The 55,862-nt window shown below is 57.9% G+C and carries 62 protein-coding genes, 2 tRNA genes and 1 pseudogene (2 of these 65 running past the window's edge); 53 read left to right on the top strand and 12 right to left on the bottom strand.

Going from position 1 to position 55,862, the window contains the following annotated elements:
• The 35 genes and pseudogenes from AC097N_RS12485 to tatC form a co-directional block, all read left to right on the top strand.
• On the top strand, positions 1–1,003 hold the end of the coding sequence (locus AC097N_RS12485; RefSeq protein ID WP_479581346.1) for a hypothetical protein. Its footprint begins 1,046 nt before the window's first position; 1,003 of the gene's 2,049 nt are visible here — the last part of the coding sequence; its start codon lies beyond the left edge, outside the window; its stop codon occupies positions 1,001–1,003.
• A 35-nt stretch (positions 1,004–1,038) separates the two neighbouring features.
• Positions 1,039–1,563 (top strand): shikimate kinase, encoded by a 525-nt coding sequence (locus AC097N_RS12480; protein WP_479581345.1) that lies wholly within the window; start codon positions 1,039–1,041, stop codon positions 1,561–1,563.
• A gap of 70 nt (positions 1,564–1,633) precedes the next feature.
• Positions 1,634–2,740 (top strand): 3-dehydroquinate synthase, encoded by a 1,107-nt coding sequence (gene aroB, locus AC097N_RS12475; protein WP_479581344.1) that lies wholly within the window; start codon positions 1,634–1,636, stop codon positions 2,738–2,740.
• A 67-nt stretch (positions 2,741–2,807) separates the two neighbouring features.
• Positions 2,808–3,983 (top strand): deoxyguanosinetriphosphate triphosphohydrolase, encoded by a 1,176-nt coding sequence (locus tag AC097N_RS12470; protein ID WP_479581343.1) that lies wholly within the window; start codon positions 2,808–2,810, stop codon positions 3,981–3,983.
• Positions 3,984–4,018: 35 nt separating this feature from the next.
• The gene (locus tag AC097N_RS12465; protein WP_479581342.1) at positions 4,019–4,687 is read left to right on the top strand and encodes a hypothetical protein; all 669 of its coding nucleotides are present in this window, start codon (positions 4,019–4,021) and stop codon (positions 4,685–4,687) included.
• Positions 4,680–5,243 carry a DUF1415 domain-containing protein gene (locus AC097N_RS12460; RefSeq protein ID WP_479581341.1) on the top strand — a complete coding sequence of 188 codons (564 nt, stop codon included), beginning with the start codon at positions 4,680–4,682 and terminating at the stop codon, positions 5,241–5,243. Before AC097N_RS12465 ends, AC097N_RS12460 begins: the two co-directional genes overlap by 8 nt.
• 77 nt (positions 5,244–5,320) lie before the next feature.
• Positions 5,321–6,187 carry a class I SAM-dependent methyltransferase gene (locus AC097N_RS12455; protein WP_479581413.1) on the top strand — a complete coding sequence of 289 codons (867 nt, stop codon included), beginning with the start codon at positions 5,321–5,323 and terminating at the stop codon, positions 6,185–6,187.
• A 52-nt stretch (positions 6,188–6,239) separates the two neighbouring features.
• The gene (locus tag AC097N_RS12450) at positions 6,240–6,704 is read left to right on the top strand and encodes an outer membrane lipoprotein (protein WP_479581340.1); all 465 of its coding nucleotides are present in this window, start codon (positions 6,240–6,242) and stop codon (positions 6,702–6,704) included.
• Between the two features lie 58 nt (positions 6,705–6,762).
• On the top strand, positions 6,763–7,455 hold the full coding sequence (locus AC097N_RS12445; RefSeq protein WP_479581339.1) for an REP-associated tyrosine transposase: 693 nt from the start codon (positions 6,763–6,765) through the stop codon (positions 7,453–7,455).
• Positions 7,456–7,638: 183 nt separating this feature from the next.
• The gene (locus AC097N_RS12440) at positions 7,639–12,390 is read left to right on the top strand and encodes a glutamate synthase-related protein (protein WP_479581338.1); all 4,752 of its coding nucleotides are present in this window, start codon (positions 7,639–7,641) and stop codon (positions 12,388–12,390) included.
• Positions 12,391–12,460: 70 nt separating this feature from the next.
• Entirely contained in the window at positions 12,461–13,927 is a 1,467-nt protein-coding gene (locus AC097N_RS12435) for a glutamate synthase subunit beta (RefSeq protein WP_479581337.1), read from the top strand.
• Between the two features lie 89 nt (positions 13,928–14,016).
• Positions 14,017–14,868: an ABC transporter ATP-binding protein gene (locus AC097N_RS12430; RefSeq protein ID WP_479581336.1), complete on the top strand. Its 852-nt coding sequence runs from the start codon at positions 14,017–14,019 to the stop codon at positions 14,866–14,868.
• Positions 14,865–15,647, top strand: coding sequence for a lipid asymmetry maintenance ABC transporter permease subunit MlaE (mlaE, locus tag AC097N_RS12425; protein ID WP_479581335.1), 783 nt, complete (start codon positions 14,865–14,867; stop codon positions 15,645–15,647). Before AC097N_RS12430 ends, mlaE begins: the two co-directional genes overlap by 4 nt.
• Before the next feature lie 10 nt (positions 15,648–15,657).
• Entirely contained in the window at positions 15,658–16,161 is a 504-nt protein-coding gene (mlaD, locus tag AC097N_RS12420; RefSeq protein ID WP_479581334.1) for an outer membrane lipid asymmetry maintenance protein MlaD, read from the top strand.
• Complete coding sequence (locus AC097N_RS12415; protein WP_479581333.1) at positions 16,158–16,997, top strand: MlaA family lipoprotein; 840 nt, start codon at positions 16,158–16,160, stop codon at positions 16,995–16,997. Before mlaD ends, AC097N_RS12415 begins: the two co-directional genes overlap by 4 nt.
• Complete coding sequence (locus AC097N_RS12410) at positions 16,994–17,632, top strand: MlaC/ttg2D family ABC transporter substrate-binding protein (RefSeq protein WP_479581332.1); 639 nt, start codon at positions 16,994–16,996, stop codon at positions 17,630–17,632. Before AC097N_RS12415 ends, AC097N_RS12410 begins: the two co-directional genes overlap by 4 nt.
• Before the next feature lie 2 nt (positions 17,633–17,634).
• Positions 17,635–17,922: an STAS domain-containing protein gene (locus tag AC097N_RS12405; protein ID WP_479581331.1), complete on the top strand. Its 288-nt coding sequence runs from the start codon at positions 17,635–17,637 to the stop codon at positions 17,920–17,922.
• An 8-nt stretch (positions 17,923–17,930) separates the two neighbouring features.
• Positions 17,931–18,881 (top strand): ABC transporter ATP-binding protein, encoded by a 951-nt coding sequence (locus AC097N_RS12400; protein WP_479581330.1) that lies wholly within the window; start codon positions 17,931–17,933, stop codon positions 18,879–18,881.
• A complete protein-coding gene (locus AC097N_RS12395; RefSeq protein ID WP_479581329.1) occupies positions 18,878–19,633 on the top strand; it encodes an ABC transporter permease in 756 nt (251 codons plus the stop codon). The genes AC097N_RS12400 and AC097N_RS12395 overlap by 4 nt, the downstream gene beginning before the upstream one ends.
• Before the next feature lie 28 nt (positions 19,634–19,661).
• On the top strand, positions 19,662–19,904 hold the full coding sequence (locus AC097N_RS12390) for a BolA family protein (RefSeq protein WP_479581328.1): 243 nt from the start codon (positions 19,662–19,664) through the stop codon (positions 19,902–19,904).
• A 56-nt stretch (positions 19,905–19,960) separates the two neighbouring features.
• The gene (murA, locus tag AC097N_RS12385; protein ID WP_479581327.1) at positions 19,961–21,226 is read left to right on the top strand and encodes a UDP-N-acetylglucosamine 1-carboxyvinyltransferase; all 1,266 of its coding nucleotides are present in this window, start codon (positions 19,961–19,963) and stop codon (positions 21,224–21,226) included.
• Positions 21,223–21,861, top strand: coding sequence for an ATP phosphoribosyltransferase (gene hisG / locus AC097N_RS12380; RefSeq protein ID WP_479581326.1), 639 nt, complete (start codon positions 21,223–21,225; stop codon positions 21,859–21,861). Before murA ends, hisG begins: the two co-directional genes overlap by 4 nt.
• 29 nt (positions 21,862–21,890) lie before the next feature.
• Positions 21,891–23,234 carry a histidinol dehydrogenase gene (gene hisD / locus AC097N_RS12375; RefSeq protein ID WP_479581325.1) on the top strand — a complete coding sequence of 448 codons (1,344 nt, stop codon included), beginning with the start codon at positions 21,891–21,893 and terminating at the stop codon, positions 23,232–23,234.
• Positions 23,231–24,340 carry a histidinol-phosphate transaminase gene (gene hisC, locus AC097N_RS12370; protein WP_479581324.1) on the top strand — a complete coding sequence of 370 codons (1,110 nt, stop codon included), beginning with the start codon at positions 23,231–23,233 and terminating at the stop codon, positions 24,338–24,340. Before hisD ends, hisC begins: the two co-directional genes overlap by 4 nt.
• Positions 24,337–24,957: an imidazoleglycerol-phosphate dehydratase HisB gene (hisB, locus tag AC097N_RS12365; protein ID WP_479581323.1), complete on the top strand. Its 621-nt coding sequence runs from the start codon at positions 24,337–24,339 to the stop codon at positions 24,955–24,957. The genes hisC and hisB overlap by 4 nt, the downstream gene beginning before the upstream one ends.
• A 50-nt stretch (positions 24,958–25,007) precedes the next feature.
• The gene (gene hisH / locus AC097N_RS12360) at positions 25,008–25,691 is read left to right on the top strand and encodes an imidazole glycerol phosphate synthase subunit HisH (RefSeq protein WP_479581322.1); all 684 of its coding nucleotides are present in this window, start codon (positions 25,008–25,010) and stop codon (positions 25,689–25,691) included.
• Positions 25,692–25,749: 58 nt separating this feature from the next.
• Entirely contained in the window at positions 25,750–26,490 is a 741-nt protein-coding gene (hisA, locus tag AC097N_RS12355) for a 1-(5-phosphoribosyl)-5-[(5-phosphoribosylamino)methylideneamino]imidazole-4-carboxamide isomerase (RefSeq protein WP_479581321.1), read from the top strand.
• 90 nt (positions 26,491–26,580) lie between these two features.
• Positions 26,581–27,360, top strand: a complete 780-nt coding sequence (gene hisF / locus AC097N_RS12350) for an imidazole glycerol phosphate synthase subunit HisF (RefSeq protein ID WP_479581320.1) — start codon at positions 26,581–26,583, stop codon at positions 27,358–27,360.
• Between the two features lie 68 nt (positions 27,361–27,428).
• Positions 27,429–27,833: pseudogene (hisI, locus tag AC097N_RS12345) on the top strand (phosphoribosyl-AMP cyclohydrolase); the annotation flags it as partial.
• 6 nt (positions 27,834–27,839) lie between these two features.
• On the top strand, positions 27,840–28,220 hold the full coding sequence (locus AC097N_RS12340) for a phosphoribosyl-ATP diphosphatase (protein WP_479581319.1): 381 nt from the start codon (positions 27,840–27,842) through the stop codon (positions 28,218–28,220).
• Positions 28,217–28,600, top strand: a complete 384-nt coding sequence (locus AC097N_RS12335; RefSeq protein WP_479581318.1) for a DUF4870 family protein — start codon at positions 28,217–28,219, stop codon at positions 28,598–28,600. The genes AC097N_RS12340 and AC097N_RS12335 overlap by 4 nt, the downstream gene beginning before the upstream one ends.
• Positions 28,597–28,971: a histidine triad nucleotide-binding protein gene (locus tag AC097N_RS12330; protein WP_479581317.1), complete on the top strand. Its 375-nt coding sequence runs from the start codon at positions 28,597–28,599 to the stop codon at positions 28,969–28,971. The genes AC097N_RS12335 and AC097N_RS12330 overlap by 4 nt, the downstream gene beginning before the upstream one ends.
• A 68-nt stretch (positions 28,972–29,039) precedes the next feature.
• A complete protein-coding gene (gene tatA / locus AC097N_RS12325; RefSeq protein WP_479581316.1) occupies positions 29,040–29,279 on the top strand; it encodes a Sec-independent protein translocase subunit TatA in 240 nt (79 codons plus the stop codon).
• Between the two features lie 44 nt (positions 29,280–29,323).
• A complete protein-coding gene (gene tatB / locus AC097N_RS12320; protein WP_479581315.1) occupies positions 29,324–29,788 on the top strand; it encodes a Sec-independent protein translocase protein TatB in 465 nt (154 codons plus the stop codon).
• A complete protein-coding gene (gene tatC / locus AC097N_RS12315; protein ID WP_479581314.1) occupies positions 29,788–30,579 on the top strand; it encodes a twin-arginine translocase subunit TatC in 792 nt (263 codons plus the stop codon). Before tatB ends, tatC begins: the two co-directional genes overlap by 1 nt.
• 32 nt (positions 30,580–30,611) lie before the next feature.
• On the opposite strand, the gene AC097N_RS12310 is transcribed toward tatC, so the two are convergent.
• Positions 30,612–31,754 carry a S1C family serine protease gene (locus AC097N_RS12310; RefSeq protein WP_479581313.1) on the bottom strand — a complete coding sequence of 381 codons (1,143 nt, stop codon included), beginning with the start codon at positions 31,752–31,754 and terminating at the stop codon, positions 30,612–30,614.
• 141 nt (positions 31,755–31,895) lie between these two features.
• On the opposite strand from AC097N_RS12310, the gene AC097N_RS12305 reads away from it, so the two are divergent.
• From AC097N_RS12305 to pdxA, 3 genes are read left to right on the top strand one after another with little or no spacing between them, the layout of a single operon-like run.
• Positions 31,896–32,306 carry a hypothetical protein gene (locus AC097N_RS12305; RefSeq protein ID WP_479581312.1) on the top strand — a complete coding sequence of 137 codons (411 nt, stop codon included), beginning with the start codon at positions 31,896–31,898 and terminating at the stop codon, positions 32,304–32,306.
• Between the two features lie 30 nt (positions 32,307–32,336).
• Positions 32,337–33,095 carry a Nif3-like dinuclear metal center hexameric protein gene (locus tag AC097N_RS12300; RefSeq protein ID WP_479581311.1) on the top strand — a complete coding sequence of 253 codons (759 nt, stop codon included), beginning with the start codon at positions 32,337–32,339 and terminating at the stop codon, positions 33,093–33,095.
• A gap of 39 nt (positions 33,096–33,134) precedes the next feature.
• Positions 33,135–34,184, top strand: a complete 1,050-nt coding sequence (gene pdxA, locus AC097N_RS12295; protein ID WP_479581310.1) for a 4-hydroxythreonine-4-phosphate dehydrogenase PdxA — start codon at positions 33,135–33,137, stop codon at positions 34,182–34,184.
• Positions 34,185–34,242: 58 nt separating this feature from the next.
• Here pdxA and mscL read toward each other — a convergent pair whose 3' ends face one another.
• Positions 34,243–34,671, bottom strand: a complete 429-nt coding sequence (gene mscL / locus AC097N_RS12290; RefSeq protein ID WP_479581309.1) for a large conductance mechanosensitive channel protein MscL — start codon at positions 34,669–34,671, stop codon at positions 34,243–34,245.
• Positions 34,672–34,827: 156 nt separating this feature from the next.
• On the opposite strand from mscL, the gene petA reads away from it, so the two are divergent.
• From petA to AC097N_RS12260, 6 genes are all read left to right on the top strand, one after another.
• Positions 34,828–35,442, top strand: coding sequence for a ubiquinol-cytochrome c reductase iron-sulfur subunit (petA, locus tag AC097N_RS12285; protein WP_479581308.1), 615 nt, complete (start codon positions 34,828–34,830; stop codon positions 35,440–35,442).
• 11 nt (positions 35,443–35,453) lie between these two features.
• Complete coding sequence (locus AC097N_RS12280; protein ID WP_479581307.1) at positions 35,454–36,854, top strand: cytochrome b; 1,401 nt, start codon at positions 35,454–35,456, stop codon at positions 36,852–36,854.
• A gap of 16 nt (positions 36,855–36,870) precedes the next feature.
• Entirely contained in the window at positions 36,871–37,644 is a 774-nt protein-coding gene (locus tag AC097N_RS12275) for a cytochrome c1 (RefSeq protein ID WP_479581306.1), read from the top strand.
• 108 nt (positions 37,645–37,752) lie between these two features.
• Positions 37,753–38,364 (top strand): glutathione S-transferase N-terminal domain-containing protein, encoded by a 612-nt coding sequence (locus tag AC097N_RS12270; protein ID WP_114968986.1) that lies wholly within the window; start codon positions 37,753–37,755, stop codon positions 38,362–38,364.
• 15 nt (positions 38,365–38,379) lie between these two features.
• A complete protein-coding gene (locus AC097N_RS12265) occupies positions 38,380–38,907 on the top strand; it encodes a ClpXP protease specificity-enhancing factor (protein WP_479581305.1) in 528 nt (175 codons plus the stop codon).
• 49 nt (positions 38,908–38,956) lie between these two features.
• Positions 38,957–39,032: transfer RNA gene (locus AC097N_RS12260), tRNA-Thr, on the top strand.
• 15 nt (positions 39,033–39,047) lie between these two features.
• On the opposite strand, the gene AC097N_RS12255 is transcribed toward AC097N_RS12260, so the two are convergent.
• Entirely contained in the window at positions 39,048–39,359 is a 312-nt protein-coding gene (locus tag AC097N_RS12255; protein ID WP_479581304.1) for a hypothetical protein, read from the bottom strand.
• A gap of 26 nt (positions 39,360–39,385) precedes the next feature.
• On the opposite strand from AC097N_RS12255, the gene AC097N_RS12250 reads away from it, so the two are divergent.
• The 5 genes from AC097N_RS12250 to AC097N_RS12230 all read left to right on the top strand — a co-directional run bounded on the left by AC097N_RS12250 (position 39,386) and on the right by AC097N_RS12230 (position 45,996).
• Entirely contained in the window at positions 39,386–40,324 is a 939-nt protein-coding gene (locus tag AC097N_RS12250) for a M23 family metallopeptidase (RefSeq protein ID WP_479581303.1), read from the top strand.
• Between the two features lie 204 nt (positions 40,325–40,528).
• Positions 40,529–43,297 (top strand): preprotein translocase subunit SecA, encoded by a 2,769-nt coding sequence (gene secA / locus AC097N_RS12245; protein WP_479581302.1) that lies wholly within the window; start codon positions 40,529–40,531, stop codon positions 43,295–43,297.
• A 106-nt stretch (positions 43,298–43,403) separates the two neighbouring features.
• A complete protein-coding gene (argJ, locus tag AC097N_RS12240; RefSeq protein WP_479581301.1) occupies positions 43,404–44,633 on the top strand; it encodes a bifunctional glutamate N-acetyltransferase/amino-acid acetyltransferase ArgJ in 1,230 nt (409 codons plus the stop codon).
• The gene (locus AC097N_RS12235) at positions 44,630–45,508 is read left to right on the top strand and encodes an ATP-binding protein (RefSeq protein ID WP_479581300.1); all 879 of its coding nucleotides are present in this window, start codon (positions 44,630–44,632) and stop codon (positions 45,506–45,508) included. The genes argJ and AC097N_RS12235 overlap by 4 nt, the downstream gene beginning before the upstream one ends.
• Entirely contained in the window at positions 45,505–45,996 is a 492-nt protein-coding gene (locus tag AC097N_RS12230; RefSeq protein WP_479581299.1) for an NUDIX domain-containing protein, read from the top strand. The genes AC097N_RS12235 and AC097N_RS12230 overlap by 4 nt, the downstream gene beginning before the upstream one ends.
• A 33-nt stretch (positions 45,997–46,029) precedes the next feature.
• On the opposite strand, the gene AC097N_RS12225 is transcribed toward AC097N_RS12230, so the two are convergent.
• The 8 genes from AC097N_RS12225 to AC097N_RS12190 form a co-directional block, all read right to left on the bottom strand.
• A complete protein-coding gene (locus AC097N_RS12225) occupies positions 46,030–46,242 on the bottom strand; it encodes a DNA gyrase inhibitor YacG (protein ID WP_479581298.1) in 213 nt (70 codons plus the stop codon).
• A complete protein-coding gene (zapD, locus tag AC097N_RS12220) occupies positions 46,239–46,994 on the bottom strand; it encodes a cell division protein ZapD (protein WP_479581297.1) in 756 nt (251 codons plus the stop codon). Before zapD ends, AC097N_RS12225 begins: the two co-directional genes overlap by 4 nt.
• Before the next feature lie 25 nt (positions 46,995–47,019).
• Positions 47,020–47,637 carry a dephospho-CoA kinase gene (gene coaE / locus AC097N_RS12215; RefSeq protein ID WP_479581296.1) on the bottom strand — a complete coding sequence of 206 codons (618 nt, stop codon included), beginning with the start codon at positions 47,635–47,637 and terminating at the stop codon, positions 47,020–47,022.
• 3 nt (positions 47,638–47,640) lie between these two features.
• Positions 47,641–48,483 carry a prepilin peptidase gene (locus AC097N_RS12210; protein ID WP_479581295.1) on the bottom strand — a complete coding sequence of 281 codons (843 nt, stop codon included), beginning with the start codon at positions 48,481–48,483 and terminating at the stop codon, positions 47,641–47,643.
• Entirely contained in the window at positions 48,483–49,700 is a 1,218-nt protein-coding gene (locus AC097N_RS12205) for a type II secretion system F family protein (RefSeq protein WP_479581294.1), read from the bottom strand. Before AC097N_RS12205 ends, AC097N_RS12210 begins: the two co-directional genes overlap by 1 nt.
• 20 nt (positions 49,701–49,720) lie before the next feature.
• Positions 49,721–51,454, bottom strand: a complete 1,734-nt coding sequence (pilB, locus tag AC097N_RS12200) for a type IV-A pilus assembly ATPase PilB (protein WP_479581293.1) — start codon at positions 51,452–51,454, stop codon at positions 49,721–49,723.
• A gap of 121 nt (positions 51,455–51,575) precedes the next feature.
• A tRNA-Pro gene (locus AC097N_RS12195) sits at positions 51,576–51,652 on the bottom strand.
• A 27-nt stretch (positions 51,653–51,679) separates the two neighbouring features.
• Positions 51,680–52,630, bottom strand: a complete 951-nt coding sequence (locus AC097N_RS12190) for a polyprenyl synthetase family protein (protein ID WP_479581292.1) — start codon at positions 52,628–52,630, stop codon at positions 51,680–51,682.
• A 182-nt stretch (positions 52,631–52,812) separates the two neighbouring features.
• Between AC097N_RS12190 and rplU the strand changes: the two genes are divergently transcribed.
• From rplU to proB, 4 genes are all read left to right on the top strand, one after another.
• Entirely contained in the window at positions 52,813–53,124 is a 312-nt protein-coding gene (rplU, locus tag AC097N_RS12185; protein WP_479581291.1) for a 50S ribosomal protein L21, read from the top strand.
• A gap of 12 nt (positions 53,125–53,136) precedes the next feature.
• Complete coding sequence (rpmA, locus tag AC097N_RS12180) at positions 53,137–53,394, top strand: 50S ribosomal protein L27 (protein ID WP_479581290.1); 258 nt, start codon at positions 53,137–53,139, stop codon at positions 53,392–53,394.
• Between the two features lie 67 nt (positions 53,395–53,461).
• Positions 53,462–54,529: an Obg family GTPase CgtA gene (gene cgtA / locus AC097N_RS12175; RefSeq protein WP_479581289.1), complete on the top strand. Its 1,068-nt coding sequence runs from the start codon at positions 53,462–53,464 to the stop codon at positions 54,527–54,529.
• Between the two features lie 55 nt (positions 54,530–54,584).
• Positions 54,585–55,721, top strand: a complete 1,137-nt coding sequence (gene proB / locus AC097N_RS12170) for a glutamate 5-kinase (RefSeq protein ID WP_479581288.1) — start codon at positions 54,585–54,587, stop codon at positions 55,719–55,721.
• Between the two features lie 37 nt (positions 55,722–55,758).
• Here the strand turns inward: proB and AC097N_RS12165 are convergent, their stop codons facing one another.
• Positions 55,759–55,862 carry the end of a CNP1-like family protein gene (locus tag AC097N_RS12165; RefSeq protein WP_479581287.1) on the bottom strand. Its footprint extends 382 nt past the window's final position, so 104 of the gene's 486 nt are visible here — the last part of the coding sequence; the start codon falls outside the window, past its right edge; the stop codon is at positions 55,759–55,761.

Below are 55,862 nucleotides of genomic sequence, written 5' to 3'. Positions count from 1 at the left end.
CTTTACCAACTCGAATCTATTGACTGTTCAAACTGGTCTTCCAACACAGCGGTTTTTCGATATTTCGGCTTCTCAGTTCAACTTTTATGCTGGCGGCTACTTCACATCGAAATTCAATGGAAATAGTGTCACGATTTCCGTGTTTGCTGCCGACCGACAAGGCAACCCTGTGCCCGATGGTACAAAAATCATCTTTGTCAGTGAAGGCGGTCAGATCAATTCAGCGGGGTTGAGCAGCTGCTTGATCGCCAGTGGCCGGTGCAGTGTCAGCTTGGTTGGCCAAGACTATCGGCCGATGGGTTCGTCCGCGGTTGGTGGCGACCCCCGACCTGGACGGGTGACAGTGCTGGCCTATACAGATGGTGAAGAATACTTTGTTGACGCCAACAACAACAACCGTTATGACGCGGGTGAACTGTTTGAAGATCTTGGCTCACCGTATATGGATAAAGATGAGAGCGGCACATTTGCTGCGGCCTATACGAATCTCGTTACAGTGACCAATGAAGGGGAGCAATTTTATCCAATGCCCTCCGGATCAATTGGCAGTGCTGCCTGCCCGACCAATTCCAACGCAGGACTATCGGTGGCGGGAACCTGCAATGGGGCTTGGGATGGTGCTACCAAAGTCCGTCGCGAGATGGTGATTGTTTTCTCTGGCGGCGAGATTGGCCAGCCAGGTGGCTACGACTCATCCATTCCCGCGGGTATGCAGACAGCGGTACTCAGTGCAACTCGAGGCGGAATTTTGGTCCGATTGGCAGACTTTGATGGCAATCCACTTCCTGCGGATGCAACGCTTGCGACTGAGGTGATCAGCTCTAATTCGTTGAGTACATGTGCTGCAACGATTGTTGGTAGCCAGATTGGAAGTACAACAGAGCCCACCAGTCACGTGGCGAACTTAAAAGACTGCAATGGCGGTGAAGTTGTGCTGTTCAAGGTGACGGTTGCTTCTGGATCGAGCAGCAAAACAAGTTCTTTCGCTGTCACGGTGCCTTGATCCTCTCCTCGGTGCAATCTAGTTCACTTCTAAAGTTGAGTGTCGCCCTCATCGGCCTCCCCGGCTCCGGTAAATCCACCGTCGGGCGACAACTCGCCCGGCGGCTTCAACTTCCGTTCTTTGACTCGGATCATGTGATTGAGCAGCAACTGGGCTGCTCAATCCGTGAGTATTTTGAGCGCGAGGGGGAAGACCGATTCCGTGATGTCGAAGAATCGGTCATTGACCAGCTCACGCTAAATCCCAAGTGTGTGTTGTCCACAGGCGGTGGTGTGGTGTTGCGTCCTGCGAACCGCAAGAACCTGCATGAACGAAGCCAGGTGGTTTACCTGAACTCGTCGCCCGACGAGTTGTTTCGGCGCCTGCGGCATGACGTGAACCGGCCTCTTCTGCAGGTTGCCGACCCCTTGGGGCGTCTGCGTGACCTGCATACCCTCCGCGATCCGCTGTACCGGCAAACTGCTCATTTCATCATTGAAACCGGTCGGCCTTCTGTGGCCACGTTGGTCAATATGATTGTGATGCAGCTGGAGCTGGCCGGTGTGGTGAACAGCCACTGACCTTGCATCTCCGCCTGTCCGCAGTGCCCAGGCCGGTGACGCCTGGCCAAGAGCCTCTAAACTCATGGGTATGAACGCCCCAGACCTCCAAACCGTTTCGATTGATCTGAAAGATCGCAGTTACCACATCGCCATTCGCGGCTCGCTGTTTGACAATCCGCTGAGTTATGCCGAGTTGCCTGGCGCTACGCACGCGCTGATTGTGAGCAACACCACCATTGCGCCCTTGTACGCGGAGCGTCTGCACAAGGCCTTGCATGACAAGTTCAAGCACATCCACTTGGTGGTTTTGCCTGACGGTGAAGAATACAAGACGTGGCAGACCTTGAACCTGATTTTTGATGCCTTGCTCAAAAACGGCTGTGATCGGAAAACCGTTCTCTTCGCCCTGGGCGGTGGTGTGGTGGGCGACATGACCGGTTTTGCGGCGGCCAGTTACATGCGCGGTGTGCCGTTTGTGCAGATTCCCACCACCTTGCTGGCGCAGGTTGATTCCTCGGTGGGGGGTAAAACCGGCATCAACCATCCGGCCGGCAAGAACATGATTGGCGCGTTTTACCAGCCGCTCAAGGTGGTGTGTGATCTGGACACGCTCAAGACCTTGCCCGCGCGCGAACTCAGTGCCGGGCTGGCTGAGGTGATCAAGTACGGCCCGATTGCCGATCTGGACTTTTTAAGCTGGATCGAGGACAACATCAACGCGCTCATGGCGCGCGAGCCCGCAGCGCTGGCCCATGCGGTCAAACGCAGTTGCGAGATCAAGGCCTGGGTGGTGGGGCAGGATGAGCGCGAGTCGGGGCTGCGTGCCATTCTGAATTTTGGCCATACCTTTGGTCACGCGATCGAGGCGGGGCTGGGCTACGGCGAGTGGTTGCATGGCGAGGCTGTCGGTTGCGGCATGGTGATGGCCGCGCATCTGTCGCACCAGCTGGGCTTGGTCGACTTGCCCTTTGTGGAACGCCTGACCACCTTGATTCAGAAGGCTGGCCTGCCCGTGAAGGGGCCACAGCTGTCGGCCACCGACAACGCCGGGCGCTACCTTGAACTCATGCAGGTGGACAAAAAAGCCGAAGGCGGAGCAATCAGGTTCGTCGTCATTGACGGTCCGGCCAGTGCGGCCATGCGCAGCGCACCGGAGGCCATGGTGCGCTCGGTGATTGACCTGTGCTGCGGTTGATTGCTATTAAAATAATAGCTACTTGCGCACGTTCCACCTGGGCTAGAGCCCTGTTTTATATAAATTTATGACCCTTGCTGCTTTTGCCTGTGATCCCGCCCAATCGCGCGGCAGACGGTATCCGCAGGCGCCGGCCCCCACGCGGACCGAGTACCAGCGGGACCGGGACCGCATCGTTCACTGCACTGCGTTTCGTCGGCTGGTCTACAAAACCCAGGTGTTTCTCAACCACGAAGGTGATTTGTTTCGCACGCGTTTGACGCATTCGTTGGAGGTGGCGCAACTGGGGCGGTCGATTGCCCGTTCGCTGGTGCTCAATGAGGATCTTGTGGAAGCCATTGCGCTGGCGCACGACTTGGGCCACACCCCGTTTGGCCATGCGGGGCAGGATGCGCTCAATGACTGCATGCGCACTTTTGGCGGCTTTGAGCACAACCTGCAAAGCCTGCGTGTGGTGGACACGCTGGAGGCGCGTTACCCTGAGTTTGACGGCCTGAACCTGACGTTTGAGACGCGTGAAGGCATTCTCAAGCACTGCTCCCGTGCGAATGCAGAGCAGCTGGAGTTGAGCGAGCCGGGCGGGGTAGGGCAGCGATTTTTGGCCCGCACCCAGCCCAGCCTGGAAGCCCAGTTGTGCAACCTGGCGGACGAGATCGCCTACAACGCGCATGACATTGACGACGGCGTACGCTCCGGGCTGATCACGCTGGAACAACTGGAGGACGTGGCCTTGTTTGACGACTTCAGGCGTCAAACCCTGGGCGAGTTCCCGCAGTTGGGGGACCGGGTTCAGGGCCGCCGCCTGCTCTACGAGACCATTCGCCGCATGCTGAGTGCCCAGGTCTATGACGTGATTGCCGCCAGTGAGTCGGCCTTGGCGGTGGCCGCGCCGCAGAGTGTCGACGAGGTGCGCCAGTTGCCCCCTTTGCTGTGTTTTGGCGAGGCTATGCGGGTCAAGTCGCAAGCGCTCAAGGCCTTCCTTCTGCGCCACCTGTATCGCCACCCCCAAGTCATGCACATGACGGGGCAGGCGCAGCGGGTGGTGCGCGGGCTTTTTGCGGCTTACCTGGCCGACCCCCGGGAAATGGGCGACGGTTTTCTGGCCCGCGCCGACGCTGCACGCGGCGAGCCCGAGCAGGCCAACGCCCTGGCGCGCGTCGTGGCTGACTACATTGCCGGCATGACCGACCGCTTTGCCGGGCGCGAGCACGAACGCCTTACCGGCTTGAAGCTGCTGCAATAATTTGCGGCACCCGACCCCCACACCAGGAACCCGTCTTGAGTTTTCTCAACCAACTTAAATCACAAGCCAGCGCACGCCAGGCCGAGCAGAGCGAGCAACATACGCACAACGCGCTCAATTCAAAGCTCACCGAGGCCGGGGCCAAAACCACCTGGCTGTACCTGGCTGATCTGGCCAAACAGCTCACGGTGATCGAACCCGCAGGCCCGGCCCTCAGTCTGGACGGGAAAACTCCGTGGCCACCCATGAAGCTGGTCGATTTTCGTGTGGACGCCCGCAAGAAAACACTGTTTGACCAAGAGGTGTTTGATTACATGGCCATGGGCTGGCGCATCGTGCCGCAGCATGGCAGGCCGATGGCCGGCAGCGTCAGCGCCAACTTTCCGCCGATGCTGCAGAAGATTGAAGCGGCGCTGAAGGTGAGCACCCTCCAACACGAGCGCGTCAATGTGCGCCACCCCGAGAAAAACACCCTGCAGGCCATCCGGTTTGACTACCTGACCGAGACCCGCGGCAGCGTCACCATCACGGCCAACCACCAGGACGCAACCTTCCTGTTTCGCGTCAACAATGCGCTGGGTTTCGAGGTGACCAGCACGGTGTACCCGGCCAAAGACATTCAGGCGCCCTTGCTGGACCAGCTGGCCAAGCTGATCGTCGGGCAAGCCAGCAGTTTCCTGAACCCCGGAGACCGACATGTCTGACACCGCCCACAGGGCCATCAACGATACCCGCGTCTGGCTGGAGCGGGCGGTGATTGGCCTGAACCTATGCCCCTTCGCCAAGAGCGTGCATGTCAAAGGACAGATTCACTACGCGGTGAGCCAGGCGCGCAAGCCCAAAGAGCTGTTGAAGGATCTGGTTTTTGAGCTAAAGGAGCTTGTAGCCCAGGCCCCATCTGCGAGAGACACTACGCTTTTGATAGCGCCTGACTGCCTGGCCAGCTTCTTCGATTTCAATGATTTTTTGGCGAAGGCTGATCAAGCCCTGGTTGAGTTGGCGCTGGACGGTGTGTTGCAAATCGCCAGCTTTCACCCGGACTTTCAGTTTGACGGGACCGACCCTGACGACATCAGCAATTTCACCAACCGGGCGCCGTACCCCACGCTGCACCTGTTGCGTGAGGACAGCATTGACCGCGCCGTGGAGGCCTTTCCCGAGGCCGAGGCGATTTTTGAGCAAAACATCCAAACCCTGGAGCGCCTCGGTACGGCGGGCTGGGCGGCGCTGGGTGTCGGGCGTGGCAAGATCGAGCCATGAAAACAAAGAATAATGACCGCCCTGTTGGCGATCGCGCTTCGCTCAAGTCCCGGCCGTCAGCAACTGATGCAGGTGCCATGGCCCCGGAAATCAGGCCCGGTCAGTCGGTGGAGTTACTCAAGGAGCTGCACATCCTGACCCGCGAAGGCAAGCTCAACCAGGACTCGCGGCGCAAGCTCAAGCAGGTCTACCACCTGTTTCAGTTCATCGAAAAATTGCTGCTGGAGTTGCCCGCCAAAGAGGGCGGGCCGACGCTGGCCGACCATGGCGCGGGCAAGTCGTATCTGGGTTTCATCATTTATGACCTGTTTTTCAAGGCGCTGGCGACGGGCCATATCTATGGCGTTGAAACCCGCCCTGAGTTGGTCCAGAAGTCACGCGAGCTGGCGGCGCGGCTCGGTTTTGACCGCATGTCGTTCCTGAACCTGAGCGTGGCGGAGTCCGCCAGTTCGGACGAACTGCCCGACCGCATTGACATGGTGACGGCACTGCACGCTTGCGACACGGCCACAGACGATGCCATTGCCTTTGGCCTGCAAAAGCGTGCCAGATTCATGGTGTTGGTGCCGTGCTGCCAAGCTGAAATTGCGCGAAGCCTGAATGCCGGCAAGGCCCTCAGCCTGGGCCGCACGCCGCTGGCAGAACTCTGGCGCCATCCGCTGCACACGCGCGAAATGGGCAGCCAGATCACCAACGTGTTGCGCTGCCTGTACCTGGAGGCCCGTGGCTACCAGGTGACGGTGACCGAGTTGGTGGGCTGGGAGCACAGCATGAAAAACGAGCTCATCATCGCCCGCTACCTGGGCCAGCCCAAACGTGCTGCGGCGCAGCGTTTGAGGGATCTGTTGAAGGAGTTCGGCTTGACCGACCTGCTTTATACCCGCTTTACGCTGCCCGAAGACAATAGTCTGGACCACGCCATGGACAACCAATCCCCGGCCTGACACGTTCTAGCCGGTAGCGTTATCTTTTAATTATTTGCTTTTGGAGTTTTCGATGAAACCAGCCCTGAAACTGAGTTTGACCCTGATGGTGGTCGCGGCCCTTGGCGCCTGCGCCAGCAGCAGCCCCGACGTTATTCAGCGTGGCGATACCCAGCGCATGTCGGAAGTGCTCGATGCCCGTGTGTTGTCCATTCGCGCTGTCACGGTGGATGGCAACCAGTCGGGCATGGGTGCGGCCGCCGGCGGTGTGGTGGGCGGTATTGCGGGTGCCGGTGTCGGCGGGTACCGGGAAAGCGCCATTGTTGGCGTGCTCGGTGCGGTGGTAGGCGCCGTGGCTGGCAACGCGGTTGAGCGTATGGGCACGCGCGAAGAGGCGGTGGAGATCCTGGTGCAGCTGAGAAACGGCGACCGGCGTGCCATCGTGCAGGCCAAAGGTGCTGAAGTGCTGGTTCCCGGTGATGCCGTCATTCTGGTCACCACGGGCGGCAAGGTTCGCGTCACCAAGGCACCTCGCTGAAATTAATTCGGGGTCAGATTCCAATTAAGATGGTGCAGTCACTTTTTACTGCACCTTTATGGCCCGTCTCCCCCGCCTCACGCTGCCCGGTTTTGCGCACCACGTCATTCAACGGGGCAACAACCGGCAACCCATTTTTGCGTCCGCAGCCGACTACCAGACCCTGCTGGATCTGCTGCATGAAAACGCCGAGAAGTTCCAGGTGGCCATTCACGCCTATGTGTTGATGAGCAATCATTTCCATCTGCTGGCCACGCCCCAAACAGCCGAGGGCTTGCCGCAGATGATGCAGGCGGTGGGCAGGCGCTATGTGCGTTATTTCAATGACCTGCAGCAGCGCAGTGGCACCTTGTGGGAGGGGCGCTACAAATCCACGCTGATCCAGACCGAGCGTTATTTGCTCGCCTGCATGGTCTACATCGACCTCAATCCGGTGCGGGCGGGTCTGGTGGCGCAGGCGCGAGACTACCCGTGGTCCAGCCATGGCCACTACACGGGGCAGCGCGTTGACAAACTGATCACCCCGCATGCCTTGTTCTGGGAACTCGGTAACACCCCCTTTGCCCGGGAGGCGGCATACGCAGAGTTGGTGCAAAGTGGTATCAGCGCGGTGCAGCAGACGGCCTTGACCGATGCTGCGCTAAGCGGTTGGGCGCTGGGTGAAGCCGATTTTGTCGCAGATTTACAAAAAAGAACGCAGCGGCGCGTGGTCAAAGGCAATGCCGGACGACCTGTTTCAATCCAAAAATAGAAGATAAAACAGGCTGTAGCGGCCGTCAATCATGCGGATATTGCTATTATTTTTGATATGTCCCCAATTAAAAAACAAGCTAATTACTTGTCAATTAATTAGAATCTGACCCCAATTATTCTGCTTGGCACTTTTGTTGCATTGCGGTATTCTTCAGAAATCTGTCACTTATAGGAGCGCGCCATGACAACGGCTGCCGAGATCAAGCATCTCCAGGAACACGGTTTGTATTCGTCCACCCAAGAGCATGACGCTTGCGGCGTTGGTTTTGTGGCGCACATCAAGGGCACCAAGTCGCATGACATCGTGCGCAATGCCCTCAAGATTCTTGAAAACCTGGACCACCGGGGTGCCGTGGGCGCCGACAAGCTCATGGGCGACGGTGCCGGCATCCTGATTCAGTTGCCCGATGCGCTGTACCGCGAAGAAATGGCCACGCAAGGCGTGACCCTGCCTTCACCCGGTGAATACGGCGTGGGCATGGTGTTTTTGCCCAAGGAGCACGCGTCCCGTCTGGCCTGCGAGCAGGAGATGGAGCGCGCGATCAAGGCTGAAGGCCAGGTGTTGCTGGGCTGGCGCGATGTGCCGGTCAACCGCGACATGCCGATGTCGCCCACCGTGCGCGAAAAAGAGCCCATCCTGCGCCAGGTCTTCATCGGGCGCGGCAACGACGTGATCGTGCAGGACGCGCTGGAGCGCAAGCTGTATGTGATCCGCAAGACGGCCAGTGCCAACATCCAGCGCCTCAAGCTGACGCACTCCAAAGAATATTACGTGCCCAGCATGTCCAGCCGTACCGTGGTGTACAAGGGCTTGTTGCTGGCCGACCAGGTGGGCGTGTACTTCAGGGATCTGGGGGACGTGCGTTGCATCTCCGCCCTGGGTCTGGTGCACCAGCGTTTCTCCACCAACACCTTCCCCGAGTGGCCGCTGGCGCACCCGTACCGCTATGTGGCGCACAACGGTGAGATCAACACCGTCAAGGGCAATTACAACTGGATGAAGGCGCGTGAAGGCGTGATGTCGTCCCCCGTGCTGGGCGCCGATCTGCAAAAGCTGTATCCCATCAGCTTTGCCGATCAGTCCGACACCGCCACGTTTGACAACTGCCTTGAGCTGTTGACCATGTCCGGCTACCCGATCAGCCAGGCCGTGATGATGATGATTCCCGAGCCCTGGGAGCAGCACACCACCATGGACGAGCGCCGCAAGGCCTTCTACGAATACCACGCCGCCATGCTGGAGCCGTGGGATGGCCCGGCCTCCATCGTGTTCACCGACGGTCGCCAGATTGGCGCCACGCTGGACCGCAACGGCCTGCGTCCTTCGCGCTACTGCATCACCGATGACGACCTCGTCATCATGGGTTCCGAGTCCGGCGTGTTGCCCGTGCCCGAAAACAAGATCGTGCGCAAATGGCGCCTGCAGCCCGGCAAGATGTTCCTGATTGACCTGGAACAGGGTCGCATGATCGACGACGAAGAGATCAAGTCGAATCTGGCCAACAGCAAGCCCTACAAGCAGTGGATCGAGAACTTGCGCATCAAGCTGGATGATGTGGTCGGCGGGGGCGAGCCCGCCAGCGCTTCGGAAAGCGTAGTCACTTTGCTGGATCGCCAGCAGGCCTTTGGCTTTACCCAGGAAGACATCAAGTTCCTGATTGCCCCCATGGCCACCGCGGGCGAAGAAGCCATTGGTTCCATGGGCAATGACAGCCCGCTGGCCGTGCTGTCTGACAAGAACAAGCCGCTTTACAACTACTTCAAGCAGTTGTTCGCGCAGGTGACCAACCCGCCGATCGATCCGATCCGCGAGGCAATCGTGATGTCGTTGGTGTCCTTCATCGGCCCCAAGCCCAACCTGCTGGACATCAACCAGGTCAATCCGCCCATGCGCCTGGAGGTGAGCCAGCCGGTGCTTGACTTTGCCGACATGGCCAAGCTGCGCGACATCGAGAAGCACACACAAGGCAAATTCCGCAGCTACACGCTGGACATCACCTACCCGCTGGCCTGGGGTCACGAAGGTGTGGAGGCCAAGCTGGCATCCCTCTGTGCCGAAGCCGTGGACGCGATCAAGGGCGGTAAAAACATCCTCATCATCAGCGACCGCGGTGTGAGCGCCACGCAAGTAGCGATCCCCGCGCTGCTGGCCCTGAGCGCCATTCACCAGCATCTGGTGGGTGCAGGCCTGCGGACCACCGCTGGCCTGGTCGTGGAGACCGGCACCGCGCGTGAAGTGCATCACTTTGGCGTGCTGGCCGGTTACGGCGCAGAAGCCGTGCACCCCTACCTCGCCATGGAAACGCTGGCCAGCATCCACAAGGATCTGCCCGGCGACCTGAGCGCAGACAAGGCGATCTACAACTACGTCAAGGCGGTGGGCAAGGGTCTGTCCAAGATCATGTCCAAGATGGGAGTCTCCACCTACATGAGTTACTGCGGTGCCCAGTTGTTTGAAGCCATTGGCCTGAACACGGAAACCATCGCCAAGTACTTCGCCGGGACGCCCAGCCGCGTGGAAGGGATCGGTGTCTTCGAAATTGCTGAAGAGTCCATCCGCATGCACAAGGCCGCTTTCAGCGACGACCCCATTCTGGAAACCATGCTCGATGCCGGTGGCGAGTATGCCTGGCGTGCCCGTGGCGAAGAGCACATGTGGTCACCCGACGTCATTGCCAAGCTGCAGCACTCCACGCGTTCCAACAACTGGAATACGTACAAAGAGTACGCCCAACTCATCAACGACCAGAGCAAGCGCCACATGACGCTGCGCGGCCTGTTCGAGTTCAAGATCGATCCGGCCAAGGCCATTCCGATTGACGAAGTCGAAAGCGCCAAGGAAATCGTCAAGCGTTTTGCCACTGGCGCCATGTCGCTGGGCTCTATTTCGAGCGAGGCCCATGCCACGCTGGCCGTCGCCATGAACCGCATTGGTGGCAAGAGCAACACGGGGGAGGGCGGTGAAGATCCGGCCCGTTACCGCAACGAGCTCAAAGGCATTCCGATCAAGCAAGGCCAGACCATGGCTGACATCATCGGCAAAGATGTGGTCGAGGTGGACATGCCGTTGCAGGCGGGCGACAGCTTGCGCTCACGCATCAAGCAGGTCGCATCCGGCCGCTTTGGTGTGACCGCCGAGTACCTGACCAGCGCCGACCAGATCCAGATCAAGATGGCGCAAGGTGCCAAGCCGGGTGAGGGCGGACAGCTGCCCGGTGGCAAGGTGTCCGAGTACATCGGCCGTCTGCGTCACTCGGTGCCGGGCGTGGGCCTGATTTCGCCCCCGCCGCACCATGACATTTATTCGATCGAAGACTTGGCGCAGCTGATTCACGACCTGAAAAACGTGGCACCGCACGCTGGCATCAGCGTCAAGCTGGTGGCTGAAATCGGCGTCGGCACCATCGCTGCCGGCGTTGCCAAGTGCAAGGCCGATCACGTGGTGATCGCCGGGCATGACGGCGGCACGGGCGCATCGCCCTGGTCGTCCATCAAGCATTGCGGCAGCCCGTGGGAAATTGGTCTGGCCGAAACCCAGCAAACCCTGGTGCTCAACCGTCTGCGCAGCCGCATCCGCGTGCAGGCCGACGGCCAGATGAAGACCGGCCGTGACGTCGCCATTGGTGCTCTGCTGGGGGCTGACGAGTTCGGCTTTGCTACCGCTCCCTTGGTGGTGGAAGGCTGCATCATGATGCGCAAGTGCCACCTCAACACCTGCCCGGTCGGTGTGGCCACGCAAGACCCGACCCTGCGCAAGAAATTCTCCGGCAAGCCAGAGCACGTGGTGAACTATTTCTTCTTCATTGCGGAAGAAGTTCGCCAGATCATGGCCCAGTTGGGTATCCGCAAGTTTGACGACATGATTGGCCGCGCCGACCTGCTCGACATGCGTCAAGGCATTGCCCATTGGAAAGCCAGTGGCCTGGACTTTAGCCGCTTGTTTGCGATGCCGAACGTGCCTGCGGACGTGCCACGCTTCCAGACACTGGAGCAGGCGCACGGCCTTGAAAAGGCGCTGGACAACGTGCTGATCGCCAAGAGCCGCGCTGCCATCGACAAGGGCGAAAAAGTGCAGTTCATGGAAGTGGCCCGCAACGTCAACCGTTCCGTGGGTGCCATGCTCTCCGGCGCGGTGACCCGGGTGCACCCTGAAGGTTTGCCGGATGACACCATCCGCATCCAGCTGGAAGGCACCGGTGGCCAGTCCTTTGGCGCCTTCCTGGCCAAGGGCATCACCATGTACCTGATTGGCGACGCCAACGACTACACCGGCAAGGGTCTCTCGGGCGGTCGCATTGTGGTGCGCCCCAGCATTGACTTCCGCGGCGAAGCGGTGCGCAACACCATCGTGGGCAACACGGTGATGTTTGGTGCCACCAGTGGGGAAGCTTTCTTCAGTGGCGTGGGTGGCGAGCGCTTTGCGGTGCGTCTGTCGGGCGCCACCACAGTGGTGGAAGGCACGGGCGACCACGGTTGCGAGTACATGACCGGCGGTACGGTGGCGGTGCTGGGCAAGACTGGACGCAACTTTGCCGCGGGCATGAGTGGTGGTGTGGCGTACGTTTATGACGAAGACGGCCAGTTTGCGACGCGTTGCAACACCGCCATGGTGTCCATGGAAAAAGTGCTGACCACTGCAGAGCAGGAAGCGGCGCTGGACAAAGCCCTCTGGCATCGTGGCCAAAGTGACGAAGCGCAGCTCAAGAAACTGCTTGAAGACCACAACCGCTGGACCGGCAGCAAGCGTGCCCGCGAGTTGCTCGACAACTGGAGTGTGTCCCGCCTGAAATTCGTCAAGGTTTTCCCCAACGAGTACAAACGTGCCCTGGGCGAGATTCATGCACGTGGACGAGGGGTTTTGCCAAAAGAGGCTGCAGCCCAGATCAGCCGTGCGCAAGCAGCTACAAAAAAAGAAGCGGTTCCAGCCAAATAAGGCGCGAACCAATTGAAACTTGTTAGGTTGGGGGCCGCGCCAAAGGGCTGCCCCGCCATGGAGTAAAAATATGGGAAAAGTTACTGGTTTTATGGAGTTTGAGCGCCTCGAAGAGGGCTACAAGCCCGTGGCCGAGCGCTTGAAGAATTACAAAGAGTTTGTGGTGGGTCTGGACGACGCGCAAGCCAAGGTGCAGGCCGCACGTTGCATGGACTGCGGCACCCCGTTTTGTAACAACGGTTGCCCGGTCAACAACATCATTCCTGATTTCAACGACCTGGTGTACCAGGGCGACTGGAAGAATGCGATTGAAGTGCTGCACAGCACCAACAACTTCCCCGAGTTCACCGGCCGCATCTGCCCCGCACCTTGCGAGGCGGCTTGCACGCTGAACGTGAATGACGGCGCAGTGGGTATCAAGTCGATCGAGCACGCCATCATCGACCGCGCCTGGGCCGAGGGCTGGGTGGCGCCTCGCCCCGCCAAGCACAAGACGGGTAAAAAAGTTGCCGTGGTGGGCTCCGGCCCCGCTGGCATGGCTGCCGCCCAGCAACTGGCCCGCGTGGGCCATGACGTCACCCTGTTTGAGAAAAATGACCGGGTTGGCGGCTTGCTGCGTTACGGCATTCCCGACTTCAAGATGGAGAAGTCGCACATCGACCGCCGTGTCGAGCAGCTGCAAAAAGAGGGTGTCACCATCCGTACCGGCGTCATGGTGGGGGAGTTGCCCAAGGGCTCGAAAGTCATCAACTGGGCCAAAGAAACGATTTCGCCTGCGCAGTTGCAAAAAGACTTTGATGCGGTCTTGCTCACCGGTGGTGCCGAGCAGTCCCGTGACCTGCCCGTGACGGGCCGTGAGCTGGATGGCATTCACTTCGCCATGGAGTTCCTGCCACTGCAGAACAAGGTCAATGCCGGCGACAAGCTCAAAGGCCAACTGCGTGCCGACGGCAAACACGTCATCGTCATTGGCGGTGGCGACACCGGGTCTGACTGTGTGGGCACCAGCAACCGCCACGGCGCGGTCAGCATCACCCAGTTTGAGGTGATGCCTCAACCCCCGGCGGAAGAAAACCGCCCCATGACCTGGCCCTACTGGCCACTGAAGCTGCGCACCAGCTCCAGCCACGACGAAGGCTGCACGCGTGAGTTCGCCATCTCCACCAAGGAGTTCATTGGCGAAAAAGGCAAGGTCACTGGTTTGAAAACCGTCCGTGTGGAATGGAAAGACGGCAAGATGGTCGAAGTGGCGGGTAGCGAGCAGGTTCTGACGGCCGATCTGGTGCTGTTGGCTATGGGCTTTATCAGCCCGGTGGCCTCCATCCTGGAGTCCTTCGGTATTGACAAGGATGCGCGTGGCAATGCCAAGGCGACAACCGAGTTCACGGGTGGCTACGCGACCAATGTGCCCAAAGTCTTTGCCGCGGGGGACATCCGTCGCGGCCAAAGCCTGGTGGTGTGGGCGATCCGTGAAGGCCGTCAGGCCGCGCGCTCGGTCGATGAGTTTCTAATGGGATTCAGCGACCTGCCGCGTTGATGTCGTGCCAATGCCACGGTGCCACCTGAAGAATAGGTGTAATCCCGTATGATCCAAGGGCCGGGCGTTCCCCGGCCTTTCTTTTTAATATGGCGTCCAATACCCTCCCATCTCTTGTTGAACTGCGTCACCTGACCTTTGGGTATGGTGAGCGGGTGATTCTTGACGATGTGTCCCTGTCCATTCCGCGTGGCAAAGTCACGGCGCTTATGGGTGCCTCTGGCGGTGGCAAGACCACGATCCTGCGGCTGATTGGCGGTCAAAACCGGGCGCAATCAGGGCAGTTGCTGTTTGATGGGCAAGACGTCACACCCATGGACCAGACGCAGCTTTATGCGGCCCGTCGCCGCATGGGCATGCTGTTCCAGTTTGGCGCCTTGTTTGCGGATCTGTCGGTGTTTGACAATGTGGCGTTTCCGCTGCGTGAGCACACCGCCCTGTCCGAAGCCTTGATTCGCGACATTGTCCTGATGAAGCTCAATGCCGTCGGTTTGCGCGGCGCGCGTGACCTGATGCCCAGTGAAGTCTCGGGCGGCATGGCACGACGCATTGCCCTGGCGCGTGCGATTGCGCTGGATCCTGAACTGGTCATGTACGACGAGCCCTTTTCCGGGCTTGACCCGATTTCTCTCGCCATTTCGGCACGCCTGATTCGCGAGCTCAATGACTCCATGGGGTTGACCAGTGTTTTTGTGTCCCACGAGCTGGAACAAACCTTTGCGATTGCCGATCACGTGATCATTCTCGCCAACGGAAAAATTGCGTGTGAAGGCACACCTGATGAAGTGCGCCAAAGCGCCGACCCCCTGGTCTACCAGTATGTCAACGCGCTGCCGGACGGGCCTGTGCGTTTCCACTACCCGGGGCCGACAATTGACGAAGACTTTGGTTTGGGCGCCGTGGCGGTGCAACGTCCTCACGAGAAGGGAGTGAGGCCATGAGCTGGTACAAACCGCGTGATGTCGGGTTTGCCGCGCGCCGTCAGCTCGCTGATCTGGGGCAGGGGGCACGCCTGTTCGCGCGTTTGTTGACCACGCTGCCTGGCAGCTTGAAACGTTTTGGCCTGATTCGTGACCAGATGCATTTCCTGGGCAACTACTCGCTGGCCATCATCGCGGTGTCTGGCTTGTTTGTCGGGTTTGTGTTTGGCCTGCAGGGCTACTACACCCTGCAGCGTTATGGCTCGTCTGAAGCCCTGGGCCTGCTGGTCACGCTCAGCCTGGTTCGGGAGTTGGGGCCGGTGGTGACCGCACTGCTGTTTGCCGGCCGTGCCGGTACGTCCATCACGGCCGAGATTGGCCTCATGAAGGCCGGTGAGCAGATCAGCGTCATGGAAATGATGGCGGTGGACCCGGTGCAACGCATTCTGGCGCCCCGTTTTTGGGCGGGTGTCATCACCATGCCCCTGCTGGCGGCTGTCTTCAGCGCCATGGGCATCATTGGCGGCTGGGTGGTCGGTGTGCTCATGATCGGTGTCGACGCCGGTTCATTCTGGAGTCAGATTCAGGGCGGCGTGGATGTGTGGCAAGACGTGGGCAATGGCGTCATCAAGAGCATTGTTTTCGGTTTTACGGTGACCTTTATCGCGCTGTTACAGGGTTTTGAAGCCCAGCCGACGCCTGAAGGCGTCGCGAGCGCCACGACCCGGACGGTGGTAGTGGCCTCCTTGTCAGTTCTTGGTCTGGATTTCATCCTGACCGCCATGATGTTTACTATTTAGGGAGAGTGTGGTGCAACGCTCGAAAAATGATGTGTGGGTGGGTCTGTTTGTATTGATTGGTGCCGTGGCCATTTTGTTTTTGGCATTGCAGTCGGCCAATTTGTTGAGCCTGAGCTTCCAGAAAAGCTACTCGGTGGAGGCCAAATTCGACAATGTTGGCGGGCTCAAGCCCAAAGCTGCCGTGCGCAGTGCCGGCGTGGTGGTGGGCCGTGTGGAGAGCATCACCTTTGATGACAAAACCTTTCAGGCGCGTGTGACGATGGCCTTGGAGAGCCGTTATGCCTTTCCAAAAGACAGTTCTCTCAAGATACTGACCAGCGGTTTGCTGGGCGAGCAGTACCTGGGCATCGAGGCCGGGGCGGACGAGAAAACCCTGGCCGCCGGTGACGTGATTTCCAGCACCCAGTCTGCTGTGGTGTTGGAGAGCCTCATCAGTCAGTTTCTGTACAGCAAGGCCGCTGACACCAGCACGCCTGCTGCCGCTTCGCCGGTGGGCGCCAAGGTGAAAAAATGAGCGTGTGTTCTGTCCGCCTTCCCGTTGTGTCGAGGCGGGTTCGATCGACCAGCCTGGTGCTGGTGCTGGTGTCGCTCACGGCTTGCGCCAGTGGCCCGAACGCCAATCCGCGTGATCCCCTGGAGCCATGGAATCGGGGCGTTTACCAGTTCAATGATGCGGTCGACGTGGCTGTTCTGAAGCCGGTCGCAACCGCGTACCGCGACGGCGTGCCGCGTTTGGTGCAATTGGGAATCGGGAACTTTTTTGACAATGTTCAGGATGCCTGGTCATTTGTCAACAATGCTTTGCAACTCAAGGGCGAAGCCGCCGGCGACAGCTTTTTCCGCTTCGCCGCCAACACGGTTTTTGGCTTGGGTGGCGTGCTGGATATCGCCTCCGAGATGCGCATTGAAAAGCACACCAAGGATTTCGGTCATACCCTGGGCTACTGGGGGGTGGGTGCCGGGCCCTATTTGGTGCTGCCGTTTTTCGGCTCTTCGACCGTGCGCGACACAGCGGCCTTGCCGGTCGATATGGCCGGTGATTTGGTCTCCGGCATGAGCAATGTGCCAGCACGCAACACGGCAACGGTGGTTCGTCTTGTCGACGAACGCGCCGGTTTGCTCAAGGCCAGCGCCATGTTGGACCAGGTGGCACTGGATAAATACAGCTTCACCCGTGACGCTTACCTGCAAAGCCGTCGCAGTGCCATCTTTGACGGCAACCCGCCAGAAGAAGAGTCGAATGACACCCTGCAGGACTACAGCTTGCCTGTGACCGATGTGTTAACTGATCCGGCACCTGCCGCGTTAAATACTGCCGGGGTTCCCGGCGATGAGAAAGCCAAACCATGAACCGTCGTTTTTTAAGCCGTTTGTTGACTGTCCTGGCCCTCAGTGGCGCCAGCCTGCTCGCCTTGCCCGCCAGTGCGGCCGATGAGTCGGCCGAGGCCCTGATTCAGCGTTTGTCCACCGATGTGCTGGACAGCATCAAGGCGGACAAAGCCATTCAGGCGGGTGATGTGTCCCGCATCATCGGTCTGGTCGATACACGCGTCATGCCCAATGTGAACTTTCAGCGCATGACGGCTTCCGCCGTGGGCCCGGCCTGGCGCCAGGCCACCCCCGAGCAGCAAAAACGCCTGCAGGAGGAGTTCAAGACCTTGCTCGTGCGCACCTACGCGGGCGCGCTGACCCAGGTCAATGACCAGACCATCGTGGTCAAGCCTCTGCGTGCGGCGCCTGAAGACAAAGAGGTGGTGGTGCGTACCGAAGTCAAAGGCCGTGGTGACCCGATCCAACTGGACTACCGGCTTGAGAAAACGCCAGGTGAAGGCGCCGGCTGGAAGATTTACAACCTGAACGTCCTCGGTGTGTGGCTGGTGGAAACCTACCGCAGCCAGTTTGCGCAGGAAATCAATGCCAAGGGTATCAATGGCCTGATCGCGACGCTGGTTGAGCGTAACAAGGCCAACGGCAAGAAGGGTTGAGCGTGCTGGTACTGCCTGAAGAGCTGACGCAATCGCAGGCCACCGCATGCTTGCGCATGCTGGTGCAGGGTTTGCGTGCCCAGTCGGGCTCGGACGTTGTGGTGGATGCCTCGGCTTTGACGCGCTTTGATTCTGCCGCCCTGGCCGTGTTGTTGGAGTTCCGGCGCGAGAGTCTGGCCTTGGGCAAGCTTTTTTCGGTTCGCGGTCTGCCTGAGCGGCTTGGCAATCTGGCGTCTCTTTACGGGATTGTTGACCTGTTGTCGTCCGAGTTGCCGACGACCGTAAAATAGCGGACTCCATGCCCGCTATCTCATTCCAGTCCGTCTCCAAGACGTATCCCTCCCCGCGCGGTCCCAAAGGCAGCACTTTTCTCGCACTCGATGGCGTCAGCCTGGATATCGAGGAGGGGGAGTTTTTTGGTCTGCTGGGCCCCAACGGCGCGGGCAAGACGACCATGATCAGCATCCTGGCGGGGCTTGCCCGTGCCACATCGGGCAAGGTCTCGGTGTTGGGTCATGATGTGCAGGCGGATTACGCGCAGGCGCGTCGCAGCTTGGGTGTGGTGCCACAAGAGCTGGTGTTCGATCCCTTTTTCAGTGTCCGCGAAGCGCTGCGCATCCAGTCAGGCTATTTTGGCGTCAAGAACAACGACGCCTGGATCGATGAACTGCTGGAAAGCCTCGGTCTGGCCGACAAGGCCACCTCGAACATGCGCCAGCTCTCGGGTGGCATGAAGCGGCGTGTGCTGGTGGCCCAGGCCCTGGTGCACAAGCCGCCGGTCATCGTGCTCGACGAACCCACTGCCGGTGTGGATGTGGAGTTGCGCCAGACCTTGTGGCAGTTCATTGCCAAACTCAACAAACAAGGCAGCACCGTGCTGTTGACAACGCACTACCTGGAAGAAGCCGAAGCCTTGTGCGGCCGCATTGCCATGCTCAAGACCGGGCGCATCGTGGCGCTGGACCACACCAGTGAATTGCTCAAGGCGGCCTCCAGCAATGTGCTGCGCTTCAAGGTGGACAGCGAGTTGCCCCAGCTGCTGGCTGACAAGGCGCGCATCACCGGCCGAATTGTCCAGTTCCCGGCCCACGACGCGCTGGAGATCGAAACTTACCTTGCCGCGGTGCGCGAGGCCGGTCTGGTGGCGCACGACGTCGAGATTCGCAAGGCCGATCTGGAAGACGTTTTTCTGGATGTGATGCACAAGAACAAAGACGCGAAAAATCAGTCCGCAGGAGCTCTCTCGTGACCGGCTGGCAAACACTGTTGTACAAGGAAGTGCTGCGCTTCTGGAAGGTGGCGTTCCAGACGGTGGCAGGTCCGGTGTTGACGGCCATGCTGTACCTGCTGATCTTCGGGCACGCCCTGGAGTCCCATGTCAAGGTGTACGACAAGATCAGTTACACCGCCTTTTTGGTGCCCGGTCTGGCGATGATGAGTTTGTTGCAAAACGCGTTTGCCAACAGTTCCTCGTCGCTGATCATGAGCAAGGTCATGGGCAACCTGGTGTTTTTGCTACTCACGCCACTCTCGTACATGAACTGGTTTGTGGCGTATGTGGGCGCTTCGGTGATTCGTGGTCTGGTCGTGGGTCTGGGGGTGTTTGGTGTCTCGGCCTTGTTCACCGAGGTCAGTTTTGTGGCGCCGTTGTGGATACTGGTTTTTGCCGTGATGGGTGCTGCCTTGATGGGCACGCTGGGCCTGATCGCCGGCCTGTGGGCCGAGAAGTTTGACCAGCTGGCGGCCTTTCAGAATTTTGTGGTCATGCCCATGACCTTTCTCAGTGGCGTCTTCTATTCGATTCATTCCCTGCCGCCTTTCTGGCAACGCGTGAGCCACCTGAACCCGTTTTTCTACATGATTGATGGCTTTCGTTACGGCTTTTTCGGCGTGAGCGATGTGTCGCCCTGGCTGAGTTTTTCGGTGGTGGGGGGCTCTCTGGCCTTTGTGAGTGCTGTGGCCATCTACCTGCTTCGCACCGGTTACAAAATCCGCGGTTGACGCGAATTACATTTTTTGGATTGTTGACATGACTGCAGACCAGATCAAAGACATGATTACCGCGGGTTTGATGTGCGAACACATCGAACTTGAAGGCGACGGCCGCCACTGGTACGCCACCGTGGTGTCCTCCGCATTTGATGGCAAGCGTGCCATTCAACGTCATCAACAGGTGTATGCCACGCTGGGCAACAAAATGCAAAACGACGAGGTTCATGCCCTGTCGATGAAGACGTACACGCCATCCGAATGGGCGGCATTGGCCAAATGATGGTGTTTTGAACGGGTGGATCGCGCCTGTGGACCTGAACTTTTTGAACTGACTTTATGGATAAATTATTGATTCGCGGCGGTCGACAACTGCATGGTGAGGTGCTGATTTCCGGCGCCAAGAACGCGGCTTTGCCCGAGCTGTGCGCCGCCCTGCTGACGGCCGAACCCGTGACCTTGACCAATGTCCCGCGTTTGCAGGACGTGTCCACCATGCTCAAGCTCATTGGCAACATGGGTGTCGGTGTCGAGCGCGATGAGGGCGGGACCGTGCGCCTTGATGGCGGCTCGCTGACCTTGCCTGAAGCGCCATATGAATTGGTCAAGACCATGCGGGCGTCGGTGTTGGCGCTGGGTCCCTTGCTGGCCCGTTTTGGCCACGCCAAGGTGTCTTTGCCGGGCGGCTGTGCCATTGGTTCACGCCCCGTGGACCAGCACATCAAGGGCCTGACCGCAATGGGCGCCGAGATCGTGGTCGAGCACGGCTACATGATCGCCAAACTGCCCGAAGGCCGCACCCGCCTCAAAGGCGCGCGGATCGCGACCGACATGGTCACCGTCACCGGTACCGAAAACTTTCTGATGGCCGCTTGCCTGGCCGAAGGCGAGACCATTCTGGAGAACGCGGCGCAAGAGCCCGAGATCCCTGACCTGGCTGAAATGCTGATCAAGATGGGCGCGAAGATTGAAGGTCACGGCACCAGCCGCATCCGCATCCAGGGCGTCGACAAACTGCATGGCTGTGAACACCAGGTGGTGGCGGACCGGATCGAGACCGGTACCTTTTTGTGCGCCGTTGCGGCCACGGGCGGTGACGTGGTGCTTCAGCATGGCCGTGCCGAGCACCTTGAAGCCGTGGTGGAAAAACTCCGCGATGCGGGTGCCACGGTCACCGAGCTGGAGGGCGGCATTCGCGTTCAGTCCCAGGGACGCCTGAAAGCCCAAAGCTTCCGGACGACCGAGTACCCCGGTTTTCCGACCGACATGCAGGCGCAGTTCATGGCGCTCAACTGCATCTCGCATGGCACATCCAAGGTGACCGAGACCATTTTTGAAAACCGTTTCATGCACGTCAACGAGATGGTTCGCCTCGGGGCGAACATCCAGATCGACGGCAAAGTGTCGGTGGTGGAGGGGGTAGCGCAGCTCTCGGGCGCCACCGTCATGGCGACCGATCTGCGGGCGTCGGCCAGCCTCGTGATTGCGGGTTTGGTCGCTGAAGGCGAAACCCTGGTGGAACGCATCTATCACCTGGACCGGGGCTACGATCAGATGGAAGCCAAGCTTCGTCTCCTGGGTGCCGATATTGAAAGAGTGAAATGATTACTTTGGCGTTGTCGAAGGGCCGCATTTTCGAAGAGACCTTGCCGCTGCTGCGGGCCGCCGGCATCGAGGTGCTGGAAGATCCGGAAAAATCGCGCAAGCTCATCCTCACCACCAACCAGCCCGATGTGCGTGTGCTGGTGGTGCGCGCCACGGACGTGCCCACCTACGTGCAGTACGGCGGTGCCGACCTGGGCATCACCGGACGCGACACGCTGCTGGAGCACGGCAGCGATGGGCTCTACCAGCCGCTGGACCTGCAAATTGCCAAGTGCCGCATCAGTGTGGCGGTGCGGGCCGATTTTGATTACGCCTCGGCCGTCAAGCAGGGCTCGCGCCTGCGGGTGGCGACCAAGTACGTGGCGATTGCCCGCGAATTTTTCGCTGCCAAAGGCGTGCACGTGGACTTGATCAAGCTCTACGGCAGCATGGAACTCGCGCCCTTGGTGGGCCTGGCCGATGCCATTGTGGACTTGGTCTCGACCGGCAACACGCTCAAGGCCAACCACCTGGTGGAGGTCGAGCACATCATGGACATCAGCTCGCGTCTGGTGGTCAACCAGGCGGCCCTGAAATTGAAACAGGCCCCGATTCGCAAGATCATCGATGCGTTTGCATCGGCCATTGTTCCCTGACGCCTCTTATTCATCCGCTTAATACTGCTATGAAATTAGTAGCTACTCCCGCTTATTTATCAACGGCTAGCGGCACATTTGATGCTGAATTCAAGGCGCGCCTGCATTGGTCCGCCGAGGCCGACGCGGCCATTGAGCAGCGGGTGGCAGACATCCTGGCGGACGTGCAGGCGCGCGGTGACGCCGCGGTGCTGGACTACACGCAGCGCTTTGACGGCCTGACGGCTTCGACCGTGGCCGAACTGGAGCTCACGCAGGCCGAACTCAAGGCCGCGTTCGACGCCATCCCGTCCGCCCAGCGCGAGGCCTTGCAGGCCGCAGCCCGGCGCGTGCGCACCTACCACGAAGCGCAGAAAAAAGCCTGTGGCGAGAGTTGGAGCTACCACGACGAAGACGGCACCCTCCTGGGCCAGAAGGTCACGCCGCTGGACCGTGTCGGCATTTATGTGCCGGGTGGCAAGGCGGCTTATCCGTCGTCCGTGTTGATGAACGCCATCCCCGCGCATGTGGCCGGGGTGGGTGAAATCATCATGGTGGTGCCCACGCCCCAGGGCGTGAAAAACCCGCTGGTGCTGGCCGCGGCCTATGTGGCTGGCGTGACCCGGGCGTTCACCCTCGGTGGTGCGCAGGCGGTGGCTGCGCTGGCTTTTGGGACCGCCACCATTCCGGCGGTGAACAAGATCACCGGCCCGGGCAATGCCTATGTCGCTGCAGCCAAGCGCCGCGTCTTTGGCACGGTCGGTATCGACATGATTGCCGGCCCCAGCGAGATTCTGGTGCTGGCCGATGGCAGCACGCCGCCTGACTGGGTGGCGATGGACTTGTTCAGCCAGGCCGAGCACGACGAGCTGGCGCAAAGCATCCTGCTGTGTCCCGACGCAGCCTACATCAACGAGGTGCAAGCCTCAATCAACCGCCTGCTGCCCGAGATGCCCCGGGCCGAGATCATCGCCAAGTCGCTCAATGGCCGCGGTGCCCTGATCCACACCCGCAGCATGGAAGAAGCCTGCGACATCAGCAACCGCATCGCCCCCGAGCATCTGGAGGTGAGCAGCCGCGACCCGCACCGCTGGGAGCCGCTGCTCAAACACGCAGGTGCCATTTTTCTGGGCGCCTACACCAGCGAATCGCTGGGCGACTACTGCGCCGGACCGAACCACGTGCTGCCGACCAGCGGCACGGCCCGTTTCTCCAGCCCCCTGGGGGTCTACGACTTTCAAAAGCGCAGCAGCCTGATTGAAGTGAGCGAAGCGGGCGCCCAGACGCTGGGCCTGATTGCCGCTGAGCTGGCGTATGGCGAGGGCCTGCAGGCCCACGCGCGGGCGGCCGAGTTGCGTCTGGCCTCTGTGCCCCCGATGCGCGCCAGTTCATGAACGCCTCAGTCACACCCGTGCGCCAGGTCATCCGCGAAGACGTGCGGGCCATGCATGCTTATGCCGTGCAGGATTCGACCGGCATGGTCAAGCTGGACGCCATGGAGAACCCCCATGGCCTTGCGCCCGCATTGCAGACGGCCCTGGGCCAACGCCTGGGCGCGCTGGCGCTGAACCGTTACCCCGATGGCCGGGTCAATGACCTGCGCCATGCGCTGGCCGCTTACGCGGGCATGCCCGAGGGCTTCGAGCTCATGTTGGGCAATGGCTCCGATGAGTTGATCAGCCTGGTGGCGCTGGCCTGTGCCGTGCCTCCCAGCGCGGCCAACGGCTTCAAAAAAGCCAGCGTGCTGGCACCGTTGCCGGGCTTTGTCATGTACGCCATGAGCGCGCAGTTGCAGGGGCTGGACTTTCACGGCGTCGCCCTCACGGCGGACTTTGAACTGGACGAGGCCGCCATGCTCGCCGCCATTGCCCTGCACCGGCCCGCCATCACCTACCTGGCCTACCCCAACAACCCCACCGCCAACCTGTGGGATGACACGGTCATTGAGAAGATCATCGTCGCGGTGGGTGAGCAGGGCGGTCTGGTCGTGATGGACGAGGCCTACCAGCCGTTCGCCTGCACAAGCTACATCGACCGGCTGGCGCGCCACAGCCATGTGCTGCTGATGCGTACGCTCAGCAAGTTTGGCCTGGCCGGTGTGCGCCTGGGCTACATGATGGGCCCCCAGGCTCTGATCGCCGAGTTTGACAAGGTGCGTCCGCCCTACAACATCAGCGTGCTGGACTACGAGTGCGCCTTGTTTGCGCTTGAGCACCAAGAGGTGTTTGCGGCGCAAGCCCTTGATATCTGTGCGCAGCGCGCTATTATTTTGGAAGCACTTCACGCCATGCCTGGTATCCGGGCCTACCCCAGCGACGCCAATATGGTGCTGGTGCGGGTGCCGGATGCGCAAAAAACGTTTGACGGCATGAAATCGCGCCAGGTGTTGGTCAAGAACGTTTCTAAAATGCACCCATTGCTGGCCCATTGCCTGCGTCTGACTGTTGGCACTGCCGACGAAAACCGGCGCATGCTGGCCGCCCTTCAAGAATCACTATGACCACCTCTATCCCCACGCCTGCCACCGGCCCCCGCACGGCAGAAGTCTCCCGCAACACGGCCGAGACCCAAATCACCGTCAAGGTCAATCTGGACGGCACCGGCGCGGCCAAGCTGCACACCGGCATCGGCTTTTTTGACCACATGCTCGACCAGATTGCCCGCCACGGCATGATCGATCTCGACATCCATGCCCTGGGGGACCTGCACATTGACGGCCACCACACGGTCGAAGACGTGGGCATTGCCTTCGGCCAGGCCGTGCACAAGGCCGTGGGCGACAAAAAAGGCATTCGCCGTTACGGCCACGCCTACGTGCCGCTGGATGAAGCGCTGTCCCGTGTCGTCATCGACCTGTCCGGCCGCCCCGGTCTGGTCATGAACGTGCCGTTCAAGAGCGGCATGATTGGCGCCTTTGACACGCAACTGACGCATGAGTTTTTTCAGGGCTTCGTGAACCATGCCTTTGTGACCTTGCACATCGACAACCTGCGCGGCGAAAACGCTCACCACCAGGCCGAGACCGTGTTCAAGGCCTTCGCCCGCGCTTTGCGCTCCGCGCTGGAGTTTGACCCGCGCGCGCTGGGCACCATTCCGTCGACCAAGGGTTCTTTGTAAAATTTATGCCAAACAGGCCTCTAGCCCCCGGTAACCGTGGGTAAGTAGCTATGAATTCAATAGCAATCAATACCCTGAAGAAAACCGTTGCCGTGGTCGACTATGGCATGGGTAACCTTCGTTCCGTGTCGCAGGCCGTCATCCATGCCGCGCAAGGCTCGGGCGTCGAGGTCGTCTGGGCGCGTACACCTGAAGAAGTGCTGGCCGCCGACCGTGTCGTGCTGCCGGGCCAGGGTGGCATGCGTGACTGCATGCGTGAGCTGGTTGAGTCCGGCATGCTGTCCGCCGTGTTGCATGCTGCAGCGAACAAACCGCTCATGGGCGTGTGTGTCGGCATGCAGATGCTGCTGGATCACAGCGCCGAACTGGACACCCCCTGTCTGGGCCTGATCCCGGGTGAAGTCATCAAGTTCGACCTCGAAGGCCAGTTGCAACCCGATGGCAGCCGCTACAAAGTGCCGCAAATGGGCTGGAACCAGGTCTATCGCAACAACCACGGTGGCGTGCCGCACCCGGTGTGGGGCGAGGTGCCCGATGGCAGCTACTTCTACTTTGTACACAGTTTTTACGCCCGGCCGTCTGATCCACGCCACAGCGTGGGCGAGACCGACTACGGCAGCCGCTTCACGTCGGCCATTGCGCGCGATAATATTTTTGCAACGCAATTTCATCCCGAAAAAAGTGCCGAACACGGTTTGTCCCTTTACAGAAACTTCCTTCACTGGAATCCCTGACCTCTTTGCTCCCTCCGAGCTTCTCGTTGTTTCCCTTCCTCCACCACTCTGAAGCATCATGCTTTTAATACCTGCAATTGACTTAAAAGACGGCCACTGCGTTCGCCTCAAACAAGGCGACATGGACCAATCCACCACCTTTGGCGAAGATCCGGCCGTCATGGCCCGGAGCTGGGTTGCCAAAGGCGCGCGACGCCTGCACCTGGTCGATTTGAATGGCGCGTTTGCGGGGCATCCCAAGAACGAAGTGGCCATTCGCAAGATTCTGAAAGAAGTGGGCAGCGAGGTGGACGTGCAGCTGGGTGGCGGTATCCGTGACCTGGACACCATCGAGCGTTACCTCGACGCCGGTCTGCGCTACGTCATCATCGGCACCGCAGCGGTCAAGAACCCCGGCTTTTTGCAGGACGCCTGCACGGCGTTTGGCGGTCACATCATCGTTGGACTGGACGCCCGCGACGGCAAGATTGCCACCGACGGCTGGAGCAAGCTCACCCGCCATGACGTGATCGATCTGGCCAAGAAGTTTGAAGACTACGGCGTCGAATCCATCATTTACACCGACATCGGCCGTGACGGCATGCTCAGCGGCATCAACGTGGACGCCACGGTCAAGCTGGCGCAGGCCCTGAGCATTCCCGTGATCGCCTCGGGCGGTTTGAGCAACATGGCCGACATCGAGGCCTTGTGCGCCGTTGAAGACGACGGCGTTGAAGGCGTCATCTGCGGCCGCGCCATTTACTCGGGCGACCTCGACTTTGCCGCCGCGCAAGCGCGCGCTGACGAATTGAACGGCTAGGAATATGGCCCCCACGCTTGTCACTTCGTGCACTACGCTGCCCCCCGAGGGGGCTGCAGTCGCCTTGGGGCGGTCCGGCGTCGCCTGCCCATGCTAGCCAAACGCATCATTCCCTGCCTCGACGTCACCGGTGGCCGCGTGGTCAAGGGCGTCAATTTTGTCGAGCTGCGCGACGCCGGCGACCCGGTGGAAATCGCCGCCCGTTACAACGACCAGGGCGCGGACGAACTGACCTTTCTTGACATCACCGCGACCAGTGACGGCCGCGACATGATTCTGCACATCATCGAAGCCGTGGCCTCCCAGGTGTTCATTCCCCTGACGGTGGGCGGCGGGGTGCGCACGGTGGAAGATGTGCGCCGCCTGCTCAACGCGGGCGCCGACAAGATCAGCTTCAACTCGGCGGCGCTGGCCAACCCGCAGGTCATCACGGAGGCCTCCGCCAAGTACGGCGCGCAGGCTATTGTGGTGGCGATCGATGCCAAACGCCGTTTTGGCGACGACATGCTCGACCGCGGCGAGGGCTGGGACGTCTACAGCCACGGCGGGCGCAAAAATACCGGTCTGGATGTGGTCACCTGGGCCACGGAGATGGCCAAGCGTGGCGCCGGCGAGATTTTGCTCACCAGCATGGACCGTGACGGCACCAAGTCCGGCTTTGATCTGGCGCTGACACGGGCCGTCAGTGATGCCATCGGTGTGCCGGTGATTGCCTCGGGCGGTGTGGGTACCCTGGACCACCTGGCCGACGGGATCCAGCTGGGCGGCGCTGACGCGGTGCTCGCGGCCAGCATTTTTCATTACGGCGAATTCACCGTAGGCCAGGCCAAGGCGCGCATGGCCGAGCGCGGCATACCCGTTCGTCTTTGAGCTATTTTTGCCTGTAGCCGCCGTCCTTCCTAGATAAGTAGCTATTAAATTTATAGCAATTTCAAAACACTGACAATTCTGGCATGAACTGGTTAAAACACATTCGATGGGATTCCAAGGGCCTCGTGCCGGTGATCGCGCAGGAGCAGGGCAGCAATGACGTGCTCATGTTCGCGTGGATGAACCGCGAGGCCTTGCAGAAGACGGCTGAGTTGGGGCAGGCGGTTTACTTCAGCCGTTCGCGCAACAAACTGTGGTTCAAGGGCGAAGAGTCTGGTCATGTGCAAAAAGTGCATGAAATCCGCATGGATTGCGACAATGACGTGATCTTGCTCAAGGTCACCCAGCTCGGGCATGAGCCCGGCATTGCCTGCCACACCGGTCGCCACAGCTGTTTCTTCACGGTGTACGAGAACGGCGAGTGGAAAGTCACCGAGCCGGTCTTGAAAGACCCGCAAACCATCTATAAATAAGCAGCCATGACTTCGAACGACTTGTCCTCTGATTCACTCGCCCGTCTCGCACAGGTGATTGAAAGTCGCTTGCCCAAAAATGGCGGTGATCCGGACGCCAGCTATGTGGCGCGCCTGTTGCACAAAGGGCCTGACGCCTTTTTGAAAAAAATTGGTGAAGAAGCCACCGAGGTTGTGATGGCGGCCAAAGACGCGGATCATGGCGGTGACAAGACCAAAATTGTCTACGAAGTCGCGGACCTCTGGTTTCATTGCATGGTGGCGTTGGCGCACTATGGCCTGACGCCGACCGATGTGGTGGCGGAGCTGGAGCGGCGCGTCGGCACCAGCGGCATTGAAGAAAAAGCCTTGCGCAAGGTGCTCGCGCGCGAGACGGAGACCAAATGAACCAGGATGCATTGGAGATCGAAAAGCTGCAGGCACTCAACACGGTGGGCACCATCAGCTACATCCTGCACCTGATTGTCGCGATTGGTGCGCTGATTCCGGGGGGGCAATTTGGCCCCGCGCTTCTGGTGGTGGCGCTGGTCATTGACCTGGTCAAGCGCTCGGAGGCTGAAGGCACATGGCATGCGTCGCACTTTCGCTGGCGCATCCGCACCGTGATCATTGCCGCGGTGCTGTACGCGGTGACGGCGCCTTTGTGGTTTCTTTTCATCTTCCCCGGATGGATCGCCTGGGGGGTGATCTCGATCTGGTTTCTCTACCGCATCGTCAGCGGCATGGTGCGCATGAACAAAGGATTGCCCATGGGCGTCGCATCATGATCGAGTCCATTGTTCAAAGCGATCCGGATTGCCTGTTTTGCAAGATTGTGGCGGGCAAGATCCCGTCCAAAGTGGTCTACCAGGACGAGGAAATGTTCGTCTTCCACGACATCAATCCGTGGGCCCCGGTGCATTTTTTGATGATTCCCAAGATGCACATCCCATCCATGGCGCACGTCGGCGCCGAGCATGCGGGTTTGTTGGGGCGCATGATGGCGATGGCGCCCCAGTTGGCCTTGCAGGAAGGATGCAATCCTTACCCCGAAGGTGGGTTTCGTATTTTGAGCAATACTGGGGCCGAAGGGCGACAGGAAGTCCATCACCTGCACATCCATGTGATGGGCGGGCCCAGGCCCTGGCTGCGGGGATAATTCCCCGCTCCAATCGAGCTGCTTGCAGTTCGCCGACTAAAATCATTTCAATTCGTTAGGAGAAACCCATGGGATTTTCAACAACACACCTGATCATTTTTCTGGTCATTATCGTGGTTATTTTTGGCACCAAGAAACTTCGCAATATCGGGTCTGACCTGGGTGGCGCGGTCAAGGGTTTCAAGGATGGCATGAAAGACGGCACCGACAAAACAGCCGAAACCGCCACCGCACCGGCGCAGCAAGTCGGTTCTGCCTCGTCTGCCGCCAAAGAAACGATTGATGTCGAAGCCAAAACCAAGGTCTGAGGACGTGTTTGCCAAGAAGCCTGTTCTAGCGGGACTGCGTCTCCGTGCTTGACATTGGCGTCACCAAGATCGCCATCATTGGGGCGATCGCCCTGTTGGTCATCGGCCCCGACAAACTCCCAGGGTTGGCCAAGACCGTGGGCACGTTGTTGGGTCGGGCACGTCGCTATGTCGCTGATGTGAAGGACGAAGTCAATCGCTCCATGGACCTGGATGAACTCAAGAAAATGAAGGACACGGTCGAGAGCGCGGCCCGGGATGTCGAGCATTCGATTCAGACCAGCGCCAGTGATTTCGAGAAAAGCTGGGCCGAAACCACCGACCAGGCCGCGATCGGCAACTCTTCCTACGGCTATTCGACCTTTCCTGAATACAAAAATCCCAAGAAAAAATGGCGCATCAAGCAGGGCGCCACCCCGCGCTGGTACAAAGCGCGCACGGGTACGCGCACCAATGCCCAGTCGGGTGCCGCCCGGGTAGCCCGGTTCCGACCTTCCAAAGCTAACTGATGACCGATCCTGTCCATAAAGAGGACGAACTGGCTGGCACTGAGCAGCCCTTCGTCCAGCACCTGTTCGAATTGCGCGACCGGCTCTTGCGGTCCTTGTACGGCGTGGGGGCTGTACTCGCGGTATTGTTCTTTTACCCCGGTCCTTCCAAGTTGTATGACCTGCTGGCCATGCCCCTGGTCAAGTCACTGCCGGAAGGCTCGCGCATGATTGCGGTGGGCGTGGTTTCCCCGTTTCTGGTTCCCATCAAGGTATCGGTCATGGCCGCCATTGCGCTGTCGCTGCCCTGGATTCTTTATCAAATCTGGGCGTTTGTTGCCCCCGGCTTGTACAAGCATGAGAAGAAGCTGGTGCTGCCTTTGGTCGCTGCCAGCACCTTATTGTTTTATACAGGCGCCGCTTTTTGTTACTTCTTTGTGTTTGGGCAGGCTTTTCCGGCCATCCAGAAAATGGCGCCCATCTCGGTCGCGGTCAGCCCGGACATTGAGGCCTATCTTGACTTTGTGATTACCATGTTCATTGCCTTTGGTGTCGCCTTTGAAGTGCCGATTGTGGTGGTCATCCTCGCACGCATGGGTATCGTGACGGTGGAGCAGCTCAAGTCGTTCCGGACCTATTTTGTCGTGGGGGCAGCTGCCATTGCCGCCCTGGTCACGCCGCCGGACCCGGTGTCCATGATTGCCCTGCTGGTGCCCATGTACTTGCTGTATGAAATTGGTATTCTCGCGGCGCAAGTGTTTATCAAACACACTCAGGCGCCTGAAGAAGACACCGAGGCTGCCAAGCCTTGAACACTGCCCGGTGATTCCGGGCTTTTTCATCGCTACTGAGTTTGTTTGCGTGGTTTGGGCCGTACACCCGGCGTCACGTTCAGATCCACTTTCTCTTCTTTTCGCAGCACGCTGAACTTCGAGGCCGTCCCTGGTTTAAGGGCTGCCACGCTGGTGAGCAACTCGGACACATTGCCCACCGGTTTGCCCGCCACACTCAGGATGACATCGCCGGGGCGAATGCCCGATTGCGCAGCTGGCCCGTTTTGCAGAACCCCAGTGATGATGACCCCTGCTTTTGTCTGCACGCCAAAGGTCTCGGCCAATTCGGGGTTCAGCTCGTTGGGCTCGACGCCAATCCAGCCGCGTGTGACCTGTCCATCCTTCACAATTCCCTCCATGACCAGCTTGGCGGTGGACACGGGAATTGCAAAGCCAATGCCCATGCTGCCCCCCGAGCGTGAGTAAATGGCGGTGTTGATGCCCAGCAGGTTGCCGTTGGTATCCACCAGCGCACCGCCTGAGTTGCCGGGGTTGATGGCCGCATCGGTCTGAATGAAGTTTTCAAACGTGTTGATGCCCAGCTGGTTGCGCCCCAGCGCGCTGACAATGCCCCCGGTCACGGTCTGCCCAACGCCAAACGGGTTGCCAATGGCCAGGACCTGATCACCCACCTGTAATGAATCCGAATTGCCCAACATGATGACCGGCAGCTTGTCGAGGTCAATCTTCAAGACAGCGAGATCGCTGTCCGGGTCGGTTCCGATGACTTTGGCCTGGGCGTGCCGGCTGTCGTTCAGGATGACTTCAATCTCGTCGGCACTTTCCACCACGTGGTTGTTCGTCAGGATATAGCCATCGCTGCTGACGATCACGCCGCTTCCCAGGCCGACTTGCGGCTGGTTGCCTTCTTCTCCAAAAAAGAACTTGAACCAAGGGTCGTTGCCATGAGGGTTGTTTTTGGCCGCTTTGCTGGTGTTGATGCTGACAACGGCCGCGGATGATTTTTGTGCAGCCAACCGGAAACTGCCCGCGGGCACGGCACCTGGACTGGCTGCCGGGGCTTCCAGCAGGGACACGCCAGCCGCGTGTGGTGACCGGTTGCCCAACCACTCGGGTTTTAGCGTGCCGACCACAAAATACGCGGCCATTAAAACGGTAACCGTTTGGGAAAACAACAACCAGAATCGTTTCATGAGTAGTTCGTGCGACAAGTCGCGTAGTGAAGGGCCGGGGTAAAACCAAATTGTAGGCCTCACGCAGAGCCCAGGCATGGGTCACGGGATGCCGCGTTGACGTGACGGGATGAGCGGGGGTTGTACAGTAGCGGGACTAACATGCCCAAGTCACCGCAAGTCATTCTTATTCACCCTGATGCCGCCTCCAAACCGGTGCCGGGGGCGGCATGCAATGGTTGTGGTGTGTGCTGCCTGCTGGAGCCTTGTCCACTGGGTGTGGTGTTGTCCGGACGGCGACACGGCGCGTGCGTGGCGGTGCGTTGGCATGACGATCTGTACCAGTACCGTTGTGGGGCCCTGATGGCGCCTCAGGAGGTTCTTCAAAGCGTGTTGCCCCGACCGATGGCAGGCATTGCCGTCCTGTTGGCGCCAGTCCTTGCACGGCTGGCCAAACGCTGGATTGCTGCCGGCGAGGGGTGCGACAGCAGCGTGGAATGGGCCCCGTTGGAGCCCGTAGGTGCTGTGCCTGATTCACCGACAATGATGAAAAAAGATGGATGCCCCTTTTAACTTGGCCACCCAGCCTGGAATGCCCCTCTTATGACTGACCGCACACAGCTTCTGCAGGCGTTTAACACCTTGCTGCAGCCCGAACGATTTCGTGATTACGGCCCCAACGGCCTGCAGGTAGAAGGCGCCCCAAGCATTCGGAAAATAGTGTCCGGGGTGACGGCCAGCCGCGCGTTGATCGAGGCGGCGATTGAAGCCAAGGCAGACGCGATCTTTGTGCACCATGGATTGTTCTGGCGCGGACAGGACGGCAGCGTCACGGGCTGGATGAAGCAGCGCCTGGCTTTGCTGCTGGCGCACGATATCAACTTGTTCGCTTACCACTTGCCTCTGGACGCCCATGCCGAGTTGGGCAACAACGCCCAGTTGGGCCTGCGGCTGGGCTTGCAGGCAGAGGGCCGTTTTGGTGAGCAGGATCTGGGCTTTGTGGGGCAACCTATCGCGCCGAATGACTTTGAAAGTGCAGCTGCCCTGGCTGATCATGTAAAAAAAGTATTAAATCGGCCTGTAGTCCTTGTCAATGGTGAGAAGCGTGCTATCAATAAAATAGCATGGTGTAGCGGTGGGGCACAGAGCTATTTTGAAGGCGCCATAGCCGCTGGGGCCGATGTCTTCATCACGGGCGAGATTTCAGAACCTCAAGCGCACTATGCGCGTGAATGTGGGGTCGCCTACCTGGCTTGCGGCCATCACGCCAGTGAGCGGTATGGCGCACCCGCGGTGGCCGCCCATGTGGCGGCGCAGTTCGGCGTGGCGCATGAATTCATTGACATCGACAACCCCGCCTGAACCGGCATCACACGGACTCCGATGGGAGTCAAAAAAAGAATGACGCTTCCTATAGCCATCACCCTGGGGGACCCTGCCGGCATTGGCCCTGAAATCATTGCCAAGGCGTTTCGCGAGGCCCCGGATGTCACGCGGGACTGCTTGGTGGTCGGCGATGTCGCCACCCTGCGGCGGGCCAATCAACTGGTCAGTGCGGGGGGCATTCCGCTGGGCCTGGCCCGAATTGATTCACCCACCGAGGCACTTTCCATGCCGCCCCGATGTGTGCCGGTGTTGCAGATGGGGGCGCCGGGTGAACTGGTTCCCTTTGGACAATTGAGCGCCAAGGCGGGCCTGATGGCCGCACAGAGTGTGGTGTGGGCGGCACAGGCTGCGCTGCGTGACGAACTTGCTGCCCTGATCACGGCGCCTCTGAACAAGGAGGCGCTGGCGCTCGCCGGGCCACCGTATTCGGACTACCCCGGACATACAGAGATGTTGCAGGCGCTGGCGGCGGCGCACGCTGGAAAAACGCTGCATGACATGCCGGTGCGCATGATGCTGGCCAATGACGAGCTCAAGGTGGTTCTGGTCAGCATCCACATGGCGTTGCGAGCGGCGATTGAGGCCGTAACCTTTGACGGTGTGCTGCAAACCCTGCGTATCGCGCATCAATCACTGACCGCAAGTCTCGGGCGTGCGCCGCGCATCGGCGTAGCGGGCCTGAATCCGCATGCCGGCGAAGGCGGACTTTTTGGTCGTGAAGAAATTGACCTCATCGCACCGGCCGTGGCCGCTGCGCGCGCGGAGGGCATTCAAGTGACGGGGCCGTTTGCGCCAGATACGGTGTTCATGCGGGCGCGCGCCACCGCGACGAAGCCCGGCGAATTTGATGTGGTCATTGCGATGTACCACGATCAGGGGCTGATTCCGGTGAAGTATTTGGGGGTGGAGCAAGGCGTCAATGTGACGCTGGGCTTGCCATTGGTGCGAACCAGTCCCGATCACGGCACGGCGTTCGATATAGCGGGAACGGGGCGGGCAGATGCGGCCAGTTTGATTGCGGCTATTCGGATGGCTCGGCGACTGAGCACTTTGCCGCAGAAATAGGCTTTGATTTCTGCGGCAATCGTTATTCAATAAACAAGAGTTATTGAAAAATAGTTTTTTACTTGCGCAAGCTGTCGCGAATTTCACGTAAAAGCAACACATCTTCCGCGGTTGGCGCGGGTGCAACGGGGGCCGTGGGTGCTTCTTTCTTCATGCGGTTTATTTGTTTGACCATCATGAAAATGATGAATGCCAAAATTGCAAAGTTGACCGCAACGGTGATGAAGTTACCGTAAGCAAACACGGGCACGCCGGCTTTTTTCAGCGCGTCAAGTGTCATGGCGGTGCCGGCGGGTGGTGTTCCCATGATGACAAAAAGGCTCGAAAAATCGAGTTTGCCAAAAATAGCGCCTACGACCGGCATGATGAGGTCGCCGACAACCGAGTCAACGATCTTGCCAAATGCGCCACCAATGATGACACCCACGGCAAGATCCATCACATTGCCTTTAACGGCAAACTCTTTGAATTCCTGCATCATGCCCATTTTTAAGACCTCTAAGTTGTTGAAAGGGCGCAAGTATTGACTAAAACAACCCAACTGCACAACTCCCTGACGCCTGGCTGATGTGAAATTTGACCGTAACCGTCAGCTACAATTGATGGTTAACCCCAACAGCGATGTTTTTCATTGAGGATTCTCATGAGCGAAACCCTTGTCGACAGCGGACAGATCGACGCCACCAAGCGGACGTGGCTGATCGCGTCAAGTTGTGCCGGCGCAGTAGGCGGCATAGCTGCAGTCGTGCCTTTTGTCAGTAGTTTTCAGCCCTCAGAAAAGGCCAAAGCCGCCGGTGCAGCTGTCGAGGCAGACATTTCTGCCCTCAAGCCCGGCGAGAAGATGACCGTGGAATGGCGCGGCAAGCCGGTCTGGATCGTGCGTCGCACGCCAGAACAATTGGCGGCGTTGCCGAAGCTGGATTCTCAGTTGGCAGATCCCAAGTCCGAGCGCAAGCCGGCCGATCAGGCGCCTGAATACGCGCGAAATGCAACGCGTTCGATCAAGCCCGAGTTTTTGATCACCGTGGGCATTTGTACCCATTTGGGATGCTCTCCCTCTGATAAATTTCAGCCTGGACCGCAGCCCTCGTTGCCTGATGATTGGCAAGGTGGGTTCTTTTGCCCTTGCCATGGTTCGACATTTGACCTCGCAGGTCGCGTTTATAAAAACAAGCCTGCACCCGACAATCTCGAAGTTCCGCCTCACATGTACCTCTCAGACACCAAGTTGCTGATTGGCGATGACAAGAAAGCCTAAGGACGATCATCATGGCTGAATTTCACGAAGTTTCCCCGAACGCCCCTGCTGGTGAAAAGTTGCTCAATTGGGTAGACAACCGGTTTCCGGCTTCCAAGCTCTTCAAAGAGCACATGAGCGAGTATTACGCGCCCAAGAATTTCAATTTTTGGTACGTCTTTGGTTCCCTGTCGCTGCTGGTGCTGGTGATTCAAATTGTCACAGGCATCTTCCTGGTAATGCATTACAAACCTGACGCCGCCTTGGCGTTTGGTTCGGTTGAATACATCATGCGGGACGTGCCGTGGGGCTGGCTGATTCGCTACATGCATTCCACAGGTGCATCAGCCTTTTTTGTTGTGGTCTATTTGCACATGTTTCGTGGATTGATTTACGGCAGCTACCGCAAGCCACGTGAATTGATCTGGATTTTTGGTTGTGGCATTTTTCTTGCGCTGATGGCTGAAGCCTTCATGGGCTATTTGTTGCCTTGGGGGCAGATGAGTTATTGGGGGGCGCAAGTGATTGTCAACTTGTTCTCGGCAATTCCGTTCATCGGTCCCGATCTGGCGTTGCTCATTCGGGGTGACTTTGTGGTGGGTGATGCCACATTGAACCGCTTTTTCAGTTTCCACGTTATTGCAGTACCGCTGGTGCTGTTGGGTCTGGTTGTGGCTCACATCATCGCTTTGCATGAAGTGGGTTCCAATAACCCGGATGGTGTTGAGATCAAGGCCACCAAAGATGCCAAAGGCCGGCCTCTGGATGGAATCCCGTTTCACCCTTACTACTCGGTGCATGACATCTTCGCTGTCAGCGTCTTCTTGATGGTGTTCACGGCCATTGTGTTTTTCGCACCGGAGATGGGTGGATATTTCCTGGAGTACAACAACTTCATCCCTGCTGATCCATTCAAGACGCCACTTCACATTGCACCAGTCTGGTACTTCACGCCTTTCTACTCAATGCTCCGTGCGGTGACCAGTGAGATGATGTATGCGCTCATTGCCTGTGTATTGGGTGGTGCAGCTTTGGCGGTGATCAAAGGCAAAATGCCAGCACTGTTCAAAGGTGTCATCTTGGGTGCAGCTGTGCTTGTTGTTGCCATGATGTTGTCCATTGACGCCAAGTTTTGGGGTGTGGTTGCCATGGGTGGTGGCGTTGTGATCCTGTTTTTCCTGCCTTGGCTTGACAACAGTGCCGTGAAGTCCATCCGCTATCGTCCTGACTGGCACAAATACCTCTATGCCGTGTTTGTTCTTGACTTCCTGGTGTTGGGTTATCTGGGCATGCAGCCGCCGTCCGATATTGGTGGCCGTGTATCGCAGACGGGTACATTGTTCTACTTTGGTTTCTTCTTGTTGATGCCTTGGTGGAGTCGCATTGGAACTCCCAAGACGGTGCCGAGCCGCGTCACGTTTACGGCGCACTGAGCAGGGGATAAATATTATGAAAACCATGGGTTTAACTAAAAAAATCATTCTCGGTTTGACACTGGCCTTGGGAATGTCTGTTGGTGCATTGGCCAATGTCGGTGGCTTGGCTTGGGATAAGGCGCCCAATAAAACCAATGACATGGCTGCGCTGCAAAACGGAGCCAAGCTGTTTGTTAACTACTGTTTGAACTGCCACTCCGCAGCCTTCATGCGTTACAACCGCTTGCAAGATATTGGACTGACAGAAGGCCAAATTAAGGACAACCTGTTGGTGACCAATGCCAAGATTGGTGAAACCATGAAGGCGGCCATTGATCCGCAACAGGCCAAGGCTTGGTTTGGCGCCAATCCGCCTGATTTGACCGTGATCGCACGTTCACGTGCAGGTGCAGGCGGGTCAGGTGCTGATTATCTTTACACTTACATGCGCACTTTCTACAAGGATGATGCCAAGCCCACGGGTTGGAATAATCTGGTTTTTCCCAATGTCGCTATGCCTCATGTACTGTGGGAGCTTCAGGGCGACCGTCGTCCTGTCTATGACACGATGACGGAACATGGCCACGAAGTACAGATTTTTAAAGGTTGGGAGCAAGTGAAGCCTGGCACCATGACACCTCTTCAATATGATCAGGCAGTGGGTGACTTGGTGAATTATCTGCAATGGATGGGCGAGCCCGCTCAAAATTCACGCGTTCGTGTGGGTGTTTGGGTCTTGTTGTTCCTCGGTGTATTTACGTTTTTCGCATGGCGACTCAACGCTGCTTACTGGAAAGATATCAAGTAATCGCGAACACAAGCTGTTCAGGTGACTGCCTCCCGGGCGTTATCTGAGCTTCTCAGAGTGGGCTTGCATTCAGCATCCCACTCTTTTTGATTTTTAGGAGTTCTCGCCATGATGGTGTTGTATTCAGGTACTACCTGCCCATTTTCCCACCGCTGCCGTTTTGTCTTGTTTGAAAAGGGTATGGACTTTGAGATTCGCGATGTGGATCTTTACAACAAGCCAGAAGACATCAATGTGATGAACCCCTACGGGCAGGTGCCTATCCTGGTCGAGCGTGATCTGATCTTGTATGAATCTAACATCATCAATGAATACATTGATGAGCGTTTTCCGCATCCCCAACTCATGCCCGGTGATCCTGTGGATCGTGCGCGGGTCCGCCTGTTCCTTCTCAATTTTGAGAAAGAGCTTTTTGTGCACGTATCAACACTGGAATCACGCGCTGCGAAGAGCAATGAAAAAGTCTTGGAGAAGGCGCGCGCGCACATCCGTGACCGACTCACCCAGCTGGCTCCCGTATTCCTGAAGAACAAATACATGTTGGGTGATGGCTTCTCGATGTTGGATGTGGCCATTGCGCCATTGCTATGGCGCCTTGATTATTACGGGATCGACCTCAGTAAAAATGCCGCTCCCTTGCTCAAATATGCAGAACGCATCTTCTCGCGTCCCGCCTACATTGAAGCGCTCACACCCTCTGAGAAGGTCATGCGCAAATAAGCACGGTGCTACGCAATGATTGACGCTCCAGATGCAGGTTCAACACGTCCGTACTTGATACGGGCGTTGTATGAGTGGTGTACAGACAATGGGTTTACACCCTATGTTGCTGTGGTTGTCGACGACAGCGTGCAGGTCCCCCGCGAGTACGTGAAGAATGGCGAGATCGTGCTGAATCTCAGTTTTGATGCCACCAGTTCCCTGACACTGGGCAATGAGTTCATTGAATTCAAGGCTCGGTTTGCAGGGACGGCACGTGACATCATGGTTCCTGTCGATCGAGTCATCGCCATCTATGCCCGTGAAAATGGTCAAGGCATGGCATTTCCGTTGGTGACGCCGAAGAATGTCAAACCTGCCTTGTCTTTGCCCAAAGTGCCGCTGATCAAGTCAGAGGATATGGGCGCCGTTGCGCCTGAAGTGAAGCTTGTGCAGCTGACCAGTGTTGAGTCTGATCGTCGGCAGGTGGATTCCTCTGATACGCCAGAACCACCAAAACCGTCCGGTGCTGGTACAAGACCTGCATTAAAACGAGTGAAATAAATATCGTTTGGCGCTGGGAGTCCCGAAGACTCCGCTAAAATAGATATGTGCCGATTTAGCTCAGTTGGTAGAGCAACCGCCTTGTAAGCGGTAGGTCGTCAGTTCGAATCCGACAATCGGCACCATTTCAGTTGAACAAGTCACCTAATACGTGTGATTTGAACTTTCAACCTAATTGAGCTAACCTCCCACCCCTTGATCCGTAAATGTGATGCCAGTGCGGGCAGGAGTTGGCGAACTTTCGCCGCAGCCGCATTGTTGTCCAAAAGAAGGCACCAAACCGGACCTTCAATCGGTCCCGCTTTGATGGTGGGACGCAAAGATTCCGGAATAAGCGCTTCAACTGCTTTGAGTCTGGCAACAGAATCACGAGAGAGTTCAATCAGCCTTGCCAGAGAGGGCGATTCCTCGCTCGCCTGGAGCAGCGTTAGCGCGTGATGACGGCGGTTCATATTGAAGTTGTAGAGGGGATATCGCAATGCAATTGATTATCACGGATGCTTGGCTTGCGAAGAGCCGGGCGATTCACCTGAGCGGAACCAAGTTGATGGCAGCCACCTTGTTGGCAGCGTTGACTTTGATGTTTGTTGCCGCAGGTCTTTACCACTTGGTTTTCCTGAAGGGGGCTAGAGAGGGATGGCCTGTGGTTGGCTCACTGCTGCGGTTGGTCGTTAAGGACGAGTTTGAGCAACGTGATCGATTCATGCGTGAAAACCTGGATGTACTCGCGCGCAAAATGGGCGAGATGCAGGCCAAAATGGCGCAACTTGAGTCATTGGGTGAGAGGGTGTCCGGTCTGGCGGGTGTCAGTCCAAATGACATCAAGATCAAGCCAGGTCAAGGGGGGGCACTGGTTTCGGGACGCCCGCTATCGATGGATGAGTTGCAGGCCACCTTGGCGGACCTTGATCGGCTCACGGGTCAACGAACCGATTTGATGACTGTTTTGGAGTCCAGATTGTTTGACCAGAAGATTCGCAGCATGATGGTCCCCACTCGTCAACCTGTTGTTGGCAACCTGGGGTCATTGTTCGGCTGGCGGACGGATCCGTTTACCGGCCGTTCAGCACTGCACACGGGACTGGACTTTCAAGCAGAGCAGGGCACTCCTATTCTTGCCGCGGCAGGGGGTGTTGTTGTGACTCAGGAATTCCATGCTGCCTATGGAAATATGGTCGAAATTGACCATGGCAATGACTTGATCACACGATATGCCCATGCCTCCAAAACAATGGTCAAAAAAGGTGACTTGATTAAACGGGGCCAGAAAATTGCTGAAGTGGGAACCACCGGGCGATCAACAGGTGCCCATTTACATTTTGAGGTGCTGGTGCAGGGAATTCCTCAGGATCCAGAAAAGTTTCTGGCTGCTGGTCGCCTGATTGATCATCCACAAGTCGCACGCTTGCAGCCTTGAAATCTGCCCGGGTTTTCATGCTGCTTGGCCACGTGAACGCAGGCTAAGCGCTCAAAGGTAAAATCCGTCGGGTCGGTTAACTCAGCGCGGCGTATTCCGGTCAAACGGTTGCTTTTCGCTAGGGCGACCCCAACTAATCCAGATCAAAAAAAGGATTGCTCTGCTTTGCTGGCCCAAGTGGGCTGGCGGGCAAGTCTTGCATTCATGGCCACCAATATTCTCACCAAAATTTTCGGCAGTCGCAATGACCGCTTGCTCAAACAATACCGTACAAGCGTGGCTCGCATCAATGCCATGGAAGCTGATTTCGAAAAGCTGTCAGATGATGCGTTGCGTGGCAAAACGCAGGAGTTCAAGGAGCGCATAGCCAAGGGCGAAGCCATTGACGCGTTGCTGCCAGAAGCATTTGCTGTCGTGCGTGAGGGGTCGAAGCGGGCGATGAAGATGCGCCATTTTGACGTTCAGTTGTTGGGTGGCATGTCATTGCACAACGGAAAAATTTCAGAGATGGGCACAGGTGAGGGCAAGACGCTCACAGCGACGCTGCCGGTGTACCTGAATGCCTTGAGCGGCAAGGGCGTGCACGTCGTCACCGTGAACGATTACCTGGCAAATCGTGATGCCCAGTGGATGGGTAAGCTCTATAACTTCCTGGGTCTGACCGTTGGCATCAACTTGCCGAACATGGCGCGTGAGGAAAAGCAGGCCGCCTACCGGGCTGACATTACTTACGGCACGAACAACGAATACGGATTCGATTACCTGCGTGACAACATGGTCTACGAGGTCGCTGACCGGGTCCAGCGGGGCCTGAACTTCGCCATTGTTGATGAGGTGGACTCCATCCTGATTGACGAAGCGCGTACACCACTCATCATCAGCGGACAGGCAGAAGACCATACGGACCTTTACATCGCGATCAACAAGGTTGTTCCTGCGCTGGTCCGTCAGGAAGGCGAAGCTGATCCACGCACCGGTGAAGGCATCACAAAGGCAGGTGACTTCACACTTGACGAGAAAACCCGTCAGGTGTTTTTGACTGAACAGGGGCATGAGAGTGCTGAGCGCATTCTGTTTGACCTGGGGTTGATTCCCGAAGGCGCCACGCTGTACGACCCCGCCAATATCACGCTCATGCACCATCTGTATGCGGCGCTGAGGGCCAATCATCTGTATTACCGCGACCAGCACTATGTCGTCCAGGATGGCGAAATTGTGATCGTGGATGAGTTCACCGGACGTTTGATGTCGGGTCGTCGATGGAGCGAGGGTCTGCATCAGGCGGTCGAGGCCAAGGAAGGCGTGACCATCCAGCCTGAAAACCAGACTATGGCCTCGATTACCTTCCAGAACTACTTCCGTCTCTACGGCAAGTTGGCGGGCATGACTGGTACGGCTGATACTGAAGCTTATGAGTTCCAGGAAATTTATGGTTTGGAAACGGTCGTCATGCCGCCCAACCGCCCCAGCAAGCGCGAAGATCAGCTTGACCGTGTCTACAAGACAACCCGTGAAAAATACGAAGCGGCCATCAAAGATATTCGGGAGTGTTACGAACGCGGCCAACCGGTGCTGGTTGGAACGACCTCCATCGAGAATTCGGAAATCATTGCCGAACTGTTGGTGAAAGAAAACTTGCCGCATCAGGTCTTGAATGCCAAACAACATGCACGGGAAGCGGACATCGTGGCCCAGGCAGGGCGTACCAAGATGATCACCATTGCCACGAACATGGCCGGTCGCGGTACCGACATCGTTTTGGGTGGCAACACGAGCCAGGCGGTGGACGCGGTTGAGTCTGATGAGTCCTTGAGCCTGGAGCAGAAGCAACAGCAAGTTGAGGCGATTCGTGCCCAATGGAAGCTGGACCATGAACAGGTGAAGGCCCTGGGTGGTTTGCGCATCATTGCCACGGAGCGCCATGAGTCGCGCCGCATTGACAACCAGTTACGCGGGCGTTCGGGACGTCAGGGCGACCCTGGTTCTTCGCGTTTCTATTTGAGTCTGGATGACTCGCTGATGCGCATCTTCGCAGGTGACCGCGTGAAAGCGATCATGGACCGCCTCAAGATGCCTGATGGTGAGGCGATTGAGGCCGGTATTGTGACCCGCAGTATCGAGAGTGCGCAGCGCAAAGTTGAGGCGCGCAATTTCGACATGCGCAAGCAATTGCTCGAATATGACGATGTATCCAATGATCAACGCAAGGTGATCTACCAGCAACGCAACGAAATTCTGGATGCCGCTGATTTATCGGCCCAGATCACTTCCTTGCGTGAAGGCTGTTTCAACGACCTCGTGCGCCAATACGTACCGCTGGAATCGGTGGAAGAGCAATGGGATATCGCAACTCTGGAACGGGTGTTGTCCGATGAGTGGCAGTTGACGCTGGGCTTGCAAAGCCAGGTGAGCGCGGCCAGCGCCATCACGGACGACGATTTGTTGACCACCGTTCGCGATGAAGCGAACAAAGCATTTGCGACCAAAGTAGCGTTGGTGGGAGGGGAGAACTTCACCCAGTTCGAACGCATGGTCCTGCTCCAAAGCATTGATACCCACTGGCGCGAACACCTGAGTTCGCTGGATTACCTGCGTCAGGGCATTCATTTGCGCGGTTATGCCCAAAAGCAACCCAAGCAGGAGTACAAGCGCGAAGCGTTTGAGTTGTTTGGCCAGTTGCTGGATTCCGTTAAAAATGACGTTACCAAGGTGCTGATGACGGTCAAGGTGCAATCCAGCGAGCAGCTGGAGCAAGCTGCAGATGAGATGGAAAGCCGTGGCGAAAGCATTGCCAATGTGACCTACACAGCACCGACAGAAACCGGTGAAGTTCAAACCACGGTTGATGAAAACACCACTGGCAACCGGAAGTCAGCTGCGCTCGCCAGCGAAGTACCTCGCGTTGGACGAAACGAGCCTTGCCCTTGCGGCAGCGGCAACAAATACAAGCATTGCCACGGCAAGCTGGTGTAAATAACCGGGTTGCATGAATTTCGGGCCTTGGATGCATTTCCAAGGCCCGTTTGCTTTTTGTGGCCCTGGTTTTTTGGATAATCAGGCTATCTTTTAAAGGAACACTATGTCGGTTAACTTGCCCGCTCCCAACCTAGCAGAACTTTTCCCTGTCGCCGGTGTGCGCATCGGGGTGACTGAGGCCGGTGTGCGAAAAGCCAACCGCAAGGACCTGACGATCGTTCTGATCGACCAAGGCGCATCGGTGTCGGGCGTGTTCACCAAGAATCGTTTTTGTGCTGCCCCGGTTCAGCTGTGCAGGGAACACCTGGACAGCGGTGCGAGTGTCCGGGCCCTGCTGATCAACACCGGCAATGCAAATGCTGGTACCGGGGAAGACGGCCGTGCTCGGGCGATGAGCACTTGCGTGGCATTGGCGACCAAGCTTGACATCACCCCGCAGGAAGTGCTGCCGTTTTCAACGGGCGTCATCATGGAGTCGCTGCCCAATGACCGCATCGAAGCGGGACTGGCCGCTGTCTTGGCTGATGCCCGGGAGGACAACTGGCTGCGGGCTGCAGAAGGCATCATGACGACCGACACGGTGGCCAAGGCTTTTGGCATGCAGGTGACGATTGGTGGCGCTCTGGTGAGTATCACGGGCATCAGCAAGGGTGCCGGCATGATTCGTCCCAATATGGCCACCATGTTGGGCTTCATGGCCACAGACGCCTGTGTCAGTCAGGCCCTGATGCACCAACTCGCCACTGAACTGGCCGATGGCTCCTTCAATCGGGTGACCGTGGATGGGGACACCTCCACCAATGATTCCTTCGTGGTCATTGCCACCAACAAGGCCCGGCATCCAGTGATTGAGTCACTGGACAGTGCTGACGGTCAAACGCTCAAGGCCGCGATGCTGGCTGTTGCACGGAAACTGGCCCAGGCCATTGTGCGCGATGGGGAGGGTGCTACTAAATTTATAGCAATCAAGGTCGAAGGTGGCAAAACCCAGGCGGAGTGCCGCCTGGTCGGGTATGCCATTGCCCATTCACCCTTGGTGAAGACGGCCTTTTTTGCCAGTGACCCCAACCTGGGACGCATTCTTGCCGCGGTGGGTTACGCCGGAATCGACGATCTGGATCAGACGGGTATCGATTTGTACTTGGACGAGGTTCACGTGGCCGTCAAAGGGGGGCGCAATCCCCTGTACCGTGAAGAGGACGGTCAACGGGTCATGAAACAAAGCGAGATCACCGTGCGCGTGGTTCTCGGGCGGGGCCATGCCATCGACACCATCTGGACATGCGATTTGAGCCACGACTATGTCACCATCAACGCGGACTACCGGTCATGAACGAGAAGTTCGAACACCTGCTGGTTCGCGCAGAACAGCTCATTGGGCGGATTGAATCCATCCTGCCCCAAGCACTGACCGCCCCTGACTGGACCGCGTCTGTCGCTTACCGCTACCGTAAACGCAGTTCGGGCCATGGTGCGCTGGAACCCGTTCGCCACGTGGGGGTGATGCATTTGCTGGACCTCAAAGAGATCGAGATCCAGAAAGAAAAAATTCGCATCAACACCTTGCAGTTCGTTCGCGGTAAACCTGCCAACAATGTGCTGTTGACGGGGGCCCGCGGCACGGGCAAGTCGTCATTGATCAAGGCCTGCTTGAACGAATATGCAGCCCAGGGACTGCGCTTGATCGAGGTTGACAAAGCTGATTTGATCGACCTTCCGGATATCGTGGATGTGGTGTCGGATCGTCCTGAGAAATTCATTGTGTTTTGCGACGACCTTAGCTTCGAAGACGGCGAATCGGGTTATAAAGCGCTCAAGTCCATCCTGGACGGCTCGGTTGCCGAAACCGCGCCGAACGTGCTGATTTATGCCACCAGCAACCGGCGCCACCTCCTGCCGGAGTACATGAAGGAAAACCTGACCTACACCCACACCGAAGACGGCGAGGTCCATCCAGGCGAAGGCGTGGAGGAGAAAATTTCCCTGTCCGAGCGTTTTGGGTTGTGGGTCAGCTTCTATCCTTTTACCCAGAACGAGTACCTCACGATCGTGGCGCAATGGTTGTCGTCCTTTGGTGTGTCGCCAGTTGCCATTGATGCGGCACGGCCAGAAGCCCTGATCTGGGCTCTGGAGCGGGGTTCGCGCAGTGGTCGGGTGGCTTACCAGTTTGCACGTGATTACGCCGGCAAGCACGCGGCGAACCCATGAGCAAGGCGGTTTTGGTGGCTGACGGCAGCCTGCCGCGTGAAGGCGGGGCAGATCGGGCGGTGGTTGACGTTGCCGTGGGCGTTTTAATTCGGCCCGATGGAGCGTTCCTGCTCACGTCACGCCCGGCGGGCAAAGTCTATGAAGGCTACTGGGAATTCCCGGGCGGCAAGTTCGAACCCGGCGAAACCGTCGCCCAGGCGCTGGGGCGGGAGCTGCTGGAGGAGCTGGGCATCACCATTGGTCCCGCCATCCCCTGGAAAATTGAAATGGTGGACTACCCCCATGCGCTGGTCCGATTGAATTTCTGCAAAGTCTTTGACTGGCGTGGGGACTTGCAGATGCGCGAAGCCCAGTCGTTTGCCTGGGAACGGTTACCCGTTCAGGTGGCGCCGGTGCTACCAGGGACTGTGCCGGTTTTGCAATGGCTGGCTGACGATGAAGGTTTTGAGGGTGCTACACATTTTGTAGCTACTCCCGCTCGTCAATAGGGCGCTGCAGCCACTATTTCTATAAATTTTCTATCACTGGTTGTCGTCGGTCAACTGATCTTCTGACGGCGTTTGGGTTGCCATCCGGAAGTCTTCATTGGCCCAGGCGCCCAAGTCGATGTTCTTGCAGCGCTCGCAGCAGAAGGGGCGAAACGCATTGCTTGCTGCATAAATGCTGTCACCCCCGCAGGTGGGACATGGGACAATTTTTGGGGTTTCGTTCGGTGTCATGGGCGCAGGTGTCATGAGCACAGGGCCAGTTCAAACGCCGTGTCGTCGCTGCTGGCGTGCAGGCGATCATCGTCTCCGTGCCGCATGAGCCGGATGGACACCATCAACCGGTTGCCGCTGATCTCAGGGATTAATTTGAGCGAGGTGTCCAGTGACAGGCGCAGCAACTGAAAGGTGCGACCCTGGGGCAGGTTCTGCTGAAATTGGCCGCCATTGGCAATGACTTTTTGTGGCGCGCCCGAATCCCGCAGCAGCTTGAGCAACACGTGAATCGAGTCAGCCAGCGGCGTTAGCGTGGCAACCCAGCGCTCGATGTCTGCCCGGCGCTGGTCAGTGGTGGTGTGTTGCCACGCGTAGTAGGCTGGCAAGTCGAACTCACAGGTGCCGCCCGGGATGCCAACGCGACTTCGGATGCTCATGAGCCAGTCGTTTTCAGTCAGCGATTGACCTGCCTTGCCCGGTAACCCATTCAGGGCCTGAAAGCAGCCGTCAAGCCGGGCAATCACATGATCGAGCGCGCCTTCAGAGATCGCAGGGTTACCCCGATAGCCGTCCAGCACGTGTTTTTGTTTGTCCAAGTCTTTGAGTACATCGGATTTGAGATCGGCACGAGCACCCACATCCATGATTTCAAAGATGGTGGTCAGCGCGTAATGATGATCCAGGGCGTGTTCGCGCGCGATCAATTCGTTCAGGCGAACGAACAGATGCTCCAGCCGCAAATAGGTGCGGATGCGCTCATTGAAGGGGTATTCGTAAAGGATCACGCTGTATTTTTTGGTATGCCAATTGCTACTTGGATGATAGCCCGAACCGATCTGAAATCTGGCTCACTTCGTCAGCTAGTTTGTCAAGTGTCAGGCCAACATTGAAAAGAATTGTGTCTGCTGCAGCCAAGCGTACCTCTCGCCTTGCCTGGGACGCGATGATTTTCAAAACGTCATCCCGCGTCAACTGGTTTCGGGCCATCACCCTTGCCACTTGCACCTCGGCCGTGCAATCAATCACCAATACGTGATCCACTTTTTGGCGCCAGGTGGGCGACTCTACGAACAAGGGAATGTCGAAGACGACGCATTGACAGCCTTCGCGTATCGCGGCAGTTGCCTGGCGTTGGGTTTCCTGGCCAACCAAGGGATGAACAATGGCTTCCAGTCGTTTGCGCGCTGTCGTGTCCGTGTAAGCCAGTGAGCGCATTTTGTCGCGATCCAGTGAACCCGATTCAGTAGCGAAATCCTGCCCAAAAGTAGCCGCAATGGCGGACATGGCCTGGCCACCCGGCGCGGTCAACTGACGGGCAATAGCATCAGCATCCACCACCCGGGCACCACGTGACGCCAACAACTCAGCGACGGTGCTCTTGCCGCTGCCAATGCCGCCAGTCAGGCCAAGGCGGATGACGCCGCTCATGAGTTAAAGACCGACGACGCGCAGAATGGAATTGGGGCCAAAGACCATGGCAGTCAGCCCCGCGCCTGCGAGAAAGGGGCCAAACGGTATATAACCGCCTTCGCGCAGTCCGCTGGAAAACTTCATGGCGATCCCGACGATGGCACCAATGACCGATGCCATCAAAATAATGGGCACCAGTGCCTGCCAGCCAAACCAGGCTCCCAATGCTGCAAACAGCTTGAAGTCGCCAAAGCCCATGCCTTCCTTGCCCGTGACCAGCTTGAATGCCCAGTAGACCAGCCACAAGGACATATAGCCTCCGACAGCACCCCAGACAGACGCTTGCAAGTCCACCGCGATCCACTGCAACGCTGATGCAATCAAACCGCTCCAGAGAAGCGGCAGGGTGACGTCATCGGGCAGCAGGGTCGTGTCCCAGTCAATCATTGCCAAAGCCAGCACCGCAGCTGCAAAACCGCTCCAGACAAGACCCGTGACCGTCGCCCCCCAGGTCCAGGCGCAATAGAAGAACAGGGCACCCGTGGCCAGTTCCACCAGGGGGTAGCGCACGCTGATGTGTGTGCCGCAAGAAGAGCATTTGCCGCGCAAGAAAAGGTAGCTCACCACGGGAATATTCTCAAACCAGCGAATTTGATGTCCACACTGCTGGCAGCGGGAGCGTGGCACCATCAAGTTGAATTTTTCGACTGCGGGGGCCTCGGCGCCCATCATGTCGGTACATTCAGCTTTCCATTGGGCTTCCATCATTTTGGGAAGCCGGTAAATGACGACATTGAGAAAGCTGCCAATCAACAGGCCCAGAACGCAAAAGACGGCCGCGTCAAGCCCTTGAAACACCTGCATCAGACAACCTGGCCCAGTTTGAAAATCGGGAGGTACATGGCTACCACAATGCCGCCAATCACGGTGCCCAGCACCACAATGATGATGGGCTCCATCAGGCTTGAAATGCCCGCCACCATGTCGTCAACTTCTGATTCGTAAAAATCAGCGGCTTTACCGAGCATGTGGTCAATGGACCCCGATTCCTCGCCAATGGCGCACATCTGCAAGACCATGGACGGAAAGAGATTGGTGTTGGTCATGGCAACAGTCAGTGCGGTACCGGTCGACACCTCTTGCTGGATCTTTGTGGTGGCGATGGCATAGACAGAATTGCCTGCTGCACCGCCCACCGAGTCAAGGGCTTCCACCAGGGGAACGCCCGCGGCGAACATGGTGGATAGCGTGCGGGTCCATCTTGCGGTGCAAGATTTGTCGACCAAGGTGCCGAAGATTGGCATCTTTAGCATGACGCGGTCCATGAAGTTTTGCATTTTTTCATTGCGTTTCCATGCCTGCATGAAAAAGTAAAAACCACCGCCAATGCCACCAAAAATCAGCCACCAATACTTGACAAATATTTCACTGATCGCGATAACGAACAGGGTTGGCGCAGGAAGATCGGCGCCGAAGCTGGTGAACACCTCCTTGAACGAAGGGACCACAAAAATCATGATGACCGCAGTCACGACAAATGCCACGATCAGCACCGAAATCGGGTACATCAAGGCTGACTTGATTTTGGATTTAATGGCCTCGGTTTTCTCCATGTAGACCGCAAGACGATCCAGGAGTTGATCCAAAATGCCTGCGGACTCACCCGCTTCAATCAGATTGCAATAAAGATTGTCGAAGTAAAGCGGGTACTTGCGAAACGCCACGCTTAGCGACGTTCCTGTTTCAACATCGGTGCGGATGTCATTGAGCAACTTCGTCACGCTGGGGTTGGGGTTGCCTCGTCCTACGATGTCGAAGGCCTGCAGCAACGGCACGCCCGCTTTCATCATGGTCGCCAGTTGGCGGGTAAAGATGGCCAAGTCTTTGGGCTTGATCGACTTGCCAGCGCGCATGCGTCGTTTCTTGATCTTGGTGGCCATCACCCCTTGGCGCCGCAGTGCAGCCTGCACCTGATTTTCACCGGACGCACGGGTTTCCCCCCGCACCTGCTTGCCGTTGCGATCCTTGCCTTCCCATTCAAAGATAAATTCTTTGACGCCTTTTGGTTTTGCAGTTGCCATATTTGCCCTGGATTATTGGTCTATTCGTTGGTGACGGCGAGCACTTCTTCCAGCGAAGTCAAACCCAATTTAGCTTTATGGAGGCCTGCCTGCCTCAGGGATCGAACACCTTCGCGCTTGGCTTGTTCAGCGATGTCCAGGGCGCTGCCGTCGCGCAAAATGATTCGTTGAATTTCTTCACTGATGGGCATGACCTGGTACAGGCCAACGCGACCCTTGTAGCCGTTGTTGCACATGGAACACCCCACAGCCCGATAGGAAACCCAGGGCTCGTCCAGTTCCTCTTGACCATACCCGGCATCGGTCAGTGCTTTTTTGGGGATCTCAATGGGTGTCTTGCAGTTGGGACAAAGGCGTCGCGCAAGACGCTGCGCCGTAATCAGGATGACGCTGGAGGCAATGTTGAAGGGGGCAATACCCATGTTGCGCATCCGCGTCAGCGTGGTTGGCGCGTCGTTGGTGTGCAGTGTTGATAGCACTAAATGGCCTGTTTGTGCTGCCTTGATGGAGATGTCGGCGGTCTCGAGATCCCGAATTTCACCGACCATGATGATGTCGGGATCCTGCCGAAGAAATGACTTGAGGGCGACCGCAAATGTGAGGCCAGCCTTGTCGTTCACGTTCACCTGGTTGACACCCGGCAAATTGATTTCGCAGGGATCTTCCGCGGTGGCGATATTGACCCCCGGTTTGTTCAGCATGTTCAGGCAGGTGTACAGCGACACCGTCTTGCCTGAGCCGGTGGGGCCAGTCACCAGAATCATCCCGTAAGGACGGGCAATGGCGTTAACCAGTCGCTGTTTTTCTTCGGGTTCATAACCCAGGGCGTCGATCCCCAATTTGGCGCTGCTCGGATCGAGAATACGGATGACAATTTTTTCGCCAAACAAGGTGGGCAAGGTGCTCACCCGGAAATCTATGACGCGGTCCGGCCCGACCTTCAGTTTCATCTTGCCATCTTGCGGCACCCGTTTTTCCGAAATATCCATTCTCGAAATCACCTTGATGCGCGATGCCAGTTTGTCCTTGATGGCAATCGGCGGTGAGGCAATTTCGCGCAATTCGCCATCGATCCGGAAGCGAACACGGTAATTGTGCTCATACGGCTCGAAGTGCAAATCAGAAGCCCGCATGCTGAAAGCATCAAGCAGCATTTTGTGCAGAAACTTGACGACTGGCGCATCTTCGACTTCGGACACGCTGCTTTCTGAGGTGTCGGTCGCAACTTCGGAAAATGCCTCGTCAAATTCAAAGTCATTGCCGATGATATTGGCCATCGTCTCGGACGCAGTCGTTGCGGCAGTTGTGACCAGCTTCAGCAGCTTGTCATACTCCGCAATCACCCAGTCGACGCCCAATTGCGTCGCGAACTTGATTTTTTCGATGGCCTGTTGATCTGAGGGGTCCGCCGTGGCCACGATCAGCCGGTTGTTTCGTTTGCTGAGGACGACGACGCGGTAATCAACGCAAATTTTGGCGTCGAGCAGGCCTTTGGGAAGCCGCTGGGGGTCAATGGCGTCGAGATCCACCATGGGCGCGGCGAACGCCGATGACATGGTGTGGGCCAAGTCCGACGCCGAGACAGCGCCTGATCCCGTCAGCTCGGCAATGAAGCTGGTCCGGCTATTTTCTGCTTTGCGGTAAATGTCTTCCGCCGACTTTTGCCCCAGCTTCCCCGCCAGGACTAGCGCACGACCCAAACCGGGCAGGGCAGTGGATGAGGAATCGCGATGAGAAGTGTCGACTACGGCCATAGCCTGAGAATGTACTACGTCGGGGAATGGTTTCGCACATCATCCCCCATTGGCCGTCGAATGTAAATCCCGGAATCGGAAGTTTTCCGCGCCGAGAAGTACGTTGACAATTGAGTTTATTTGGTCGGAATGAGAGGATTTGAACCTCCGGCCCCTTCGTCCCGAACGAAGTGCGCTACCAGGCTGCGCCACATTCCGAATCCCAGTCAGCTGTGATGCGAAGTGCTACGATTTTCGATCAAGCAACTGGGTTGCCAATTCTATCAAACAGGCGCAGTGAGGGCTTGGTGGCAGGCGCCGGGCAGCGGCAATGGCGCGCTCCGCCTCACGGGTTGCCGCCAGCCGCGCCACATCAAGCGCGCCCGTTGTTCTCACGATGTCTACCACTTCGTCGAGCATTGACACACCGCCGGTCTCGATGGCGATCTTGATCACATCTTTTTGTGCCGGAGTGCCTCGCTGCATGGCCGCGATCAGTGGCAGGGTGGTTTTCCCTTCCCTCAGGTCGTCACCCAGGCTTTTCCCCATGACGAATGCGTCGCCTGTGTAGTCCAGTACATCGTCGATGACCTGAAAGGCGGTCCCCATCGCCTGGCCATATTCAGCGCAGGCTTCCTCGATGTCACGGGAGCTGCCAGCGAGGATGGCGCCAACGCGAGCACTGGCTTCAAACAACTTGGCCGTTTTGGAGCGGATGACCTGCAAATAGCCCGCTTCGTCCAGTGCGGCATTGTGCATGTTGACAAGTTGCAGCACCTCGCCCTCTGCAATCACATTGGTGGCGTCGGCCAGCACCTGCATCACGCGCATGTTTTGGGCGCTGACCATCATTTGGAAGGCGCGTGAATACAAAAAGTCGCCCACCAGCACGCTTGCCGGGTTGCCAAATGTTTCGTTCGCCGTGGCATTGCCACGGCGCAAAGCCGAGTCGTCGACCACGTCATCATGCAACAGCGTGGCGGTGTGAATGAATTCGACGACGGCCGCCAGATTGAACCGCTGCACGCCCTGGTAGCCGAGTGCCCCGCAGGTCAGCAAAAGAAGGGCGGGCCTCAAACGCTTGCCGCCGGCCGCGATGATGTAATGTGAAACTTGGCCGATCAAGGGCACCGCGGAGACCAGTCGTTCGGCGATGATTTGATCAACTTCACGCATGTCCTGCGCGATGATCGACATTGAAGGTGTGGGGCTCGATGGATTGACTTGCAAGACAAATAACCAGTTGTGTGCGCGAATTATAGGAACCCGAATGTACTTTGAACTTGACAAACAGGTTCTGATTGCCAGAAATATCCAGTCGGGCTATAATCCAAGGCTCTGCGAAAATTCGTTTGCAGAGCTAAATTGAAGAGGTCAACATGTACGCGGTCATAAAAACCGGTGGCAAGCAATATCGGGTTGCAGCTGGCGAAAAAATTAAAGTAGAACAGATTGCTGCGGACGTAGGCCAAGAGATTGTGTTCAACGAAGTTCTGGCGGTCGGCAACGGCGCAGATATTAAAGTTGGCACGCCCTTGGTGTCCGGCGCAACTGTGAGTGTCACAGTCGTGGCTCACGGTAAACACGACAAGGTCAGCATTTTCAAAATGCGCCGTCGTAAGCATTACCAAAAACGTCAAGGTCATCGTCAACAGTTCACAGAGCTGCTGATTGGTGCGATTGCGGCTTAACAGGTACGGGTCATGGCACAGAAAAAAGGCGGCGGCTCTACGCGAAATGGGCGCGATTCGAAGCCCAAAATGCTCGGTGTTAAAAAATTCGGTGGTGAGTTGATCGGCGCGGGCGCCATCATTGTTCGCCAACGGGGCACCGTGTTCCATCCTGGTACCAATGTCGGTATCGGCAAGGATCACACACTGTTTGCGCTGGTCGAAGGCCACGTGTTGTTCGCCACCAAGGGTGCAATGAACAAGCAGACGGTGAGCGTTATCTCGGCATAATTTGCTGGGAACTCCCAATTAAGACCCTGCGCACTGCGCGGGGTTTTTCATTTATAAAGCCAGTATCATGAAATTCGTTGACGAAGCCTATATTGACGTCTCTGCGGGAGACGGCGGAGCTGGCTGTGTCTCGTTTCGACATGAGAAATACAAAGAGTTTGGCGGCCCCAATGGTGGCGATGGTGGCCGTGGCGGCCACGTTTTTGCTGTGGCAGACCCCAACCTGAATACCTTGGTGGACTACCGCTTCTCCAGGCGGCATGACGCCAAGCGCGGTGAGCACGGCATGGGCTCCGACATGTTTGGCGCCGCAGGCGACGACATCACGCTCAAAATGCCGGTGGGTACCATCATTACCGACGCTGAAACGGGTGCAGTCCTGTTTGAGTTGATCACGCCAGGCGAGGTCATCACCATTGCCAAAGGGGGTGACGGTGGTTTCGGCAACATGCGCTTCAAGAGCGCCATCAACCGTGCGCCGCGGCAAAAGACGCCGGGCTGGCCCGGTGAAAAGCTCAATCTCAAGCTGGAACTGAAAGTTCTGGCCGACGTCGGTTTGCTGGGCATGCCCAATGCTGGCAAGTCAACACTGATCTCCGCCATCTCGAATGCGCGTCCACGTATTGCGGACTATCCATTCACCACATTGCACCCCAACCTGGGCGTCGTGCGGGTTGGGCCGGAGCAAAGCTTTGTGGTCGCAGATCTGCCAGGTTTGATCGAGGGTGCCTCCGAGGGCGCCGGCCTGGGTCATCTTTTTCTGCGTCACTTGCAGCGTACCCGGCTGCTTTTGCATGTGGTGGACATGGCGCCGTTTGACGAAGGTGTTGATACCGTCGCACAAGCCAAGGCGATCGTGAATGAACTGAAGAAATACGATCCAGCCCTGTATGCCAAGCCACGCTGGCTGGTACTCAACAAGCTGGACATGATCCCTGTTGAGGATCGCGCGGCGCTCGTCAAGGATTTCGTCAAGCGACTCAAGTTCAAAGGGCCGGTGTTTGAAATTTCGGCGCTGACACGGGAAGGTTGCGAGTCCCTGATCAAGATCATCTACCAGCACGTGAAGGCGCAGCAGAAAGCGGAAAGCACGCCTGAGGTGATTGATCCCCGGTTTGCCGTCGATCCCGAATAATTTGCTATATTTATGATAGCTGCCTCTGCACAATGGGCGTGGGCTACAGCTTAAAATGACTCTAAAAATCGCGAACAACGTCCTGTGTGATGCCCGGCGAATCGTCGTCAAGGTGGGATCCAGTCTGGTCACCAATGAGGGACGAGGCTTGGACGAGGCTGCCATCGGCGAATGGTGTCGCCAGATGTCTCTGTTGGTGCGTGGCGGGCGCGAGGTCATCATGGTGTCCAGCGGCGCCATTGCGGAGGGCATGAAGCGGCTGGGCTGGACCAGTCGTCCCCACGAAATTCATGAATTGCAGGCTGCGGCTGCCGTCGGGCAGATGGGTCTGGCACAGATGTACGAGACCAAGCTGCGTGAAAATGGCTTGGGCAGCGCGCAGGTGTTGCTGACTCATGCCGACCTGGCCGATCGGGAGCGCTACCTCAACGCCCGCTCCACCTTGTTGACCTTGTTGAAGTTAGGGGTGGTTCCGGTCATCAACGAAAACGACACCGTGGTCAATGATGAGATCAAGTTTGGCGACAACGACACCTTGGGCGCGCTCGTGGCCAATCTGGTGGAGGCTGATGCGCTGGTCATTTTGACGGACCAAAAAGGGCTCTATACCGCCGACCCCCGCAAAGATCCCGCTGCCAGGTTTGTCGACGAAGCCAAGGCCGGAGACCCCGCCCTGGAGGCGATGGCCGGTGGTGCGGGCTCAAGTCTGGGCCGTGGCGGCATGATCACCAAAATACTGGCAGCCAAACGGGCGGCCGGGTCCGGTGCCTCCACCGTGATTGCCTGGGGACGCGAACCCGATGCGTTGGTTCGCCTGACACAAGGTGAATCGATTGGCACCTTGCTCGTGGCTCAAACCCAAAAAACCCAGGCCCGCAAACAGTGGATTGCCGATCACCTGCAGATGCGTGGCTCCGTCACGCTGGATGCCGGCGCCATCGTCAAGCTGCGGGATGAAGGCAAAAGTCTGTTGCCCATTGGCATGACGGCGGTTGATGGCGATTTTTCACGGGGCGATGTGATCGCCATCCGTGACGCGCAAGGGCTTGAAATGGCGCGGGGGTTGGCCAACTATGCCAGCGCAGAGGCCCGCATGATTTGTCGTAAACCGTCCAGCGAGTTCGAGAAGCTGTTGGGTTACACGGCCGAACCGGAAATGGTGCACCGCGACAATCTGGTGCTCACCCGATAGGCGGCAAGCTGCGTGCCACGTCAAATGGGCATGGTTTTCAGTATCGGCTTTTCAACGCATTGATGATGGCATCTACCGACCTCGCGGTGGCGGACGTGCCATCAGCGCAGGCGGCTTGCCCGGCCAGAACCATGGCATGTT

The sequence above is a fragment of the Rhodoferax sp. LS1R11 genome (assembly GCF_056521395.1).
Note: the sequence above shows the minus strand (reverse complement) of the source record. Positions and strands in the feature narration are given on the sequence as shown.

Coding starts and splice junctions, on each gene's coding strand:
- hisH (WP_479581322.1), top strand. CDS start 25,008: ATGAATTCAATAGCAATCAATACCCTGAAGAAAACCGTTGCCGTGGTC.
- hisD (WP_479581325.1), top strand. CDS start 21,891: ATGAAATTAGTAGCTACTCCCGCTTATTTATCAACGGCTAGCGGCACA.
- AC097N_RS12330 (WP_479581317.1), top strand. CDS start 28,597: ATGATCGAGTCCATTGTTCAAAGCGATCCGGATTGCCTGTTTTGCAAG.
- rplU (WP_479581291.1), top strand. CDS start 52,813: ATGTACGCGGTCATAAAAACCGGTGGCAAGCAATATCGGGTTGCAGCT.
- AC097N_RS12270 (WP_114968986.1), top strand. CDS start 37,753: ATGATGGTGTTGTATTCAGGTACTACCTGCCCATTTTCCCACCGCTGC.
- AC097N_RS12455 (WP_479581413.1), top strand. CDS start 5,321: ATGGCCCCGGAAATCAGGCCCGGTCAGTCGGTGGAGTTACTCAAGGAG.
- mscL (WP_479581309.1), bottom strand. CDS start 34,671: ATGGGCATGATGCAGGAATTCAAAGAGTTTGCCGTTAAAGGCAATGTG.
- cgtA (WP_479581289.1), top strand. CDS start 53,462: ATGAAATTCGTTGACGAAGCCTATATTGACGTCTCTGCGGGAGACGGC.
- AC097N_RS12340 (WP_479581319.1), top strand. CDS start 27,840: ATGACTTCGAACGACTTGTCCTCTGATTCACTCGCCCGTCTCGCACAG.
- hisA (WP_479581321.1), top strand. CDS start 25,750: ATGCTTTTAATACCTGCAATTGACTTAAAAGACGGCCACTGCGTTCGC.
- AC097N_RS12280 (WP_479581307.1), top strand. CDS start 35,454: ATGGCTGAATTTCACGAAGTTTCCCCGAACGCCCCTGCTGGTGAAAAG.
- AC097N_RS12205 (WP_479581294.1), bottom strand. CDS start 49,700: ATGGCAACTGCAAAACCAAAAGGCGTCAAAGAATTTATCTTTGAATGG.
- hisG (WP_479581326.1), top strand. CDS start 21,223: ATGATTACTTTGGCGTTGTCGAAGGGCCGCATTTTCGAAGAGACCTTG.
- rpmA (WP_479581290.1), top strand. CDS start 53,137: ATGGCACAGAAAAAAGGCGGCGGCTCTACGCGAAATGGGCGCGATTCG.
- tatA (WP_479581316.1), top strand. CDS start 29,040: ATGGGATTTTCAACAACACACCTGATCATTTTTCTGGTCATTATCGTG.
- AC097N_RS12250 (WP_479581303.1), top strand. CDS start 39,386: ATGCAATTGATTATCACGGATGCTTGGCTTGCGAAGAGCCGGGCGATT.
- AC097N_RS12235 (WP_479581300.1), top strand. CDS start 44,630: ATGAACGAGAAGTTCGAACACCTGCTGGTTCGCGCAGAACAGCTCATT.
- AC097N_RS12300 (WP_479581311.1), top strand. CDS start 32,337: ATGACTGACCGCACACAGCTTCTGCAGGCGTTTAACACCTTGCTGCAG.
- AC097N_RS12225 (WP_479581298.1), bottom strand. CDS start 46,242: ATGACACCTGCGCCCATGACACCGAACGAAACCCCAAAAATTGTCCCA.
- coaE (WP_479581296.1), bottom strand. CDS start 47,637: ATGAGCGGCGTCATCCGCCTTGGCCTGACTGGCGGCATTGGCAGCGGC.
- AC097N_RS12255 (WP_479581304.1), bottom strand. CDS start 39,359: ATGAACCGCCGTCATCACGCGCTAACGCTGCTCCAGGCGAGCGAGGAA.
- AC097N_RS12400 (WP_479581330.1), top strand. CDS start 17,931: ATGCCCGCTATCTCATTCCAGTCCGTCTCCAAGACGTATCCCTCCCCG.
- argJ (WP_479581301.1), top strand. CDS start 43,404: ATGTCGGTTAACTTGCCCGCTCCCAACCTAGCAGAACTTTTCCCTGTC.
- AC097N_RS12265 (WP_479581305.1), top strand. CDS start 38,380: ATGATTGACGCTCCAGATGCAGGTTCAACACGTCCGTACTTGATACGG.
- AC097N_RS12430 (WP_479581336.1), top strand. CDS start 14,017: ATGGCGTCCAATACCCTCCCATCTCTTGTTGAACTGCGTCACCTGACC.
- AC097N_RS12310 (WP_479581313.1), bottom strand. CDS start 31,754: ATGAAACGATTCTGGTTGTTGTTTTCCCAAACGGTTACCGTTTTAATG.
- secA (WP_479581302.1), top strand. CDS start 40,529: ATGGCCACCAATATTCTCACCAAAATTTTCGGCAGTCGCAATGACCGC.
- AC097N_RS12435 (WP_479581337.1), top strand. CDS start 12,461: ATGGGAAAAGTTACTGGTTTTATGGAGTTTGAGCGCCTCGAAGAGGGC.
- hisC (WP_479581324.1), top strand. CDS start 23,231: ATGAACGCCTCAGTCACACCCGTGCGCCAGGTCATCCGCGAAGACGTG.
- AC097N_RS12275 (WP_479581306.1), top strand. CDS start 36,871: ATGAAAACCATGGGTTTAACTAAAAAAATCATTCTCGGTTTGACACTG.
- AC097N_RS12305 (WP_479581312.1), top strand. CDS start 31,896: ATGCCCAAGTCACCGCAAGTCATTCTTATTCACCCTGATGCCGCCTCC.
- aroB (WP_479581344.1), top strand. CDS start 1,634: ATGAACGCCCCAGACCTCCAAACCGTTTCGATTGATCTGAAAGATCGC.
- AC097N_RS12470 (WP_479581343.1), top strand. CDS start 2,808: ATGACCCTTGCTGCTTTTGCCTGTGATCCCGCCCAATCGCGCGGCAGA.
- pilB (WP_479581293.1), bottom strand. CDS start 51,454: ATGGCCGTAGTCGACACTTCTCATCGCGATTCCTCATCCACTGCCCTG.
- mlaE (WP_479581335.1), top strand. CDS start 14,865: ATGAGCTGGTACAAACCGCGTGATGTCGGGTTTGCCGCGCGCCGTCAG.
- murA (WP_479581327.1), top strand. CDS start 19,961: ATGGATAAATTATTGATTCGCGGCGGTCGACAACTGCATGGTGAGGTG.
- AC097N_RS12445 (WP_479581339.1), top strand. CDS start 6,763: ATGGCCCGTCTCCCCCGCCTCACGCTGCCCGGTTTTGCGCACCACGTC.
- hisF (WP_479581320.1), top strand. CDS start 26,581: ATGCTAGCCAAACGCATCATTCCCTGCCTCGACGTCACCGGTGGCCGC.
- AC097N_RS12190 (WP_479581292.1), bottom strand. CDS start 52,630: ATGTCGATCATCGCGCAGGACATGCGTGAAGTTGATCAAATCATCGCC.
- AC097N_RS12335 (WP_479581318.1), top strand. CDS start 28,217: ATGAACCAGGATGCATTGGAGATCGAAAAGCTGCAGGCACTCAACACG.
- AC097N_RS12440 (WP_479581338.1), top strand. CDS start 7,639: ATGACAACGGCTGCCGAGATCAAGCATCTCCAGGAACACGGTTTGTAT.
- AC097N_RS12415 (WP_479581333.1), top strand. CDS start 16,158: ATGAGCGTGTGTTCTGTCCGCCTTCCCGTTGTGTCGAGGCGGGTTCGA.
- AC097N_RS12460 (WP_479581341.1), top strand. CDS start 4,680: ATGTCTGACACCGCCCACAGGGCCATCAACGATACCCGCGTCTGGCTG.
- pdxA (WP_479581310.1), top strand. CDS start 33,135: ATGACGCTTCCTATAGCCATCACCCTGGGGGACCCTGCCGGCATTGGC.
- petA (WP_479581308.1), top strand. CDS start 34,828: ATGAGCGAAACCCTTGTCGACAGCGGACAGATCGACGCCACCAAGCGG.
- tatC (WP_479581314.1), top strand. CDS start 29,788: ATGACCGATCCTGTCCATAAAGAGGACGAACTGGCTGGCACTGAGCAG.
- proB (WP_479581288.1), top strand. CDS start 54,585: ATGACTCTAAAAATCGCGAACAACGTCCTGTGTGATGCCCGGCGAATC.
- hisB (WP_479581323.1), top strand. CDS start 24,337: ATGACCACCTCTATCCCCACGCCTGCCACCGGCCCCCGCACGGCAGAA.
- AC097N_RS12450 (WP_479581340.1), top strand. CDS start 6,240: ATGAAACCAGCCCTGAAACTGAGTTTGACCCTGATGGTGGTCGCGGCC.
- AC097N_RS12230 (WP_479581299.1), top strand. CDS start 45,505: ATGAGCAAGGCGGTTTTGGTGGCTGACGGCAGCCTGCCGCGTGAAGGC.
- AC097N_RS12210 (WP_479581295.1), bottom strand. CDS start 48,483: ATGCAGGTGTTTCAAGGGCTTGACGCGGCCGTCTTTTGCGTTCTGGGC.
- AC097N_RS12390 (WP_479581328.1), top strand. CDS start 19,662: ATGACTGCAGACCAGATCAAAGACATGATTACCGCGGGTTTGATGTGC.
- AC097N_RS12410 (WP_479581332.1), top strand. CDS start 16,994: ATGAACCGTCGTTTTTTAAGCCGTTTGTTGACTGTCCTGGCCCTCAGT.